This is a genomic window from Novosphingobium sp. RL4 (genome assembly GCF_035658495.1).
Lineage (GTDB): Bacteria > Pseudomonadota > Alphaproteobacteria > Sphingomonadales > Sphingomonadaceae > Novosphingobium.
The window spans coordinates 3003066-3059022 of the sequence record NZ_CP141944.1 but is presented as its reverse complement, the minus strand read 5'-3'; the positions used below and the strand labels follow the sequence as shown (position 1 = coordinate 3059022).

Here is a 55957-nt window from a genome sequence, read left to right as displayed (position 1 = left end):
GTTCCGGATGCCCAGTTCTTCCGCCGCGCCTCTGGAAAGGTCGATGACGCGGGCGCTCTCGCCGAAGGGGCCGCGGTCGTTCACGCGCACCACGATGCGGCGGCCGGTGTCGAGCGAGGTGACTTCGACGTAGCTGGGCAGGGGCAGGGTCTTGTGGGCGGCCGTGATCCACCTGGGGCGGAAGCGTTCGCCATTGGCCACTTTGTTGCCGGATTCGCTGCCGTACCATGTCGCATAGCCGAGCACGTCGTAACCGGGCTGGGTGGCGGGCGTGTAGGTCGTGCCGCGCACCTTGTAGGGCGGGCCGACGCGTACCGGCACGTCGCTGACCGGGCGGAACTTGGTGCCGCCGCCGCAGGCTGCCAGCGTGGACATCAGGGCTACTGCGAATAAGGGCTTGAGCGCCCCCGTTAAACTGCCGCTCATGCGCCATCCCTAGCTTTGTGCATTCGGGGCTGTCCACTCCGTCCGACCCCGGAGCAGGGCATGTCGCCGGAACCGGAACCCCGTCAGCCCGGTTGTCCACCGCTGAAGGAGTGACGCATGTTCAAGTCGATAGCCGTGGCGGCGCGGGACCGGGCGCGGATGGCCGAAGTGTCGGCGGTGATCGTCCGGTTCGGTCTTGAGGCGCTGGCGGTGCGGCTGGGCCTCGGCGAAGGGGACGATGCGGGCCATGAGCCGCGCGACCTGCCAACGCGCACGCGCCGCGCGCTGGAGGCGCTGGGGCCGACTTACGTGAAGCTCGGCCAGATTCTCGCGACCCGGCGCGATCTGCTGCCGGATGCATGGATCGCGGCCTTCGAGCAGCTCCAGAGCGATGCGCCGCGCCTGCCGTTCGAGGCGCTGCGCGGTGAAGTGGAGGCCGCGCTGGGCGAGCCGCCGGAAACCGCGTTTGCCTGGTTCGATACCGAGCCGCTGGCGGCAGCCTCGATCGCACAGGTCCACCGGGCGGTGCTGAAGGATGGCACCGAAGTGGTGGTGAAGATCCGCCGCCCGGGCATTCGCGCGCGGATGGAGGCGGACCTCAGGCTCATGCGCCATCTGGCGGCCATGGCGGAGGCGCGCAGCGGGCAGGTGCGGCGGATGCGGCCCACGGCGATGATCGAGCAGCTGGGGCGCGAAATCCTCGACGAGCTGGATTTCACCGGCGAAGGGCGCAACGCCGACCTGCTCCGCGCGGACCTTGCCGCGCTGGACCGTGTCGAGGTGCCGCGCATCCATTGGGAATGGACCGGCGAGCAAGTGCTGGTCATGGATTATATCGCGGGCATTCCTCCGCGCGATCCCGAGGTCTTGAGGGCGGCCGGGATCGATCCCTCGCGCATTGCCGCGCTGGGGGCCGAACTGGTGCTGGAGATGGTGCTGATCGGCGGGCGCTTCCACGCCGACCCGCATCCCGGCAACCTGTTGTGCCTTCCCGGAGATCGGCTGGCCTTGCTCGATCTCGGTTCGGTGGGGGTGGTAAGTCCGCGCCGCCAGCACGAGTTCCTGACCTTCATCCTCGCCCTGCGCAGCGGCGATCCCGGCGGCGTGGCGGACATGCTGGCGATATGGTCGGAAAACGGGGGGATTTCGCGGGAGAAGCTGCTGCGTGCCTCCGAACGCCTGGTTGCCCGGCACGGCAGCGGGGCGCTGGTGCTGAACGCGATGGTGGCGGATTTCTTCCCGCTGCTGCGGCAGGAGGGGCTGGTTCTGCCGCCGGACCTCGTGCTGATCTTCAAGGCGATGGTGACGATGGACGGCGTACTGGCCGGAATCGCGCCCGGGTTCGACTTGTCCGAGGCGCTGGAGGGGATGCGCGGCCGGCTCGTCGCCTCGCGGATTTCGGGCCTCGCCGCGCCGGACAAGGTGGAGGCGGCGCTGCTGGAGCTTTCGCGCATTGCCGGGGAAGCGCCGCGATTCCTGCGCGCGGCCTCGGCGCGGATGGAGGCGCCGTCACCGCCCGCGCCTGACAACGGCACGGCGCGGGCGGTGAAACTGGCCGGGTGGCTGATCGGCGGCGCGGTGGTGTTCCATGCGCTCGCCGACCTGCTGGTCCACTGGACCTGACGGTTACTTGCGCACCGCGTCCGACTTGTCGCGCAGGCCCTTGAACTCGGAGCCGGGTTTCCACTGCGGCCACTTCGCCGAATTGGCGAGGTCGCGGCCGATCTCGCGGACCAGTTCCACGTCCTGCACCGCGCCTTCCATCTTCCAGTCGGGCGACCAGGCGTCGCAGGCCTGGTGGTAGCACTGGCCGGTATAGGCATCGATCCAGGCCTGCCCGGCCTTGACGCCGCCGTCCTTCAGGTCGGCCGCTCCGGCAAGGCCCATCATCAGCATGACCGGCACGCCGCGCTTGGCGAAGGAGAAGTGGTCCGCGCGGTAGAACAGCCCGCGCTCGGGCAGGCTCTCTACCGTCACGCGGCGGCCCTGGGTGGCGGCGACGCGCGCCATGTCGTCCTCCAGCGTGTCCTGGCCCTTGCCGATCACCGTCACGTCGTTAGCGGCGCCCGCGGTCTGGAGCACGTCGATGGTGAGGTTGGCGACGGTCTTCTCCATCGGGAACACCGGGTTGGCGGCATAGAATTCCGAACCGAGCAGCCCGCGCTCCTCCGCGGTCCACGCCGCGAAGACCACCGTGCGCTGCGGCGCCGGTTCGCTCTTCATGACGCGGGCGATGTCGAGGATGCCGGCAATGCCGATGCCGTCGTCATTGGCGCCGGCGCGGTAGATGCGGCCCTGCGCATCGGGCGCGCCCTTGCCGTAGGCGTCCCAGTGGGCGCCGAACATCACCACTTCGTCCTTGCGCGCGGTGCCGGGGATCTGCGCCAGCACGTTGTGGCTCATGACTTCCTCGTGCTTCACCGGCACTTCGGCGTCGAAGCTGACGCCCTTGAGCGTCACCGGCCGGAAATCCGGACGGCGCGCGGCGGCGGAGAGCTTTGTCAGGTCCAGCCCGGCAGAGGAGAACAGCCGCGTTGCCGCATCGGCCGAGAGCCAGCCCTGCAAGGCGAGGCTGGTCAGCTTGTCGGGCGAGCGCACGATGTCGTAGTTTTCGCCGCCCGGACTGGTGACGACGTTCCAGCCATAGCCCGCGCCTTCCGTCTCGTGGACGATCAGCGCCGCTACCGCGCCCTGCCGCGCGGCTTCCTCGAACTTGTAGGTCCAGCGGCCATAGTAGGTCATCGTCCGGTCGCCGAACTTTCCGGCGGCAGGCTCACCCTTTCCGGCGTGGAAGTCGGGGTCGTTGATGAGGAAGACCACGACCTTGCCCTTGAGGTCCATGCCCTTGAAATCGTCCCAGCCGCGTTCCGGCGCGTTCACGCCGTAGCCGACGAAGACCACGGGGGCGCCGGCGATGCGGGCGGTGTCATCGGGGCGCACGGTCGAGATGTAGATGTCCTTGGCCACGGTCACCGGCATGGCGCCCCTGGGGCTGGAGAAGGCCAGTGTCGCCGGCGTTTCGAGCCGGGTGTGCAGTAGCGGCACCTTCTGCACCCACTGGCCGTCCGGACCGGCGGGCTGGAGGCCGATATCCTGGAAGCGGGCGATGAGGTAGCCGATGGTCCGTTCCTCTCCCACGGTGCCGGGCGCGCGGCCTTCGAACGTGTCCGAGGCCAGCGTCTTCACATCGGCCACCATCCGCTCGGGATCGATCGCGTCCCTGGCGAGAGCGGGGTGGGCCGTGGCGGCAAGGAGGGCCGCGACCAGCGGGAGGGCGAGGCGGCGGGCGGAGCGGGGCGTGACGGTGGTGTTCATGCCCAGCGCTTTTAGGAGGCGGGGCCGGGGAGGCAAGCCCCGGCGCCCGGCGGCGCGCGCGGGCCGCCATTCTCCATCATCGTAGTTATACTTACGTCTTGATGGTTATTGTGGGTCTACCGGGGGCGGCGTAATTATACGTCAAATAAAAATGTCAGGGCCGCGAGTCTATTTCATGATGACTTGAGGGGAAACGGTCATGGCTGATGAATTAAAAGGGAATTCCGCGCCCTTGTCTGCGGCGGATTACGAAGCGGCCGCCAAGAAGATCGGTTGTTCGGTTGCCGCCATCCGGGCTGTATCGCAAGTGGAAAGCGCAGGCGGCGGTTTCCTTGCGGATGGACGGCCCAAGATACTGTTCGAACGGCACATCTTCCACAAACTGACGAAGGGCAATTACACCGCGGCCCACTCCGATATCTCCTGGCCCAAGCGCGGCGGCTATGTCGGCGGGGCAGGGGAGTATCCACGCCTCAGGCAGGCCATCGCGCTGGACCGCAAGGCCGCGCTCCAGTCGGCAAGCTGGGGCCGGTTCCAGATCATGGGCTTCAATTACGCTTCATCCGGCTATGCCGACGTCGAGGCGTTCGTGAAGGCGATGGTCGATGGAGAAGCGGGGCAGCTTGATGCCTTCGTCGGGTTCATCCGCAAGAACCGGCTGGACGACGAACTGATCCGGCTGGACTGGGCAGGCTTCGCACGCGGCTACAACGGGCCGGACTACGCGGCGAACGACTATCACAACAAGATGCGCCGGGCTTACGAGAGCTTCATGGCGGGCGGCGCGCGCACCGCCAATCCCACGCCGGTGCTGAAGCTGGGAGACAAGGGCCAGCCCGTGCTGCATCTCCAGCAATTGCTGGGATTGCCGATGGACGGCGATTTCGGCCCGGCCACCAAGACGAAGGTGATTGCGTTCCAGAAGGGCAAGGGTCTCTATGCGGACGGGATCGTCGGTGCGCAGACCTGGCTTGCGCTTCAGGCGCCTTCCTCTGCGCCGTCAGCCGCTGCCAGCCCCTCCGTCGATGCCGCGCTTTCACGCCAGCCGCTGCGCTTCGGCGACAAGGGCGAGGATGTCGCCTTCCTGCAGAAGCTGCTGAAGCTCCCCGCCGATGGCGCTTTCGGCTCGATGACGGCGCAGGCGGTGATGGATTTCCAGAAGTCGAAAGCACTCAAGGCGGACGGCGTCGTCGGCGCCGCCACATGGGCGGCGCTGCTGCCGTGAACGGCCATTGTCCGGGAGCTTGCCGTGCCGCCTGGAGGAAAGATCTGTCTCAGCGCTCGCAGCGGGAATAGTCGCCCGCGCGGCAGGCGGCGACATCGCGGCGCCAGCGGGCAAGGTCAGCCTCGTAATCGCGGCGGGCCCTGTCGTATTCGCGGGATTGGCGCGAATAGCTGCTGCCGCGCGGCGCGTCCTCCGCGTCCCCGTTCGCGTCCTCGTCGGCATAGTCGTTGCCGCCCCGGGCGCGGTCGTAATCCTTCCATCCGGCAGCATATTGCGCGTCGCGCTTGCGGACGTACTGCAACTGGTCATTGTTGAGCTTGCGAATGATCGCGCGATCGCGGGCGATATCCTCAGCGCTCATCCGGTCGTGAGGGTCGTCGGCCAGAGCCGGTCCCGCCGCCAGCACGAGTGTGCCGAACGCAATCAGAGCGCGCGCTCCCCTCATCGTAATCTCCATCCCTCGCTGGCTTTCCCGCGCTCTGGCGGGGCGATGGGGCGGATGCAAACGGCTATGCGACGAGCCGTTGCCCGGCGCGACGGAGCGGTTCAGGCGTGAGCCGCGCCGTTAGGCGGCGTGGGCGAATTTGCGGGCAAGAAGCCGCCGGCCGGATTTCTCCGGCCGGCGGAATCCCGATCCCTGGACGGCTCAATGGCTCCTTACGGCAACGATCGAAATCGCGCGGGTATTGGTCGCGATCCGGTCGGGCTGGCCGCGCGCGGCGATCCGTTCGGCGAACAGGGCATCACGCTGTGTGAAGGCCCTTTCCGAGGAATCGTCGCGGCACCGCATCATGTCGGAATATGCCGGCAGGTCGCGCATGTCCGCGCCGCCGCACACCTGGCGTACCGCGACGGTGAGGCGCCGCGTCAGCGAATCCTGACCGCTGGCGGTGGTGAGATCGAGGTCCCCGTAGCGGACCTCGCGGGTTGGCAGGTTCGAGTTGCGGACTTCCTTGACCACCACGTCCGCAAGGACGGGGGTGACAAGCGCGAACGAGGCCATGGCGAACATGGCGGTGGTGACGATTTTCGTGTGAATCCTGGTCATCTGCATTCTCCTGTTGCTCGAGAGTGCAGCCCCCGCACGCAGACCTTCGCGGATCTACGGGGCAGCGAACTGCTGGCGACCTCAATGGATGTGGAAAGTCGTTCCCAAACAGCCACAGGCTGTGGGGAGGGTGTCGACCTAAGTATAAATATGTCTATACTTTAAAAGGCCCCGCGATTATCACCCCGGCGTTCAAGGTATGCGCGTAAATTTACTTGTATGAGTAAATTGCCATATCGCAAAAGGTGAGTCGGTACTTTTATCGGGCGATCCTGCTATTGCGCAGAACCATGTCGCTTTCAAGTCATAACGCGGTCTCTGTCGTCGAACGGCATTTGCGGATCGACGGGCGACATGACAGGCCCTGCCGCGCCCGGCGTTGCAATCGCGCAGGGCGTCCCCACATCGCGGCCTGGCATTTCGGCGAGGCGATCGGAGAGCGGCGCGGCTGCTTGCGCTTTGCGAACAAATCTGGAACACGTCACCTCCATGAGTCTCTCCCACATCACGGTGCGCGGTGCGCGCGAGCATAACCTCAAGGGCTTCGACATCGAGCTTCCGCGCGAGAAGCTGATCGTCATCACCGGGCTGTCGGGCTCGGGGAAATCGAGCCTCGCGTTCGACACGATCTATGCCGAAGGGCAGCGCCGCTATGTCGAGAGTCTCTCGGCCTATGCGCGCCAGTTCCTGGAGATGATGCAGAAGCCGGACGTCGAGCATATCGACGGCCTCAGCCCCGCGATCTCGATCGAGCAGAAGACCACCAGCCGCAACCCGCGCTCCACGGTGGCGACGGTGACGGAGATCTGGGACTACATGCGCCTGCTCTGGGCGCGCGTGGGCATTCCCTATTCGCCGGCCACGGGCCTGCCGATCGAGGCGCAGACCGTGTCCAACATGGTCGATCGGGTGATGGAACTGCCCGAAGGCACCCGCGCCTATCTGCTGGCGCCGGTGGTCCGCGGCCGCAAGGGCGAATACCGCAAGGAACTGGCCGAGTGGCAGAAGGCGGGCTACACCCGCGTCCGCATCGACGGCGAACTCTATGCCATCGAGGACGCCCCCGCGCTCGACAAGAAGTACAAGCACGACATCGAGGTCGTGGTGGACCGTATCGCGGTGAAGGACGGCATCCAGACCCGCCTTGCAGACAGCTTCGAACAGGCGCTGAAGCTGGCCGAAGGGCTGGCCTATATCGACCTCGCCGACGGCGTCGTTCCCGGCCGTGAGGAAGAGGGGAAGGGTGCGAAGAAGACCCTCAAGGGAACCGGCCTGCCGCCGAACCGCATCGTCTTCTCGGAAAAGTTCGCCTGCCCGGTCAGCGGCTTCACCATCGAGGAGATCGAGCCGCGCCTGTTCTCGTTCAACGCCCCGCAAGGCGCCTGCCCGGCCTGCGACGGGTTGGGAGAGAAGCTGCTGTTCGACCCGCAACTGGTGGTCCCGAACGAGCATCTCAGCCTCAAGCAGGGCGCCGTGGTGCCCTGGGCCAAGTCGAACCCGCCTTCGCCCTATTACATGCAGGTGCTCTCCAGCCTGGCCGAGCACTTCGGTTTCGACCTCACCACGCCGTGGGACGCGCTTTCGCCCGAGGTGAAGATCGTCATCCTCTACGGCACCGCGGGCAAGGCCGTGCCGCTGACGTTCAGGGACGGCAAGAAGGAATACACGGTCAACAAGCCGTTCGAGGGCGTGATCGGCAACCTCAACCGCCGCATGATCCAGACCGACTCTGCCTGGATGCGCGAGGAACTGTCCAAGTTCCAGACCGCGCAGCCCTGCGAGACCTGCGATGGCAAGCGCCTGAAGCCCGAGGCGCTTTCGGTGAAGATCGCCGGCAGCGACATCGCCGATGCCGCGCGCCTTTCGGTGGCGGATGGCTTCGCGTGGTTCGGGGAGCTTGAGGGCAAGCTGACCAGCCAGCAGCAGCAGATCGCCAAGGCCATACTCAAGGAAATCAACGAGCGCCTCGGCTTCCTCAACAACGTCGGGCTCGATTACCTCAACCTCGACCGCACCAGCGGCACCCTGTCAGGCGGCGAGAGCCAGCGCATCCGCCTTGCCAGCCAGATCGGCTCGGGCCTGTCGGGCGTGCTCTACGTGCTCGACGAACCCTCGATCGGCCTCCACCAGCGCGACAACGACATGCTGCTGGAAACGCTCAAGCGCCTGCGCGACCTTGGCAACACCGTGATCGTCGTCGAACATGACGAGGACGCGATCCGCACCGCCGACCATATTGTTGACCTTGGCCCCGGCGCCGGTGTCCATGGCGGCGAGATCGTGGCCGAAGGCACGCTCAAGCAAGTGCTGAAAGCCAAGAACAGCCTTACCGCCGCCTACCTCAACGGCACCCGCAAGATCGAGGTGCCGACCACCCGCCGCAAGGGCAACGGCAAGCAGATCGTGGTCGAGAACGCCCGCGCCAACAACCTCAGGAACGTGACGGCGGCCTTCCCGCTCGGCACCTTCTGCTGCGTCACCGGCGTTTCCGGCTCGGGCAAAAGCTCGCTCACCATCGACACCCTGCAGGCCGGCGCCTCGCGCCAGCTCAACGGGGCGCGCGTGGTGGCGGGCGCGCATGACCGGATCACCGGGCTCGAACACTGCGACAAGGTGATCGAGATCGACCAGTCCCCCATCGGCCGCACCCCGCGCTCCAACCCCGCCACCTACACCGGGGCCTTCACCCAGATCCGCGACTGGTTCGCGGGCCTCCCGGAATCGGAAGCACGCGGCTACAAGGCCGGGCGCTTCAGCTTCAACGTCAAGGGCGGCCGGTGCGAGGCATGCCAGGGCGACGGCCTCATCAAGATCGAGATGCACTTCCTGCCCGACGTCTACGTCACGTGCGAGGAATGCCACGGCAAGCGCTACAACCGCGAAACGCTGGAAGTGAAGTTCAAGGGCCACTCCATCGCCGACGTGCTCGACATGACGATCGAGGACGCGGAGGAGTTCTTCAAGGCCGTGCCGCCGATCCGCGACAAGATGCACATGCTGAACGAGGTGGGCCTCGGCTACGTCAAGGTCGGCCAGCAGGCGACCACGCTGTCCGGCGGCGAGGCGCAGCGCGTCAAGCTCGCCAAGGAACTGGCCCGCCGCTCCACCGGCCAGACGCTCTACATCCTCGACGAGCCCACCACCGGCCTCCACTTCGAGGACGTGCGCAAACTGCTCGAAGTGCTCCACCGCCTTGTCGAGCAGGGCAATTCGGTTGTGGTGATCGAACACAACCTCGATGTCATCAAGACCGCCGACTGGATCATCGACATGGGCCCCGAAGGCGGCGTGCGCGGCGGCGAGGTGATCGCCGAAGGTACGCCGGAGGATATCGTGAAGGTGAAGAAGTCCTTCACCGGGCACTATCTGAAGCCGCTGCTGGCCAAGTGATCGATCCGCCGCGCCGGGGATTGCTTGGCGCGGCGCTGTCGTTCCAGATCATCTTGAGTTGTTCGAAAGTCGACTTGCCGATCAAGTTCAGCAAGTTTGGCGGTGGCTTTGCGCCCATTACCGCCTCGGGCCGTCCAGTCGATTTCCCTAATAGCTGCCGTTCTCGGACGCCAGATGTTGCCGACGATCCGGTCCGTGGCCGGGTGCACCGGGCGATCGGCATGGTTCGCCCGGTGCCGGAATGGGTGTCTTTGCGCGTCCCCGGAAAGCTCACTCAATATGCTGGGCGAACGCCAGATAGCGTTCGTGCAATTCGTCTTCCTCGCTCTGGCTGAGATTGCGGGCGGCCAGCTTGATGTCCACCCGCTCGATCTTGCCGCCCTTGAAAGCGAAGGGCGGCTTGTAGGCGTCCGATACCGGCGATCCGCTATCCGCCCCAACTCCGAAGGTGTCGATCCCGAACCGGCCCGCGACCGTCTGTTCGATGCGGCCCCGGGCTACTTCCTCACCATCCAGCAGCAGAACCGCCTCGCCGCCCTTGCCCAGCCCGCCGCCGTCATAAGCGAAGGCGACTTCGATGGTCGACGTGCCCTTGGGAAGCGGCTTGCTCGACACGACGTTCAGCCGGTCCTTCTCGAAGAAGTTGTAGTGGTACACCGGCTTGCCATCGAGAATGTAGATGGCATAGCCAGCCGACCCGCCGCCTGCCGCAAGCAGGACGCCCTCGGCTTTGCCCGAATCGTTGTCGACCACCACCTTGATCGAGTGCGACCGGTTCTTGGTATTGGGCGCAGCCGTTTCCGGCAGGCGCGCGGCGCCCTCGTAATAGGTGAAGTCGGTGCGGTTTGGATCCGCGCCGCCCGGTGATGGCTTCGGCTCTGCGAGGCGGCCGGACCCGCGGTCGTCGAGCGGGTAGACGTTGTATTTCTCTGCTTCCTCATCGAAGATCCGCTTCAGTTCCTCCACCTTCTCCGGGTGCGTGGCGGCCAAGTTCTTGGCCTCGCTGAAGTCCTCGTCGATGTTGTAGAGTTCCCAGACATCGTTTTCCCAGTGGCCCGGCGCGAAGTCCTGCCGCCACGGGAATGTGTGCTGCGCGCAGGCGATCCAGCCCTTGTCGTAGATCGCCCGGTTGGAGAAAACCTCGAAGTACTGGCGTTCGCGAACGGCATGGGCATCGGCGCCTGCGAATGTCGACTGGATGGAAACGCCGTCCATCGGCTTCTGTTCGACGCCGTTGACGTAATCCGGCGCGGGAATGCCTGCGGCGTCCAGCAGGGTCGGCACGATATCGATCAGATGGCAGAACTGCGGCCGCAGCCCGCCCTTGTCCTTGATCTTGTCCGGCCATGAAATCACCATCGGATTGCGCGATCCGCCGAAGTGGGAGGCGACCTGCTTCACCCATTGGAACGGAGCGTTGCCGCTCCAGGCCCAGCCCAGCGGATAGTGCGGCTCGGTATTCGGGCCACCGATCTCGTCATAAGCGGCCAGATTGTCCTCGATCGACGAGGGGATGCCGTTGAGGTTCATCACCTCGTTGACGGTCCCGGTCATGCCGCCTTCGGAACTCGCGCCGTTATCGCCGACGATATAGATGATGATCGTATTGTCCGCGTCCGGCAGTCCGTGCACGGCGTCGATCAGGCGGCCACACTCGTGGTCGGCGAAAGAGAGATAGCCAGCAAAGTTCTCCATGAACCGCGCGAACAGCTTCTTCTCATCGCCCGACAGGCTGTCCCAGTTTTGCACCCAGTCCGGCTTCGCCGTGAGTTCGGTGTCCTGTGGGATGATGCCGGCAGCGAGTTGCCGCTGATAGGTTTCTTCACGGACCTTTTCCCAGCCTTTGTCGAACTGGCCCTTGAACTTGTCTCGCCACTCGGCCGGAGCATGATGCGGCGCATGGGCCGCGCCCGGCGCGAAGTAGCAGAAATAGGGCTTATCGGGCGCGACCGACTTCGAATAGCGGATCCAGTTGATCGCGCGGTCGGTCATGTCGGTCTGAAAATGGTAGCCTTCCTCCGGCGACTTGTCGGGCTCCACGGCGACGGTGTTCTCGAAGAGGACCGGGTAGTACTGGTGGGTTTCCCCGGCAATGAAGCCATAGAAATAGTCGAAACCCATGCCGGTGGGCCAGCGGTCGAACGGACCGGCGACACTGCTCTCCCAGTCAGGCGTATTGTGATTCTTGCCGAACCAGCTGGTCGCGTAGCCGTTTTCTTTCAGAATGCGCCCCACCGTAGAGGTCGATTGCGGGATCATATTATTGTAGCTGGGGAAGCCGGTCGCCCATTCCGACAGGAACCCGGTGCCGCAATTGTGGTGATTGCGCCCGGTAATCAGCGCCGCGCGCGATGGACCGCAGATCGCCGTAGTGTGAAACCGCGTGTAGCGCAGCCCGCTCCCCGCCAACTTGTCCAGAACCGGCGTCGGCACCGGCCCGCCGAACGTGCTCGCCTGGCCGAAGCCGACGTCGTCCAGCAATATGAGAACCACATTGGGCGCACCCTTGGGCGGCTGGGGCAATTCCGGCCATTGGCTTTCCGAATCCTGGTAGGTTTTGCCGACTCTGCCGGTGAACGGCGGCCGGGGAAGCGGAAGGCGGCTGCGATCGATCTCGGGCATGGGGCTGCTCCAATCCTTGCGAAGGAAGCCGCATTATGACGTGATTGACCCTTGCTGGTATCGGGGTTGTCCCCAGCGGCGCGAGCTGAAAGACCTGAGAGCGGCAGCGCACCAGCAGTGACAAATTGGCTCGCGCAACGGCTCAAACCGATGCGCTTACCCCACCTTTGCAATGGCAGCTATCTGACGTTTCAATCCGTAACCGGTCGGGAAGGAGTCGGCCCTTCGTAGTCTTTGATGCTCAACTTTCCTACACCTCCCCACATGCGATAAATGATCCGGTTCACCCCGGCGCGGCTGCGCCGGGGCTTTGGCTCCAGTCTTGGGGGTGAACCATGTCCGACCATTCAAACTCTTCGTATCCCACCGCTGCCGGGCGGGGGTGGATTCCGGGCTCTCGGGATATCGGGTTGCCGGGGGAGTCCTTTCCGCGCGGGCGGGGTGGGCGCTCGGCCGAGGGCGATCCCGGCTTTCGCCGGGACGACGAAGAAGATGGCGCTTCGGCTTGCGGCGCCTGGCCGGACGAAGCTCTCGGGGAGGGTGCTCCGGGGCGGCGGGGCGCGGCGGAAAGGGGCGGGGAGCGCGAGGGCGATGGCCCTCGCACTTCGCTTTCTTCTTCCCTGGCTCCGGATGTCTCGCCCGTGGCCGGTCACGATCCTTCCTTCCGCGCTTCGACAAGCTTGGGGCTCGCTGTGAGCGGCGATGGTCTTCCTCTCCCTCGGGAGGGGGAGCAGGGGTGGTCTCCTGCGCGGAAGGTGCGTTTTCTCGACCGGCTCTCCGGCAAGGGGGATGTGCGGGCGGCGGCTGCGGCGGTGGGGATGTCGCGGCAGTCGGCCTATCTGTTGCGGCGGCGGGACCGGGTGTTCGCGCGGGGGTGGGATGCGGCGCTGGTGCTGGCGCGGCGGCATGTCGAGGACGTGCTGGCGACGCGGGCGCTCGATGGGGTGGAGGAGCCGGTGTTCTATCATGGCGAGCAGGTGGCGGTGCGGCGGCGTTACGATGCGCGGTTGCTGCTGGCGCATCTGGGGCGGCTCGACCGGCTGGTGGAGGCAGATGCGGCGCGCTCGGGAGAGCGGGGCGGCGATCTGGCGGAGCGGTTCGACGAAGTGCTGGCGGTGGTTGCGGGCGAGGCGCCGGCGGAGCTGTTCGAGGTGGCGCCGGTGCGGGCCGGGCGGCCGGAGCCGGTCCTGCCGCCGTCGCGGGAGGTCTATGCCGACCGGGCGGGCGTCATGCTCCAGGACGAGGCCGATGCGGCGTGGGAGCAGGCTGTGGCGGCGGGCGAGGCGGGGCCGGAGGACGAGCCCGATCCGCGCGTGGCGCTCTGGCGCGAGGCGGCGGCGGGTGAGTGGGATGGCTGGCGTCGCCGCGCGGAAGGTGCGGTCGATGCGGTGCTGGGCGGGGAGGTGGCGCCGCCGATGGAGTTCAAGTCGGTCGGGGGCGGCTTTTCTTGCTCGGGACAGTGTAAAGCGTGTCAACCTGAGCGGCGCCGGGAACCCGATGCGGGGTGCGATGTTATGATGGGTGAAGGTCGGCGTGGTGCTTCCCCCACCCCCTCCGTTACCGCGTCGGCCTTCCCTGTTTCTGGCCCCGTTTCTGGTCCTGCTTCAGGGATTTTCGCGGATTACTCGTCGTTGGCGTCGTCGGAAAGGACGGCCAGTTCGACTTTGCCTGAGCCCATGCGGGCGATGCCGATTTCCTTCGCGGCGGCCTCGGAAAGGTCGATCACGCGGTTGGAGTGGAACGGGCCGCGGTCGTTGATGCGGACCATGACGGAATCGCCAGTGAGCGCGTTGGTGACGCGCAGCTTCGTGCCGAAGGGCAGCGAGGGATGGGCGGCCGTGAGGTCATCCGGGTTGAAGCGCTCGCCGCTGGCGGTGCGGGCTCCCCGGAGCGAGTGGCCATAGAAGCTGGCGGTGCCGCCCTTGATAGCCTCGAAGTCCTGCTCAAGCGATTGCGGCAGGGCGGCGACGGGCGTGGTGGCTGCGGGTGCGGCGACGATCGCGGCAGGTGCGGGTGCCTCGGCAGCGGCCTTTGCGGGCGCCAGCTTCGACTCGGCGATCGCCGAGGAGGCCGGCGCTACCAGCATGGCAGCGGTGGCTAGAGCAAAGCCGATCCGGGCAATCCGGCGGGCTTTATGCGGTTGGTTGTGCTTCCCCGTCATGGCGAGGAGTCCTACAGGCAGTTCGTCGCGCTGTGGACCCATGCAAAAGCGGCCCGTCGCACTTTGGCAACGGGCCGCCGGATGTCGTTAAGACGTTGAAAGGATTCGGAGGGCCGAATCCGCTGCCTGTTACTTCGCGTCGCGCTGGGCGAGCAGGCGGAGTCGCAGGGCATTCAGCTTGATGAAGCCGGCCGCGTCCTTCTGGTCGTAGGCGCCGGCATCATCCTCGAACGTGACGTGGCGTTCGGAGTAGAGCGAGTCCGCCGACTTGCGGCCGACGACCAAGGCATTGCCCTTGTAGAGCTTCAGGCGGACGGTGCCGTTCACGCGCGCCTGCGAGTGATCGATCGCGGCCTGCAGCATCTCGCGCTCCGGCGCGAACCAGAAGCCGTTGTAGATCAGCTCTGCATACTTCGGCATGAGCTCGTCCTTGAGGTGCGCGGCGCCGCGGTCGAGCGTGATCTGTTCGATGCCGCGATGGGCGCGAGCGTAGATCTCGCCGCCCGGCGTCTCGTACATGCCGCGCGACTTCATACCTACGAAGCGGTTCTCAACCAGATCGAGGCGGCCGATGCCGTGCTTGCCGCCGAGCTCATTGAGCGCGGTGAGCAGCGAGGCGGGGCTCATCGCCACGCCGTTGAGCGCGACGCCGTCACCCTTCTCGAAGTCGACAGTGATGTATTCCGGTGCGTCCGGCGCGTCTTCCGGGTTGACGGTGCGCGAGTAGACGTAGTCCGGGGTTTCTTCCCACGGATCTTCCAGAACCTTGCCTTCGGACGAGGTGTGGAGGAGGTTTGCATCGGTCGAGAACGGGCTTTCGCCGCGCTTGTCCTTGGGGACGGGGATCTGGTGCTGCTCTGCCCAGGCGATGAGCGCGGTGCGGCTGGTCAGGTCCCATTCGCGCCAGGGGGCGATGACCTTGATGTTGGGATCGAGGGCATAGGCCGAGAGTTCGAAGCGGACCTGGTCGTTGCCCTTGCCGGTGGCGCCATGCGCGACGGCGTCGGCGCCGGTTTCGTGCGCGATCTCGATCAGGCGCTTGGAGATCAGCGGGCGGGCGATCGACGTGCCGAGGAGATAGTCGCCTTCGTAGCGGGCATTGGCGCGCATCATCGGGAAGACGAAGTCGCGCACGAATTCCTCGCGCAGGTCGTCGATATAGATGTTCTCGTCCGGCAGGCCCATCAGCTTGGCCTTGGCGCGCGCGGGTTGGAGTTCTTCACCCTGGCCGAGGTCGGCCGTGAAGGTCACGACTTCGCAGTTGTACGTGACCTGAAGCCACTTGAGGATGACGCTGGTGTCGAGGCCGCCGGAGTAGGCGAGGACGACCTTCTTGATGCTGTCGGACATGGGCGCAGGCTCCGCAGGAAAGGGCATTGAGATTCGGGGGCGCGCCTATCAGCACGCGCCCCGCTGCGCAATGAAGGAAAGGTGCGGGGCTATGCGCCCAACAGTGCCGCTTCGGCCACGGGCATATAGTCACGGGTGAGCGGAAGGGCGAGGCGGCTGCGGGTGTACTGGATCTGATAGTTGCACATGCCGCCACTTTCGAAGGCTGCGGTGGCGCCGGCGAGGTAGAAAGTCCACATCCGGTAGAAGCGTTCGTCCATGAGGCTGACGATGGCTTCCTTGTTGGCGACGCAGCGCTTGTACCATTCCCGCAAGGTCAGCGCGTAGTGAAGGCGCAGGTTTTCGACATCCGTTGCGATCAGGCGGAATTTCTCGCTGGCTGCAACCGTTTCGCTGAGGGCTGGGATGTAGCCGCCGGGGAAAATGTACTTGCGGGTGAAGGCGTCGGTCGAACCGGGGCCGCCCATGCGGCCGATGGTGTGGAGCAGCATGACGCCGTCGTCCGTCAGCAGGTTGCCGACGGCCCTGAAGAACTGGCTGAACTGAGCCTGCCCGACATGTTCGAACATGCCGACCGAGACGATGCGGTCGAACTTGGCGCCGCGCGCGGCAAGGTCGCGGTAGTCGACGAGTTCGAAGGTGACCTTGTCGGTAACGCCCGCCTGCTCGGCGCGCTCGCGGGCGAGGGCGAGCTGTTCCTCGCTGAGGGTGATGCCCAGCACCGAGACGCCGGCGTTCTTCGCAAGGTAGATCGCCATTCCGCCCCAGCCGCAGCCGATGTCGAGCACGCGCTGGCCCGGTTCGAGCGCGAGCTTGGCGGCAATATGCGCCAGCTTGGCGGTCTGCGCCTGTTCCAGCGTGATGCCGGGTTCCGGCCAGTAGGCGCAGGAGTACTGCATGTGCTCGATATCGAGGAACAGGTTATAGAGTTCGTTGCCGATATCGTAGTGGTGCGCGATGTTTTTCTTGGCGCTGGCCGCCTTGTTGATGCCGTCTACCAGCGTGACGACCTTGCCTTTCAGCTTCTTGAAGGCGGTATGTTCATGGAGTTCGCCGCCCTTGTCCCACTTGGCGTTGGACCGGATCAGTTCGACCATCTCCATGATGTCGCCCTGCTCGATGACGAGTTGCCCGTCCATGAAGGCCTCCGCCGCGCCAAGGCGCGGATCGGTGAGGATGCGGCGTTCGCCCTTGGCATCGGTGAAGCGGATACGGACTTCGGGAAAGCCGGCGGCAGGCGTGCCGAACCGTTTCACGCTGCCATCGGGGCGGACAACCTCCAGAACGCCCTGGCGGACGCCTCTCTGGAGGAAACGATCGAGAATTCCCATTGCCATCAACCATTTGTGAAGGGCGCTTTGGCCCGGTGCAAGAGGGTTTCGCTTGCGAACTGCGCAAGCGAAGGCGAGGTATCGTCTACTGCCTTCCTGGAGTTTTCACTGGCGTGCGAGGAACAACACGTCACGCGGCTGGGCGAGGAGGTGCTGGCCGGAATCGACGTAAAGGGTTTCGCCGCTTTCCAGCCATCCTTGCGAGAGGAACAGCGCGGCCGAAGCCACGTCTTCCGGGGTGGTCTTGCGATGGAGGAGGTTCAGCCGGTGCGAGATTTCGGCTTCCTCCTCGGTCTGGTCGTGGCTGGCGAGGATCGCGCCGGGCGCGAGGCCGTAGATGCGGTCATCCTCTGCCATGCGCGCCATCGACAGCATGGGGATCGTGGCCGCCAGCGCGTGCTTGCTCATCGTGTAGGAGAAGAAGTCCGGGTTCGGATTGAGCAGCTTCTGGTCGGTGACGTGGATCACCCGGCGTCCGGTGCGTGCGCGGGCATGGGCGAGGAAGGCCTGCGCGAGCCGGGCCGGGGTACCGGCATTGACCCGCATGGCTTTCTCGAAAGTGGGCGGATCGAGCATGGTGGCCGTATCGAGGTCGAACATGCCCGCGCAGTTCACCAGCACGCGCCAGTCCGGCAGGCGCGCGGCGAGTTCCTCGACCATGGCGGGGCCGGCGTCCCAGTCGTTCAATTCGCAGCCCACGATTTCCGAGGACGGCAGTTCCTGCGCCAGCGCCTCCGCCTGTTCCCGCGAATGTCCGTAATGGATGACGACATGCCATCCCGCCGCGCCGAACGAGCGGGCGATGGCGGCGCCGATCCGCTTGGCGCCGCCCGTTACCAGCATGGCAGGCCGATCGCTCATCGCGGCATCGCCATGCCTGCAGGTTGACACGGTTTACACTGTTCAGAGAGAAATCCGGGGCCAGGGAAAAAGCCGGTCCGCGCCCTGGCGGTCGTTCCGGTCCGGTATTGGAGGTGACGCGGCGAAGGGGGCAGGCGAACGTTCATCGGGCGGCATAGGAGCACAGACTGAAGCTGTAGGAAAGAGACTGTTTGGAAATTGCCGCATGGCCGGCTTTGCCTGCGTCTGGACAGGCGCGGAGGAAGGCATACGATGGCGTCCATGTCGTTCCTCGCACTGCTCGCCGCCGCCGCGCTGTCTTCCGCACCTGCAGTGCCGCCTTCGGCCGCCCCCGCGGTTCAGGCCGATCCCCTGACCCGCGAGGTCGCCGCGCTCGATGCGAAAGTGTTCGATGCCTACAATCGCTGCGATCTGGATGCTTTCGCGGGATACTTCGATCCCGGCGTGGCCTTCTTCCACGATACCGGCGGCGCCACGTTCGATCGCGATACGGTGGTCGCCAATACCCGCAAGTACATCTGCGGCAAGGTTCGCCGGGAACTGTTGCCCGCCACGCTGCGCATCTATCCGATCAAGGACTATGGCGCGATCGAGGAGGGCGAGCATCGCTTCTGCGAACTGGCTTCCGGACAGTGCGAAGGGATCGCCCGGTTCGTGATGGTCTGGGCCCACCGGGCGGACGGCTGGCGCATCACCAACGTGCTCAGCTATGGGCACCGCACGATGACGGAGGAGGAACGCGGCGCGATGCCTTCACCCGGCAAATGACGGGACCGGGGCACCGATCGGGCCGGTCGCCCGCACAGTTGCCGGAATGCCGGTCAGCGCCTGGTGCCGCAGCGCGAAGTCGGCCTCGTAGAAGCTGTGGAGGAAGTCCAGCTGGCACGCGGTCGGACGTTCGCGGCATTCGCGGCTGCGGTTGAATTCCGGCAGGCTGGCAAGTTCCTCGCGGCCGAGCCTGCGCCCGATATCGCCGATCTGTTCATAGGGGATGAGGCGATCCACGGCCGGGCGTCCGCGGCCATCGAGCACGTACCAGCTCTGCGGGCGGAACACATGGTCGATGTCGAAAGGGGAACGTGCCTCGGCCAGATGGTCGATGGCGTCGTCAATCGTGTGAAATGTGCCGTAATGCTTCTGGAAGGGGGCCGAAATCGTCCGGTGCCGGGTTCCGCCGGAGCGGGCGTAGCGGAAGGCCGAGAGAAAGCGGTCCACCGGATCGCGGATGATCGCGAAACTGGGCAGGGCCAGAACGTCGGGCGCGCACCTGGCGTAGTAGATTGCCGAGCAGTGCTTCATCTGAGCGCCATAGAGCCGGTCGCAGATCGAGGTTCCGGCGTTCTTGGGGACATGGATGAACAGCAGGCGGCTGTCGCGGATGCGGTCCAGTCTGCGGCGGCGTTTTCCGTCCAGCCAGGGGCGCAGTCCATGGCGGGAAAGCCGCTCGGGAATGTCGCTGACGAGCTTCACGCCGAAAGCGGAGGCGAGGATGCGGTTGACGCCGGTGGTACCGGTAGTCGGTTCTAACTCGGGTGCCATGGGAGCATGGCCTAGGGCGATCGTGTCGCCCGGTGATTTCGAAATATTTCAGTGGTGGCAACCGTGCGGCGCGCCGTCGGGAGCGGCGGCGCGCCGTGGTTCCTGAGCGATCAGCGGCAGCGCGGACGCGAGTTGTTGCGGTCGATCTCGCGGCCCAGCAGGGCGCCGCCGGCAGCGCCGAGGATGGTGCCGGTGGCACGATCGCCGCGGGTGTCGATCGCGCGGCCGGCCAGCGCGCCGGCAACGCCGCCGATCAGCAGGCCGGTGGTGCCGTTGGACTTCTTGCAGCGGTAACGGCCGTCATTTCCGCGCCAGTAACGGATACCGTTGTCGGTGCGGTGATAGCGGTGGCCGTGGTTGCGCGCTTCGGCAACTTCGGTGACGGCGAAAGTCGCGGGGATGGTAAGGGCGGCCATGGTCGCCGCCACGATGGCTTTGCGCATCGGGAAATTCCTTCTCGGTTTAATGTCTTGTTACGACCGACCCCGGCCTTTCCATTGCGCGGCAAAACGAGGGATGAACATTGGCGTCAATTTGACGATACACGGCGAAGTGGCCGAGGGCGGCGACGAACGGCGCCGTCGCAACCCTCCATCCAGCTTTTGCCGCCATGGGTGCGATGACGCCTTGCCGAAAGTGCACAGCCTGCATATGGAGCATATATGATTCGTATATTCGGAACGGTTTGATGGGTATCGTCAACATCGAGGATGAGCTGCACGAGCAGCTCCGCAAGGCGAGCAAGGCGTCCTATCGCTCGATCAATGCGCAGGCTGCCTTCTGGATCAGGATCGGCATGCTTTGCGAACTCAATCCGCAGCTCACGTTCCAGCAGATCGTCATCCGCGAACTGCGGGAAGCGGGCGTCGATCCGGGGGATCTCGCGCCGGGAGATGCGGCGCGCAGCAGCGAGCGCGTTCCATGATAAAGTCTTCCGACGAAGTCGAGATCATGGCCGAATCCGGCCGCCTGCTCGCCAGCGTCTTCACGTATCTCGACGGGCTGGCGCTGGCCGGACAGACGACGATGCAGATCAACGACCTTGTCGAGCGCTTCATCGTCGATGAACTGCACGCGCGCCCCGCCAGCAAGGGGCAGTACGGCTACGGCTTCGTGCTGAACTGCTCGCGAAACGAGGTCGTCTGCCACGGCGTCCCCTCGACGCAGGATGTGCTTTCAAACGGCGATATCGTGAACTTCGACATCACGCTGGAGAAGAACGGCTACATCGCCGATTCCAGCAAGACCTACTTCGTCGGCGAGGTTTCACCCACCGCCCGGCGGCTGGTGGAGACGACCTACGAGGCCATGTGGAAGGGCATCCGTGCGGTCCGCCCCGGCGCCCGGCTCGGCGATATCGGCCATGCCATCGAGAAACATGCCAAGCGCGCCGGCTACTCGATCGTGCGCGACTATTGCGGGCACGGTATCGGGCGGGAAATGCACGAAAAACCGGAGGTCCTCCATTTCGGCAAACCCGGCACCGGCCTGACCTTGCGGGAGGGCATGGTCTTCACCATCGAACCGATGCTCAACCAGGGGCGCCGGATGGTGCGGACGGAAGACGATGGATGGACCGTCGTCACCGTCGACGGGAAACTCTCCGCCCAGTTCGAACATACCGTTGCGGTAACGCGCGACGGTGTCCGGGTGCTGACACTGCGCCCGGAAGAGCGATTTGCCCCGAAGTTCTAATCCGTCAGCTTCCCGAACGGCAGCAGTTTGCGTGCGGTTGCGGCGGCCGACTTGCCATCGCCCTTGCGCAAGGCCGGCAGGATGGCGAGGGCGGCGCGTTTCATCAGCGTGTCGAGCGGCGTGGGGGTCGGCGCGGTGGCGGCGTCCTCGGCCCAGCGGCGGGCCTGCGCAACCTGGCCGTGGTCCTTGCGGATCTGCATCAGCGCCGCCAGTCCCGGATAGAAAGCGCGGTCTCCGCCAAGGGCGACGGCGCGGGAGAGAGCCGTCTCGCCGGCCTGCGTCTTCGCGCCGAGCGCGGTGCGGGCCACCAGGCCGCCCAACTGGTCGATCGCGTCGAGGTGCCAGCCGGCGATGACCATCTGGGCTTCGGCGTCGCGCGGGTTCTGTGCGGCGAGACGCTCGAAGATGCCGAGCGAGGTTCGCGCGTCCGACCGGCTCCGGGTCAGCTTCGCGCGGTAACCGATGGCGACGCCGCGCTGGAGAGTGGCCTCATGATCGCCGGGCCGCGCGGCCAGTATCTTGTCGGACGCGGTGATGGCCTGCCCGATCAGGGCGAGCGCCCTGGCCTTGTCCGGTGCCTGGAAGGCGGCGGCGGTCAGCAGTTCGCGCGGCGTATCGGCCATCACGGCAGCCGGGGCCGCAAGCGCGGACAGACCGGTCATGGCACTCACGGCGATCAACGTCGGACGGTACACGCGCACTCCTGACAGGACGGATGCGCGGCACGATGACCGAGGAATCACCCGGTGGGAAGCACTTATTCGGACCTAGAACCCCACGGCCTTGCGCACCGCCATCGGCTTGCCGCCGCGGCGCGGGCGCTCGGCTTCTACCGGGCGCTGGTCCGTGCCCCGCTCGAAGCGGAACTTGCCCACCGTCGTCGCCATGGCATGGGCCTGTTCGGTAAGCGCGCGGGCGGCGGCGTTGGATTCCTCCACCATGGCGGCGTTCTGCTGGGTATTGGTGTCGAGCTGCTGGATCTCGGTGGAAAGCTCGCGCATGGTCTGCGCCTGGGTGGTGGAATAGCGCGAGATTTCGTCCGCCATATGCGTGGTTTCCGCAAGACGGGCGATGATCTCGTCCAGCGCCGAGCGGGTTTGCGCCACGAGATCCACGCCCTGGTGAACGTCCTGGGTCGACTTGGTGATCAGGTTCTTGATGTTGTTCGCCGATTCGGTGGTGCGATGGGCCAGCGCGCGCACTTCGGTGGCGACCACCGCGAAGCCCTTGCCCGCTTCCCCGGCCCGCGCCGCCTCTACCCCAGCGTTAAGCGCCAGCAGGTTGGTCTGGAAGGCAATGGCTTCGATCACGTCGATGATCTGGGCGATCTCCGTGGAGGAATTCTTGATCTTGTCCATGGCGACGACTGCCGATTCCATCACCTCGCCGCCGCGCCGGGCATGGCCGGCCACTTCGGAAACGCTGGAGTCGACGCTCTTGGCGCTGCTGGCGGTCGTGCCGATGGCGCCGGTGACTTCGCGCACGCCTTCTGAAATGCGGGCGATCGTCGCGGCCTGGCTTTCGGTGCGAAAGGCGAGGTCATTGGCGGCGGCGCTGATTTCCTGCGCGCTGACTTTCACGCTGTCGGCGGAATCGGTGATCTCCACCACCAGCGAACCCACGTGGTGGCGCATGTTGTGGAAGTCCTCTCCCAGCTTCTCGTAAGCTTCGGGAAGGTCTCCAAGCTGGGCCTGGAGGTTGCCGGTGGCCATTTCTGACAAGGCTTCGCTCATGGAATCCAGCACGCGGTTGCGGGCTTCGGCTTCGGCGTCGAAATAGGCGCCGAGTGCGATCTGCATGTCGTGGAGCGCGGCCTTGACCAGCGTGCCGATCATCTTGCCCGTGGCGCGGCTGTTCAATGGCGAGATGAAGCGCCTCGCCATCATCGCCTCGATCATGTCCTCCAGCACCAGCGCATAGCTGGTGATGTAATAGTCCGGCGTGAGCCCTACGCGGGCATGGATGTTGCCGATCTTCTCGCTGCGCTTGGCGGCGTCGCTGTCGAACCGGCCGGAGAACATCTTGATCCAGTGCTCGTATTGCGCATCGGAGGCGCGGCGGCGGATTTCGGCATCGGGCAGGAGCTGGCTGAGCGCGGGGGACGATTCGATCCGCCGGTACAGGCTCTTGAGCGCCACCGGAGCATGCTTGCGGATCGCTGCGAGAATGCGCGGGAAGGTCCGGTAGTTGGCTTCGTCGAGCGGCGCGATATTGGCTCTGGCGGCCTGGCCGCTGCCGTGACCCGTGCTGTGCGAGGTAGCGCTCATGTGCTGTCTTCTTCCCCTGCGTTGCATGACGGTGCCTTCCCGGCACCGAGGAGCCGGGAGCATGGGAAGGGCTTTTAGAGCCGATAGACTAAGATGGTTTTCCGCACCGTTTAGGGGGTGACCCTAGGCTGCTGCATGGCGCGGTTAGTTCGCAATGGCGTGAAATGACAAATAATTAACTATCATGCATTACATGCACGCGAGGGTATCAACGGGGTAGGGTTCCATCCGCATGAAGAGTCACGGCTTGCGCAATGTCGCTGCCGGCACCGGATTATCGGTGCTGACCACCGTGCTGCTGTTGCAACTGGCGCACGTCGTGCCGGGGCTGGCCATGGCTGACCGTGCGGCGAGCGGGAACGCAGGGGGGCTGCTGGTGCTGGGCGTGGTGATCGCACTTGCCGTGTCGGCACCGGTCTGCCTCGTGCTGATGCGGCAGCAGGTGCGGATCGCGGCGCTGCACGGGGAACTGGCGCAGGCCTTCAAGCGGTTGGAGCGTATGGCCCGGGTGGATGGGATGACCGGGCTCACCAATCGCGACGTCTTCATCGAGATGACCCGCGAGGCGATGGAGGAGCGTGCGGGCTGGCTGATCGTGGCTGATGTCGATCATTTCAAGCAGATCAACGACGGTTTCGGCCATAGCGTGGGGGACCGGGTGCTGGTGGCCATCGGCGATGCGATCCAGGCCAATCTGCGCGCGGGGGACTTGTGCGGAAGGCTGGGCGGCGAGGAGTTCGGCCTGTTCCTCCATGCCCGCAGCGGCCGTGAAGCCCATGCCGCCGCCGAGCGCCTGCGCGGCACGGTTGCCGATCTCGCGGTTTCGACGTTCTCTGGCGGCAAGGTCGTGCCCACGCTCAGCCTCGGCGTCTCGGCAACGCACGGACTATCGCTGGCGGAAGCCATGCGCCGCGCGGACGAGGCGCTGTACGAAGCCAAGCGACAAGGCCGCAACCGCACGGTTTCCGCAGCGGAACCGTCTCCGGAGCATCATCTCCGGCTCGTCTCGGGTCACCTCTGACGGCAACCCTGACGTTTACGACCTGATAAAAAAACGCGCCGTCCACGGGGACGACGCGCTTTTTCGTTCCTGTCCAGAGGCCCGGAATCAACCGATCAACGGCACTTCACGTCGCCCTTGTCGATCTCGCGGCCGAGCAGGCCACCGGCGACACCGCCGAGGATCGTGCCAAGGGTCTGGTCGCCGCTGCCGGCGATCTCGTGACCGGCCAGTGCGCCCGCGCCCGCGCCGATGATGAGGCCGGTCGTACCGTTGTCGCGCTTGCAGTAGTAGCGGCCGTCACGGCCGCGCCATGCGTGATCGTTGCGGGACATGCGGCGCGGCTCCTTGTAACGGCCGCGCGAATCGTAATCGCGGCGATCGTAACGGTCATGGCCGCGGCGATCGTGGTGCGGCGCGGCGGCCACGGGGGCGGCCATCGGCAGCACGAGCGCGGCCATGGTGAGCGCCAGCAGGGTCTTTTTCATCGAAGTTTCCTTCCTGGAATGGATCTTGTTGCTGTAACGGTCCGCCTGCGATCTTGCTCCTCAACCTTGAATGAACCGCAGAAAAAATCGCGAAGGGCCAAAGACGGGGCGAGGCTGTCCTGCGATGAAACGAGGCTATGCCCGAATGCCGGGATACGAAAGGCTACTCGAAAAAATGCAACTTGATCTGGTGGATGTGTTCGGCTCGGGGCCGCTCAGCGGGAATCCGCTGGCGGTCGTGCGCGGCGGGGAGGATCTCGACAGCGAAACGATGCAGCGGATCACCCGCTGGCTCGGCTATTCGGAAACGACCTTCCTGCTGCCGCCCACCGATCCGGCCGCGGATTACCGGGTGAGGATCTTCTATCCGGCGGGCGAACTGCCTTTCGCGGGGCACCCGACGCTTGGCAGCGCCCATGCCTGGCTGGCGGCAGGCGGCGTGCCCCGGACAGCGGGAACGATCGTGCAGGAGTGCGGCATCGGCCTCGTCGAAGTGCGGCAGGAAAGGGAAATGCTCGCCTTCCGCGCGCCGGCCCTGGTGCGGTCGGGGCCTTTGGACGCGGAGGATCTCGCCGAGACGATCAGGCTTTGCGGTGTTGACGAAGGCGATGTCCTTGCCGGGGTCCATGCCGCCAACGGGCCGGGGTGGAAGGTGCTCCACCTTACGTCGGCCGAAGCGGTGCTGGCGGCCGAGCCGGCGGCACGCGCGCCGCTGCATACCGATGTCGCGCTGCTTGGCCCCATAACGACGACCAGTGCGGCTGGCAGCGCGGCTGGCAGCGCGGCCCAGTGGGAGCTGCGGGCCTTCTTCGCCGATGCGAGCGGGCGCCTTTGCGAGGACCCGGTGACCGGCAGCCTCAATGCGGCGGTCGCGCAGTACCTCTTCGCCAGCGGGCAGGCGCAAGGGCCCTATGTCGCGGCGCAAGGGCGGAAGGTCGGCGCGGACGGGCTGGTCCATTGCCGCCGGGATGCGGATGGCGCGGTCTGGATTGCAGGCAAGGCTACCACGGTTTCGGAAGGCGGGGCACTGCCGGGGCCGTTCTGAGGAAATCTCGTCCCGGAGCGCGCCGGGACGAGTTTCACGATACCGTCGTCAGCCCGCCTTCTTCGGCAGTGCGATCTCCGCCGTGCCGGTGCACATGGTCTTGCCGTTCTGGTTGGTCATGAGGTGCTTGACGTGGACGAGATGGCGGCCTTCCGCGTCGACTGACTTCTCGGTCACTTCGGCGGTCTGGATCGTCACGTCGCCGGTGAGCGCCGGGCCGCGATAATTGGCGATGGAATGGACGACCATGCCATGCTCGCCCGCCCATCCTGCCAGGAAATCCGTGACCCACGAACCCATCGAGGCACCATAGCCGTAGCCGCGCGGCATGCCGATGCGGCGGGCGTATTTCGGGAACAGGTGTCCGCGCGAGGGGCCGTAATAGGCGCCGTCGGTAAGCGAGGGGTTGACCAGCATCATGTCCGGGTCGTTCTCGTACCCGGCCATCTCGCGCGTGAAGCCCAGCGCTTCGAGGTCATTCTTGCGCAGGTTCATCGTCCCCCAGGTGTTGACGATATAGGCGCGCCACTCGGTCGCGAAGCTGGCGATCGAGTGCGGGCCGAAGACGCGTTCGGGAAGCTGGTCTCCCACCGCCACGTCATCCCACCAGCGCTCCTTGTGGCCAAGGTCGTGAAGCATCTTCACCCAGGCGAACTTGCGGTCTTCGAGTGCGGCGATCGCCTCGTCGGTCCATTCCGGCTCTTCGAATTCGTCGGCCTTCACGGAATCGCCGCCGGCATGGGCGAGGTAGCGGATCGCGGTGGAGCGCTGCGTGGCGATCTGCTCGCCTTTATGGTTCGAATAGTTGTTGTCCCCGCGCTGGAAGCAGGTGGGGCCGAACCCGGTTTCCTTGACCTTGTAGTCGAAGGGGATGCGGGTGTTCGTCACCACGTCTCCGGCCTCGATGCGGGGGCCGTGGAACCACCATTCGTCACCGCCGAACAGCAGGTGCGAGTTCGGGATGCAGCCCACGCAGGCCGGTGCGGCGCCGTGGCCGTCGTCCGTGGCGATGGCGAAGCTCTGCGGCGCGACCAGGCGGCCCCAGCGGCTGGCCTCGAAAGTGGCCGGATCGAAGTGCAGCAGGTTGGCGTAATGCATGGCATGGACCCAGCGCCGGATGTCGTTGTTGGCGACAGGTTCGCGCATGGGCGAAAAGTCCATGGTCTTGCCGAGGTACTGGTCGATATCCGAAAAGTCGATCGTGGTGGTGCTCATGGCGAATGGATGTCCTGAAAATGCGGTGCGAAAAGGGTCAGGCGGTGCGGATGCCGGTGGCCTCTTCGGGCCGGAACACGGGGATTTCGGTTTCCGCCTTCATCAGCACCAGCGGCAGGACCCGTTCGGTCGAGGTCTGGTAGGCGGCGTAGAAGGGGTGGCAGTCCACGAAGAAGTCCCAGACCTTCCCGCGCTCGGCGCCTTCGGGTTCGCGCCATGTGCCCCGGAAGGCCTGCGTGGCGATCTGGAATTCGACTTCGGGGCGGGCAACGAGGTTGAGATACCATTGCGGATGCGTGTCCGCTCCGCCCTTGGAGCCGCAGATCACCACTTCGCCGCCGATATCCGCGTAGCACAGGGGGGTGATGAAGACCTTCCCGCTCTTGCGACCGGTGTACTTGACCAGGCAATGCGTGGCGAAGGCCCGGCCGCCGACGGGGGTGATGTCCATGATGTGCCCCTGCGCGCCGCCGGAGCCCAGATACATGTCGCGGTGTTCGGTAACCCAGTCGCGCCGCACGGCGCTGATCGCCGCTGCCGATTCGTCGCTCATGACGCGTTCCTCTCCTGATTTCGGCGGGAGGATCGCGAAAGGCGCAGGCAGGGTCCAGCAGCGATGGACCGATGCCGCGCAGGTATCACCGGGGCGTAGTCCGCGCCCCGGTGATCAGGTCATGACCCATGACCTTTCAGGCGTTGACCTGCCGGATCATCGGGGTCTGGTTGCGCCAGGAGTCCATCCAGTCGAGCACGTCGTCATAAGGCATCGGCTTGCAGATGCCGTAGCCTTGCCCGGCATTGCAGCCGAGCGAGACGAGCAGTTCCTGCGTCTCGGGATTCTCCACGCCCTCGGCCACCAGCGGGATGCCGAGGCTTTCGCAGAGCACCACGAGGCTGTTGACCAGGGACTGGTCGAAGCGGTTCTCGGTGAAGCGCGAGATGAACGAGCGGTCGATCTTGATCTCGCTGATCGCGAATTCGCGCAAGTAGCCGAACGAGGTGAAGCCCGCCCCGAAATCGTCGATGGAGAGCGGGATCTTGTGCTCGTGCAGGCTTTCGATCACCCGCTTGGCTTGCGAGGGGTTGGTGATGAGCGCGGTTTCGGTCAGCTCCAGCGTCACCCGCTCGGGGGCGATGCGGTGGCATTCGATCAGTTCGACCACGCTGTCCACGAAAGTCGGCCGTTCGAGCATCCGGGCCGAGACGTTGATGGCGATGGACGCGCCGTCCACCTTGTCTTGGATGCGGGCGAACTGGGCCAGCACGGTATCTAGGCACTGGTTGGTGAAGGTTTCCAGCAGGGGCGACTGTTCGACCGTGCGGATGAGCTGGTCGGCGGGGATGTTGCCGCTGCGCGGATGGCGCCAGCGGACCAGCGCCTCGAAGCCGAGCACGCGCCCGTCGCGAAGGTCGACCTTGGGCTGCCAGTGCCATTCCAGGGCATCGTGGGAGATGGCCTGGTCGATCTCTTCCAGCATGTCCTTGGGATCGAAGGCAGGTGCGGCGGGCAGATTCTCGCGGCTGGTCACGAGCTTGTCGAGCCCGCGCTTGGCCGCATACATCGCATCGTCGGCGGCGGAGAGCAGGCCGGTGGGGGCATAGCCGCGCTGCGGGCACATGGCGATGCCGATCGAGGCGCCGACATGGAGGATGCGGTTCTCGTGGACGATCGGCTGTTCGATCACGCGTGCCAGTTTCCCGGCAAGGCCGGTTGCGGTGTCGTAGTCGGGCACGTCCTGAAGCAGCAGCGCGAATTCGTCGCCGCCGAGCCTTGCCACCGTATCCACTTCGCGCAAGTGGCCGCGCAGCCGCCGGCCGATGGTGGTGAGCACGACATCGCCGGCGGCATGGCCGAAGCTGTCGTTGATCTCCTTGAAGCGGTCGAGGTCGATCATCATCACCGCGAAGGAACTGCCGTTGCGGCGCGCGCGGGCGCAGGCCTGTCCCAGCCGGTCGAACAGCAGGGTGCGGTTGGGCAGGTCGGTGAGCGGGTCGTGCAGGCTGCGGTGAGTGAGTTCCTCCTCGGTACGGCGCAAGTCATGCCGATACTTGCGCCAGGCGATCCCTTCCTCGACCGATGCGGCCACCCGTTCGGGGGAAAGCGCGCGCTTGGTGAGATACTCGGTCATGCCCGCCTTGATCGAATCCGCGGCGATCTGCTCGTCGGCATTGCCGGTGACGGCGACGATCGGGCAGTCCTGATCGACTTCGGCGCGGATGGTGGGAACGAGATCGCGCCCGTCCCCGTCGGATAGCCCGAAGTCGAGGAACACGATGTCGAGCGCGGGCTCGGCATGGCGGATGATCTGGAGCGCTTCGGCCTGCGAACTGGCCTCGATCACGTTGATCGACCTTGGCCCGCGCTGGAGCATGCGGATCAGCCGCTCCCGGTCGACGTCGTCGTCGTCCACCACGAGGGCGTGGATTTCGGTCTTGCCGTTGTGAGAATATTCCATCGTATTCGAGTCCTCCGGGGTTGGGCGACCGTGAGGCAAGCTCATGGGATCGTGTCGATCGGCCTGTTTCAGGGCAGGTTCTGGGTCGTTGCGTACTTGGTGATGAACTGGGCGAGCTGGGCGAACTGCGGGCCGACGGCGGACTTCACCATGTATCCGGCGACATGTTCGTCGTAGGCGCGTGAACGGTCCTGCTCGCGCGCGCTGGTGCTGAGGATGAAGACCACGGTGCGCTTCAGCTCGGGATCGGCGCGCAGGGCCTCCAGGAACTGGAAACCGTCCATGTTCGGCATGTTGAGATCGAGCAGGACGATCACCGGGGTGGCGAGCTGCTTGGCGGGATGGCGGCCGCGCAGCACGTCCAGCGCCTCGCATCCGTCTCCGGCGGTCTGGCTGCGGCACGGCACGCCGTGGCGGCGGAAGCTGCGCAGAACGCCTTCGAGCGCCACGTCATCGTCGTCCACGACCAGCACGGTGTAGTCGCAGGTGGTTTCGGGTGCGGGGCGGGTCTCATTCATCCTCGTGTTCCTTCAGGAGAATGCGCGGCCAGTGGATCTCGAACGAGGCGCCGCCGAGCGCGCCGGGCGAACGCACCGTCACCATGCCGCCGTGCGCGTTGATCATGCGCCGGGTGAAGGCGAGGCCGACGCCGTCTCCATTGGTGCCGGGCGAGGCGCGGTGGAACAGCTTGAAGATGCGCTCCTCGTTGCCGGGGGTGACGCCCTGACCGTCATCGTCGACCGTGAAGACCGAGAAGCGGCCTTCCTCGCGCATCGTGATGCGCACGCGGCCGGACGCGCCGCCGTGGTGCTTCACGGCGTTGCCGATGAGGTTGCGCAGCGAGGTGGAGAGCGGCGCGCGCGGGGCGACGATATCGCCGCCCTGCAGGTCCACCTCGATCGTGAAGCTGTCCGGCACCAGGGCGAGGGCGAGCGCCTCCTCCACCAGTTCGGCGGGGGAGATCGTCTCCATGTCGGTGTCGCGCACGCCGGCGCGGGCATAGCGGAGGAGATCGTCGATCATCTGTTCGGCCCGGTCGATCCGCAGGGAAATCCGGTCGAAGTTGTACTGCACGTCGTCCGGCAGTTCGAAACCGCTCAGGTCCTCGCGAATCCAGGTGACGAGGTCGCCGATGCCGCGCAGCGGAGAGCGCAGGTCATGACTGGCGACGTAAGTGAACTCCTCAAGCTGGGCATTGGTCTGCTGGAGCGCCGTCTCGCTGCGCTTGCGCGAGGAGATGTCGCTGACGATCGCCATGAACATCGGCTGCGCCGCGTTTTCCAGCCGGGTGAGGGCGATCTCGACCGGGATTTCCTGGCCCGAGCGGTGGAGCCCGGTGAGATCGCGGCCGGTGCCCATCATCCGCGATGCCGGCGCCGCGACATAGCCTTCGACATGTTCACGGTGCGCCGGACGGCAGCGGGCGGGCAGCAGCGTTTCGAGCGGCTGGCCGACCAGCTCCTCGCGCGGGTAGCCGAACTCGCTGGCGAGCGCGGAATTGACCTGGACGATGCGCTGGCGGGTATCGACCACCAGCGCGCCGAGCGGCAGGTTCTCGAAGACCTGGGAGAAGCGCTTTTCGGCGATGGTCTGGCGGGTCAGGCTCTGGAAATAGAGCAATGCGCGCTTGTCGAAGTCCCCCGGCGCGCAAGTCAGCGTCAGTTCCGCGGTTTGCCGGATGCCTTCCATCGTCTGGATCGGGACCACGCGGGACCAGGTGGGCCGGGCATCCGCCGGGGCGGCGAAGAACATGTCCAGCATCTGGCGCAGGACCTCGGCATCGTCTTCGGGCAGCCAGACGAAGGCCAGCGTCAGGCGCAGCGCGGCAGGGTCCGGTTCGCCGAGCAGGGCCGCGACCGCCTGGTTCGCCCAGGAGATGACGCCGGCTTCGTCGATTATCATGGCGCCGATCGGCGCATGAGCCAGCGCGGCGTGAACCTCGGCCTGATTCTGAAGCGCTATCGACACAGTCACTCCCTATTGCAGCGAATGGCCCGCTCCCCGCGAAGGGAGCCGGCGTAACGGTGCGACCGGGAGGTCGTGTTGCGTTCTTGAAACGACGCAGGATCGGCCTCCTGCGGCAATGATTAGGGGCAGCCCCTTTGCACCTGACGAAAGGTGCTTTCCGGGGATCTCCCTAGTTAACGATCATTAGCAACGATTGCGGTGTCAAATTGCCACGAATTTTCCGGCTTCGCGGTCCTTGCGGACCTTGAGCCCGTTAAACACCGAACCGTTCATCGTGATCCATACGCCTTCGGGTGCGGACTGGGTGCAGGCGAAGGCCATGCCGAGGTTGAAGGTGGCGTCGCTCTCGGCGAAACGTGCCGGGGCCAGCGCGCCGGTCAGCACCATGGTCTTGCCGGGGATGTCGGCAAGCACCTTGGCGGTGTCGGTCATGGTGTCGGTGCCGTGAGTGATGACGACATGGGTTTCCGGCGCGGCGGCGATGGTCGCCGCGATCAGCGCGCGGTCCTCTCCGGTGAGTTCGAGACTGTCCTTGCGCAGCAGCTCGACCACGCGGAACGGGTGGGCGACGCGCGCGACCTTGAGCAGCTTCTCGATCACGCTCTCGACGATCTGATATTCGCTGAGCGCGTCGAAGTACTGCTTGTCGAAGGTGCCGCCGGTGGTGATGACGAGAATGGGTGCCTGGGTCATCCCGCGCCTTTAAACCGGAAGGCGGGTGCGGAGCAACGTCCGAACACCGCCCGCCACCGGCCTTGCACTCAGCCTTTCGCCATTTCGCCCAGGGTCACATAGTCGATCTTGCCGGTTCCCAGCACCGGCAGGGCACCGAGCACCCGGATATCGCGCGGGATCATGAGCTCGGCAACGCCGTTGGCGCGGCCCCATTCCTGAAGCGCCTTGTGATCCGCGCCCCCGGCCGTGGTGTAGAGCACCAGTTGTTCGCCCTTTCTCGGGTCGGGCCGGGTGACGACCGCGTTCTCCGCATCGGGCCAGACTTTGGCGGCATAACCCTCTACCGCGGGAAGGGAGACCATTTCGCCCGCGATCTTGGCGAAGCGCTTGGCGCGGCCGCGAATGGTGACGAAGCCGATCTCGTCGATGGTGACGATGTCGCCGGTGTCGTGCCAGCCCTCGGCGGGCGGCTGGAGCACGCCGGGCTCGCTCGCCAGCAGGTAGCCCGCCATGACGTTCGGCCCGCGCACGTAAAGGCGGCCGCCCTCGGTGATGCCGGGCACTTCCTCGAGCCGCGCTTCCATCGCCGGCAGCATCCGGCCGACGGTGCCCGCCCTGAAGTGCATCGGCGTGTTTACCGCGATCACCGGCGCGCACTCGGTGGCGCCGTAGCCTTCGAGGATGCGCAGGCCGAACTTGTCGGCATAAGTACGCCGGGTTTCCTCGCGCACCTTCTCCGCGCCCGCGAAGATGTAGCGCAGCGAGTAGAAGTCGTAGCTGTGCGCCATGCGGGCATAGCCGGAGAGGAAAGTGTCGGTGCCGAACAGGATCGTGGCATTGGCGTCGTAGGCGAGCGCGGGCACGATGCGGTAGTGCAGGGGGCTCGGGTAGAACACCGTGCGGATGCCGTTCAGCAGCGGCAGCAGGGTGCCCCCGGTCAGCCCGAACGAGTGGAACACCGGCAGCGCGTTCAGCACCACGTCTGCGGGGTTGAAGTCGATCCGCGCGGCAAGCTGCGCGCAGTTGGACAGCAGGTTGCGGTGAGTCAGCACCACGCCCTTGGGCGCGCCTTCCGAGCCCGAGGTGAACAGGATCACCGCCGGCGCATCGGGAGAGACCTTGCGGCGGGCGTGGCGGCCATCGGCGGCGCGGGCGGAAACCATGTGCCAGAGCTTGGCGAAAGTGCCGATCTCGGCGGCCAGGTCTTCGAGGTAGAGTACCTTGCGCCCGTCCGCCTCCAGCGCGGCGACGGTGGCTTCCAGCTTGCCCTGATCGATGAAGGCGCGCGCGGTGACCACCGTTTCGATCTTCGCGGTGGCGCAGGCGGACACCAGGCTGGCCTGGCCCACGGTGAAGTTCAGCATGGCCGGAACCCGGCCTTCCGCCTGAAGCGCGAAGAAGGCCAGTGCCACGCCGCTGACGTTGGGCAGCAGCAGGCCCACCGCCTCACCGGGGCGGGTGCGGAAGGCGAGGCGCTCGCCCAGCAGTTCGGCGCCGAGGATCAGGCGGTCGTAGCTGAGCGGGGTGCGCTTGATGTCCTCCACCACCCTGGTCTTGCCGCCGTGCACTTCGCGCGCATCGCAGAGCGCGGTGAACAGGGTGCGGTCCGTGTGGCTGGTGTCGAAGATCATCCGGCTCATCTCGTCATAGAGACGGCGGCCGGCGATGGCGCGGCGCTGGCGGGCGGTCATCTCGCCCTCGATCGAGAAACGGCGCGCGGGCAGCACGTCGATCGAGACCTTGGGGAACCAGCGCTGGCGGACCTTGCCCTTGAGGTGGGAGAAGGGCGTGTACTGCGGCCCGTCCAGACGGACTGGCACGATCGGCGCGTCGGCCTTGTCGGCCACCATGCCGGGGCCGTCGAACACTTTCATCAGTGCGCCGGTTACGGTGATGCGGCCTTCGGGGAAGATCACCAGCGTCCGGCCTTCCTTTACGGCGCGGACCATCGCCTTGGCCGCCATCGGGTTGGTGGGATCGACCGGGAATGCTCGGAACAGCTTGAGGAAGGGCTGGATCCACCAGCTTTTGGCGATGGCGGTGTGGACCGCGAAAGTCGGCTTGCCGGGAAGGAACGCCCCCAGCAGCAGGCCGTCGAGATAGGAAAGGTGATTGACCACGACGACCGCCGGTTGGCCGGGCTTCGGCATGTTTTCCATGCCCGTTACCTCGACCCGGTAGAGCGCCTTGAGCACGGCCCGGATCACCGCCTTGAACAGGGTTTCGGGCAGCAGCCAGATCGAGACCACCGCCACCGCCAGCGTGGCGAAGCCGAGAACGCCGATGACGCCCGGCACGCTCATGCCGCTGCCCAGCAGCACCGCGACAACGGCGATGGCGGCCACGGTCATGCCTGCGTTGAGGATGTTGTTGGCGGCAATGACCTGCGAACGTTCCTCCGGCGCGGAATGGATCTGGAGGATCGCGTAGAGCGGCACGATGAACATGCCGCCGGAGAAGGCGATTACCACCAGGTCCGCGAAGATCTTCCACGATTGCGGATCGGCGGCGAACTGGCGAACGGTGGCGTCGATCGCAGTGGGCACGAACCCGCGCGTGGAGAGCCACAGGTCGATCAGGCCGATCGACAGCATCAACGCGCTGACGGGAACGTAGCGGGCGGAAACCTCGCCCTTGAGCAGGCGGTTCACCGTCATCGAGCCGAGCGCGATCGTTACCGAGAAGATCACCAGGAACAGCGTCGCCACTTCCTTGCGCGCCTGCAGCGTGTCGGAGACGAGGGGAACGAACTCGGTCAGCAGCACCGCGCCTGCCGTGAAGAACCAGCTTATGCCGAGCACCGCCAGCCAGATGCCCCGGCCTTTGTGCGCGGCGACCAGCACGGCCCAGGTCCCGCGCGCGATGTTCCAGTCGATCGGATGGCCGTCACGGCTGGGCGGCGCGGGCGGAACGGCCAGCGCGGCCAGCCAGCCCACCACCGCAAGGCCCATGGCGACCAGCCCGGCTTCCCACGGCACCACTTGCCCGGCCAGCAATTGCCCGCCGAGGATCGCCAGGAAAGTGCCGGCCTCGATCAGGCCGGTGCCGCCCATGACCTCACGCTCGGACAGGTGCTGGGGCAGGATCGAGTATTTCACCGGCCCGAAGATCGTCGAATGAAGACCCATCAGGAACAGGCTGGCGAGCAGCAGCGCGATCGATTCCAGCGCGAAGCCGAGGAGCGCGATGCCCATGATCCCCACTTCCGCCGCCTTGATCCAGCGCACGAGGCGGGCCTTGTCGATCCGGTCGGCAATCTGCCCGGCCAGCGCGGAGAACAGGAAATAGGGCAGCGTGAACAGCCCGGTCGCCACGACCGAGAGCATCCCCGCCTTGTCCGGCGCATCGCGCAGCAGGCCGTAATTGGCCAGCAGCAGCATCGCGTATTTCAGCAGGTTGTCATTGAAGGCGCCCAGGAACTGGACGCAGAACATCGGCGCGAAACGCCGCCTCGAAAGCAATGAAAAATCAGGTGCCGACACGCCTATCCCCCTCGGTTGCCGTGGACGTTTCCATGGGCTCGGGAAAATTCACAAGCGGTAAATGCCCGAAGGCACTCCCGCCGTGACGATCGTGTGACACAAAAATATACGGCGCTCAATTTAATTCTGAGCGCCGATCAATTTCCTCGCGCGGCGTTCAGTCCGCAGCTTGCGGGCAGGGGCGGCGGGGCCAGTCGATCAGGCCGATGAGATCGTCCACGAAGCCTTCGCGTTCCTTGAGGGTGGGGCGCGCGGGCCGCATCAGGATGTCGGAGCGAAAGCCCACCAGCGCTGAAACCGTAAGCTGGGTCAGCCGCTCTGCCTCTTCGCGGGTGAACTGGGTTTCGTAGAACGAGGTCACGCAAGCCCGGAATTTCGACGGGCCGCGTTCGTAGAACATCTCGTTGATCTCGGGGAACCGTTCGCCCTCGCTGACGACGAGCCGGAAGAGCTGCACCGAATTTTCGCGCAGCAGGCAGTCGAGGAAGCGCAGGCAGGCGCGCCGCAGCGCGGCGAACGAGAAGGTCTGCCCGGTGAGCACCTCGTTCACGTCCTGCGAGAAGCTGTCGACCTTGTTGTCCACCACGGCGGCGAAAAGCTCTTCCTTCGAGCTGAAGTGCGCCCAGAGCGTGGCTTTCGAGCCGCCCAGTTCATCGGCGATCGAAGACATCGTGGTGGCGGCATAGCCCCGCTCGAAGAAGGACTTCGTTGCAACTTCCACGATGGCGGCGCGCTTTTTCGCCTTGTTGAGTTCTCTCTTGCCCGGATTTTCTGTCATAGTGGTACTGGTCAGTACACTTTTCCGTTGACAGGCGCAAGCCGGGCTCCGATAAAAACTGTACTGATGAGTACGATCAATCTTCCCCGAGTCGCGGCAGCTTCGATGCTCGCCGTAGGCCTTTCGCTGTCCGCCTGCGCCGTGCCCGACCTCGGGCCGAAGCCGCAGATGCGGGCTCCCGCAACCCTGGACAGCGCCCGGTCGCTGGCGTCGCCGCCGGGCGCGGCGTCCGACGGGGCATGGCCGCAGCAGCAGTGGTGGACCGCCTATGGCGATGCCCAGCTCGATGCCCTGGTGGCCGAGGCACTGGCCAATTCGCCTGACGTGGCCGAGGCGCAGGCCCGCATCATGCAGGCGCGCGGCGCAACCCTGGTGGCCGGGGCTTCCACCCTGCCGACCGTCAACGGGCAGGGTTCGGCGGGCGGCACCAAGCAGAGTTACAACAACGGCATCCCGGCCGACTTCGTGCCCAAGGGCTGGAAGAGCACCGGCGATCTGGCGCTCTCGGGCGATTTCGACCTCGATCTCTGGGGCAAGTACCGCAAGGCGCTCGCCGCCGCGACTTCCGAGGAGAAAGCCGCCGAGGCCGATGCCCGCCAGGCCGAGCTGATGCTCTCCTCGAACGTGGTCTCCTCCTACTTCGACCTCGCCCGCCTCGTGGCGCGCGGAGAGGCGCTGAAGGAAGCGGTGAAGGCGCGCGAGGCGATGGTCACGCTCAGCGACCAGCGCAACCGTCAGGGCCTCGACAGCGAACTGCCGCTGCGCCAGTCGCAGTCGCTGTCGGCTTCCGCACGGGCCGCGCTTTCCGCCAATGACGAGCAGATCCTGCTGCGCCGCCACGCGCTTGCCGCGCTGCTTGGCGCCGGGCCGGATCGCGGCCTCGCCATCGTGCCGACCGCGATTACCAGCCTGCCGGTCACGCCGGTTCCCGCCGATGCCGGCATCGGCCTGGTCGGTCGCCGTCCCGACATCGTTGCGGCGCGTCTGCGCGCCGAAGGCGCGGGCAAGCGGATCGATGCCGCCAAGGCCGCCTTCCTGCCCGATATCTCGATCAGCGGCCTGTTCGGCCTCCAGTCGCTCGGCCTCTCGAACCTGTTCAAGAGCGGGTCCACTTATGGAAACGCCGGCGGCGCGATCAGCCTGCCGATCTTCCAGGGCGGCCGGCTCAAGGGCGAATACACCAAGGTTCGCGGCGCCTACGATCTTGCGGTGGCGGACTATAACGGCACCGTGATCGGCGCGCTGCAGGACGTGGCCGATGCGCTCGCCACGCGCAATGCGGCGGCCGAGCAGGAACAGGCCTCGGCGGACGCGCGGGACCAGTCGGCCCGCGCCTACGACATCGCCATGAAGCGCTACAAGGGCGGCCTTGGCAACTACCTCGACGCGCTGAGCGCCGAGACCACCGCGCTCGATGCGCGGCAGGCCGCCGTCGATGCCCATTTCCGGACCCTTGCCAGCGAAGTCGCGCTCAAGCGCGCGCTGGGCGGCGGTTACGAAGACAATTCAAGCAAGAAGGCTCCCGAGTAATGAGTGACGAACAAACCAATGAGCAGGGCTCCGGGAGCGTTCTCAACAAAAACAAGCGCAAGCCGCTCCTGATCGGCCTTGCCGTTGGCGTGGCGGCGGTGGGCCTGATCTATTTCGCTTATGATGTCTTCATCGGCAGCCGCTCGGTCTCGACCGACAATGCCTATGTCGGCGGCGACAATGCGCAAGTGACCCCGCTGACTTCGGGCCGCGTGGTCGAAGTGCTCGTGACGGACACCCAGCCGGTCCGCAAGGGGCAGCTGCTGTTCCGCATCGAGGATGCCGACCAGCGCATCGCGCTGGCGCAGGCCGAAGCCGAACTCGCCGCGGCGCAGCGTCGCTACGGGCAGTCGCTGGCGCAGAACCGCGCGCTCGGCGCTTCGGCGGACGCCAGCGACGCGCAGATCAATTCGGCCAAGGCCAGCGTGGCTTCGGCGGAGGCCACCCTGACCAAGGCGAAGACCGACTTCGCCCGCCGCCAGGCCCTTGTCGGCAGCGGCGCGGTTTCGGGTGACGAACTGACCACCGCCCGCCAGCAGCTGTCCTCGGCGCAGGCCGCCGCCAGCGAGGCGCGCGCCATGCTCGCCCAGATGCAGGCCGCCGCCGTCAGCGCCCGCCGTCAGGAAGAAGCCTCGGTCGCTCTCACCAAGGGCACCACGGACACCACCGCACCCGAAATCCGCCAGGCCCAGGCCAAGCTCGATCAGGCGAAGCTCGACCTCGAACGCACTGTCGTGCGCGCGCCGATCGACGGCGTGATCGCCAAGCGCGCCATCCAGGTCGGCCAGAAGGTCCAGACCGGCGGCGTGGCGATGACCGTGGTTCCGGTGGGCCACCTCTATGTCGATGCGAACTTCAAGGAGACGCAGCTCGGCAAGGTCCGCCCCGGCCAGAAGGCGACGCTCAAGTCGGACTTCTACGGCAGCGGCGTGGTCTACCACGGCAAGGTGATCGGCTTTGCGGGCGGCACCGGTTCGGCCTTCTCGCTGATCCCGGCCCAGAACGCGACCGGCAACTGGATCAAGGTGGTGCAGCGCCTGCCGGTTCGCATCGAGCTCGATCCCAAGGAGCTTGAGGCGCATCCGCTGCGCATCGGTCTCTCGATGGATGCCGAGATCGAACTGGCGGACGCCGACTGATGGCCAGCGCACCTGCTGCCGGAGCCGGAGCAGGCGAGGAAGGCACTCTGACGGGCGGGAAGCTGCTGATCGCGGGCTTCCTGCTGGCCATGGCGAACTTCGTCGTCGTGCTGGACATGACGATCGCCAACGTCTCGATCCCGCACATCGCGGGCGGGCTTGGCGTTTCGGTGTCCAACGGCACCTGGGCGATCACGTCCTACGCCGTGGCCGAGGCGATCTGCGTTCCGCTGACGGGGTGGCTTTCCGGCCGCTTCGGCACCTTGCGCGTGTTCCTCATGTCGCTGGTGGGCTTCGGCGTGTTTTCCGCGCTTTGCGGCATCGCGCATACTTTCCCGCTGCTGGTGGTGTTCCGCCTCGGGCAAGGGTTCTGCGGCGGTCCGCTGATGCCGCTTACCCAGACCCTGCTGCTGCGCATCTTCCCCAAGCACATGCACCCGCGCGCCATGGCGATGTGGGCGATGACCGTGGTGACGGCCCCGATCGCGGGCCCGATCCTGGGCGGCTACATCGCCGACAACTGGTCGTGGGAGTGGATCTTCTTCATCAACGTGCCGATCGTGATCCTGGTGTTCTTCGCGCTCGCCACGATCCTCAAGGGCATGGAGACGCCGACGCGCTCGCTGCCGATCGACATGGTGGGGCTGTTCCTGCTGATCTGCTGGGTCGGCGCATTCCAGATGATGCTCGATCTCGGCCGTGAGCACGACTGGTTCGGTTCGCCCTTCATCGTGGCGCTGGCCTGCATCGCGGTGATCTTCTTCATCGCCTTCGTGGTGTGGGAACTGACCGAGGAGCATCCGGTGGTGGACCTGAAGGTGTTCCGGCACCGGGGGTTCAGCGCGGCGACCTTCTCGCTGACCATCGCCTTCGGCACCTACTTCTCGTCGGTGGTGGTGATCCCGCAATGGCTCCAGACCTCGATGGGCTACACCGCCACGCAGGCGGGCGAGGCGATGGCCTTCTCCGGCGTGCTGGCGGTGATCGCATCGCCCTTCGTGCCCAAGCTGATGCAGCGTTTCGATCCCAGGCTGCTGGTGTTCATCGGCATCTCGTGGATCGCGATGTGCGCGGTGTTCCGCACCGGCTGGTCCAGCGATTCCACGTTCTGGGCGATTTCCTGGCCGCAGCTGGTGCAGGGTGTCGGGGTGTCGCTGTTCATGGTGCCGCTCACCACGATCAGCCTCAGTTCGGTGCGGCCCGACGAAACCGCATCGGCTGCGGGCATCGCCAACTTCGGCCGCACCCTGGCGGGCGCCATCGCCACCGCACTGGTCACGACGACCTGGGACGACATGTCCCGCCACAACAAGGCCGAACTGTCGGGAATGCTCAACGGTTCGGAGCAGACCGTGAACCAGCTTCAGCAGGCAGGCATGTCCATGGAGCAGGCGCGCGGCACGATCGACAACCTCGTTACCGCGCAGGGGACGGCGCTGGGCACCGTCCACGTCTTCGCCCTCTGCGCCATCCTGCTGCTGATCGCAGCCATGACCATCTGGATCGCCCCGCGTCCCCCGCGCGGTGCGAAGCCGGCTTCGGGCGGGCACTGATCCCTCGTCCCGCCTGAGGCCAGGAGAGCCGTCGATGCCATCCCCCCCGGCGTCGGCGGCTTTTCTCTGTCAGCCTGCGCCGCAACGGGCCAGCACGTCGGCCGCGAGATCCTCCAGCTTGAGTTCCGCATCCACCGCGCCCGCTTCGACCGCGGCGGCGGGGGCCTGCGGCACCGTGGCGCTCGCCCGGTCCTGCGCAAGGGTGCGGCAGCCCGCCGCCTGAAGCAGCTTGAGCCCCTTGGCGCCGTCCTCGCCCATGCCGGTCAGCACCGCGCCGATGGCGGGCATGCCGCCCCGGCCGATGGAGCCGAATAGCAGCGTGGCAGATGGACGGAAGCCCTCGACCGGATCGCGTTCGACCAGGCGAATGCGCGCCGGGGCGCCGGGTTCCACGATGACGTGGCGGCCGGGATCGAAAGCGATGTGGACCACGCCCGGCACCAGCTCGGCCCCGTCGGCAGCGGCCTTGACGGCGCAGGCGCTGTCCTTGTCGGCGCGGGCGATGAACATCTCGGCGAGCGCCGGTTCGGTCTGGAGCACGATCACCGTCGGCGGGCACGACTTCGGATAGTGGGAGAGCACTTCGGTCAGGGCGTCGACACCGCCCATCGATGTGCTGAAGGCGGCAAGCCGGCCATTGGCGACATAGCCGCCGTTGTTCTCGGCGGGCTTGGCGGCGCGGTGGCGGGGACGGTCCCTGACGTTGGAATTGGCGGCGGCAAGGACGATCTTGCCGAGCTTGCCCACGGTCTTGGCGAATTGTTCGGGCGTCGCCTTGAGCGGCTTGGGGAAACATTCCACCGCCCCCAGCTCAAAGGCTTTCAGTGACGTTTCAGTGCCGCTCTGTGTCAGGGCGGACAGCATGACCACGGGCATCGGATTGGTGCTCATGATCTCCTCCAGGAACTCGATTCCGCTCATTCCCGGCATCTCGACGTCGAGCGTGACGACATTGGGCAAAAGCTCGGCGATCTGGTCGCGGGCTTCGGCGGCGCTGGCGGCAGTGCCGACGACGCGCACGTTCTTGGACTGCTCCAGCACGTCGCAGAACAGCGCGCGCATGGCGGCTGAATCGTCGACTACCAGCACGCGGGCGTCATGCATGAGGGGGGCCTTCTCGTTTGCGAAAAACCGCATTGGGGCGCCCGCGATATCGCCAAGGATGGAACGAAATCCCTCCATCCCGATACGGGACTCGCCTGAGCCCGGGGAAAACCCGCTGTTGGCATCGCGGCGGATAGGTGGATCGGACCGATCTTCTTTTGCGGGGCCCGACATGACCAGCATCATCCTTCCTGCCCGCTGCGACCGGGCCGCCGCCGAGGCGCTCTGGCCGGAACTGGCGGCGGCCATGGGCACCGAGCCCATGGGGATCGACGGTTCGGGGGTGGAGCATATGGGGCAGGCCATGTTGCAACTGCTGGTTTCGGCACGTCGCAGCGGCGGCGGGGCGGTGATCGCACCGTCTCCTGTCCTGCGCGATGTGGCGGAACTGACCGGCCTGACCGCGGAACTCTTCGAGGATGCCGCGGCATGAGCCCCGAGGAAATCCAGCAGATCTTCTTTGCCGAGTGCGAGGAATCGCTTGCCGCCGCCGAAGCCGGTCTGGCCGCCTGCAAGGCGGGCACCCAGGACGCCGATACGGTCAACGCGGTGTTCCGCGGTGTCCATTCGATCAAGGGCGGGGCAGGCGCTTTCGGCTATGCCGCGCTCCAGGCCTATACCCATGTCTTCGAGACGCTGCTCTCCGACGTGCGGGAGGGATTGGTGCCGATCGAACGCAAGCTGGTCGACCTGCTGCTGCGCGCGCTGGACACGCTTTCCGACCATGTCGAGGCCGCGCGGGAGGACGGTGCGCCGCCGGCCGATGCGGCGTTGATTGCCGAGATGGAAGCGGCGATGGCCAATCCGCAGCACGCCCACGCCCATGCGCCTGAGCCGGAACCCGCCGCCATGCCCGCGCCGGAAGCCCCGGCCGCCGAGGATTTCGCGCTCGACCTCGATGCATTGCTTGACGATCTCACCGGCGGGTTCGACCTGCCGCCGCGCGAACAGCCGCGCTGGCAGGTCCACATTCGCCCCCGCGCAGGTGCCATGCGCAACGGCAGCGAGCCGCTGCTGATGCTGCGCGATGTGGCTGCGCTCGGCGGCGAATGCCTGCACTGCGACATTTCGCACGTGCCGCCGCTGGACCAGCTTGACGTTTCGCAGGGCTATCTCGGCTGGAGCTATGCGATGCCGGGCGATGTCGCCGAGGACATGGTACGCGAGATATTCGACTTCATCGGCGAGGACTGCGTGCTGGCGATCGGGGAGGGCGAGGCGATCCCGCCTGTCGAACCCGCCGAAATCGCCATGCCCCCGGCCGAAGCGGCGGCGAAAACGGTCCCGTCCGAAGCGCCTGCCGGCAGGGCCGAGCCGCTGCCGGGGAAGGGCGAGCCCGCCGCCGCGTCTGCCGCCGGGCAGTCGATCCGCATCGATCTTTTCAAGCTGGACCGCCTGATCGACCTGGTGGGCGAACTGGTGATCGCGCAGGCCATGCTCGTGCAGCGGCTGGAGGGGGCGGGCGTCACCGCGAGCGAGGAACTCTCGCTGCTCGAAGGCCTCACGCGGGACATGCAGGAAAGCGCCATGTCGATCCGGGCCCAGCCGATCGCCAGCGTGTTCAGCCGGGTTCCCCGCATCCTGCGCGATCTGGCCGCGACCACCGGCAAGCATGTGCGGCTGGAAGTGCTGGGGGAAACCACCGAACTCGACAAGACCGTGATCGAACGCCTCGGCGAGCCGCTGACGCACCTGATCCGCAACGCGGTGGACCACGGCATAGAAAGCGCCGAAGAGCGGATCGCCGCCGGAAAGCGTCCCGAAGGCACGCTGACCCTTGCTGCCGAGCATCGCTCCGGCCGCATCCTCATCTCCATCGCCGATGACGGCGCGGGCATCAACCGGGAGCGCGTGCTGGCCAAGGCCATCGACAAGGGCATCGTCGGCAGCGACACGCAGCTTTCCGCCGAGGAGATTGACAACCTGATCTTCGCGCCGGGCTTCTCCACCGCGGAAGTCGTCTCGAACATCTCGGGGCGCGGGGTCGGCATGGACGTGGTGCGGCAGAACGTGAAGGAACTGGGCGGACGGATCACGATCGAGAGCACGCCGGGGCAGGGCACGAAATTCATCCTCACGCTCCCGCTAACCCTCGCCATTTCCGACGGCATGATCGTCAACGTCGGCGACCAGACCCTGGTGGTGCCGCTCTCCCATGTCGTGGAGAGCCTGCGTCCCGGCGAGAACGAGGTGCAGGGCATCGGCACGAGCCGTCAGGTGCTCAACGTGCGTGGACGCTTCATCCCGGTCATCGCCATGCACGAGGCGCTGGGCGCGTGCGGCGGCGCACCTTCGGCGGGGGCAGGCGTGCTGGTCGTCGTCGATACCGAGAGCGCCGGGCAGGCTGCGCTGCTGGTGGACGACATCCAGGACCAGCGCCAGTTCGTCATCAAGAGCCTGGCGACCAACTTCCGATCGGTGGAAGGCGTGGCCGGGGCGACCATCCTGGGTGACGGGCGGGTGGCCCTGATCGTCGACGTGGACGGTCTGGTTGCCTGCGTCCTGTCGTCTCCGGCGATGCCGGGACCGGAGGCGTCCGGCCCGGAAAGGCAGGCGGCGTGATGGCCACGAGCGCGATGACCGACCCGGTTCCCGGCGTCAGCCCGGAAATCTACAGCACCGCCGATTTCACGGCGGTCTCGCGGATCGTCCACGAGGCGGTCGGCATCGTCCTGCCGCACGGCAAGGCGATGCTGGTCTATTCCCGCCTCGCCCCGCTGGTACGCGCGGCGGGGGCGGTCACGTTCTCGCGCTATATCGAGATGATGCGCGCGAACGGTGAGGAAATGGGCAGGGCGGTGGCGGCGCTCACCACCAACCACACCTTTTTCTACCTCGAGGCGCACCACTTCGAGCATCTGCAGGGCGAGGTCCGCCCGCGCCTCGTGGAAAAGCTCCACCAGCGCGACCCCGTGCGGCTGTGGTCGGCGGGATGTTCAAGCGGCGAGGAAACATGGTCGATCGTCATGACCCTGCTGGGCCCGGACCGGGCGGCGGGAATAGACCTCGCGCGCCGCGACCTGCGCGTGCTTGCCAGCGACATCGCCCCGCACGCGCTGCAGAAGGCGGCGGGCGCGACTTACGCGGCCAAGGATCTCAAGCCGGTGCCGCAGGACTTGCGCAGGCTCTGGACGGCCGAGCAGCACGGACACGTGACGCTGGCCGAGCCGCCGCGCTCCATCGTTCGGTTCCGCGCGCTCAACCTGCTTGGCGAATGGCCGATCCGGGGCCGGTTCGACGTGATCTTCTGCCGCAACGTCATGATCTATTTCGACGCCGCGACCAACGAGCGGCTCGTGCGCCGCTTCGCCGAGGCGCTGCTTCCGGGCGGCCACCTCTACATCGGCCATTCCGAGCGGGTGACCGGATCGGCGGCGGACCTGCTCGAACTGGTCGGCCCGACGATCTACCGCCGGAGGGGCGCATGAGCATCCGCGTCCTCATCGTCGACGATTCCCCCACCATGCGTGCGATCCTGATGTCCCGGCTGCGAGAGCAGGGCGACATCGAGGTGGTTGCCGCCGCATCCAACGCCGCCGAGGGGCGCGAGATGATCAAGCGGCTCGATCCCGATGTGGTAACGCTCGACATCGAGATGCCGGGTATGAACGGGCTCGATTTCCTCGAGAAGATCATGACCCTGCGGCCAACTCCGGTGATCGTCGTCTCCGGCGCGACGCAGGAGGGCAGCGAGGTTACCGCGCGCGCCCTCGGCCTCGGCGCGGTGGACTGCTATGCCAAGTACGATCGCTCGGGCCGCCTGACGCTTCAGGATGGCGGCGAACTGGCGGCGATGATCCGGCAGGCTGCGCAAGTCCGCTTTCACCGCCCGGCGACCCGGGCCGTGGCAGAGGAGGGCCGCCGTTCGATCCGGCGCGACACGCGGCTGATCGCGGTCGGCTCCTCTACCGGCGGGGTCGAGGCGCTGCAGGTTCTGCTGCGCGATTTCGCGGAAGACTGCCCGCCGACGCTGATCGTCCAGCACGTCAACCCGCGCTTCGCCCCGGCCATCGCGCGCACGCTCGACCAGGTGTGCCCGGCGCGGGTGCAGGTTGCGGCGCAGGATATGCCGCTGCGCCATGGCAACGTCTATCTCGCCGCCGAAGCGGACTGCCACCTCACAGTGAAGGCGGCGATGAGCGGTGGGGGAGGCGGCGCGCTGCACGCAAGGCTGCGCCGGGGGGAGCCGGTTTCCGGGCACATCCCGAGCGTGGACGCGCTGTTCGCTTCGGTTGCGGCGGAAGTGGGAAGCGGGGCCGTAGGAATCCTCCTTACCGGCATGGGGCAGGACGGCGCGCGCGGGCTGCTGGCGATGAGCCGCGCCGGAGCACACACCATCGCGCAGGATGAAAGCACCTGCACGGTTTTCGGAATGCCGCGCGCGGCGATTTCGCTCGGCGCTGCCAGCGTCGTCGCGCCGATCGACCGCATTGCGCGTCATGCATTGCATCAGGCGGCCTGAGGCGATGCTTGACAATCGGCTGGACGGCATGAGCCATGTCACCGTGCTCCAGGGGCAGTTCCGCGTGAGCGCCTCGCCGGCGGACGAGTTCGGCACCGTGCTGGGCAGCTGCGTCGCCACCTGCCTCCACGATCCCGCCGCGGGACTGGGCGGAATGAACCATTTTCTCCTGCCCAAGCCGCTGTCCGGCACCGAACGGGGCGAGGTCGACGTGCATTACGGCGTCTACCTCATGGAAATGCTCATCAACGAGATGCTGCAGCAGGGCGGGCGCAAGGACAGGATGCGCGCGCACCTGTACGGCGGCGCCAACCTCCACCGGGGGATGCAGCGGATCGGCAGCGCCAATGCCGAATTCGCGCGCAGCTTCCTCCTGCGCGAGGGGATCGATCTGGTGCGCGAGGATCTTGGCGGCCTTGCCGCACGTCGCCTCGATTTCCGCCCGGCTTCCGGTCTCGTGCGCTGCCGCATGGTGGCGGCGGCCGATGCGCCCGAGCCGGTCGTCCAGCCCCCCGTTCGCCCGGCCGCGCGCGGCGAAGTCGAACTGTTCTGAAGAAACGAGGCTCCCTATGTCCCGTAGCACCCGCATCCTGACCGTAGACGACAGCGCCTCGATGCGCGCGCTGCTCAACCATGCGCTTTCCACCAATGGCTTCGACGTGGCGCATGCGGATGACGGCCTTTCGGCGCTGGAATGGCTTGCGGTGAACGAGGTGGACGTGGTCATCACCGACATCAACATGCCCCGGCTCGACGGGTTCGGCCTGATCGAGAAAGTGCGCGGTGGAACCCGCCACCGCGACCGGCCCATCCTGGTTCTCACCACCGAAAGCTCGGACGAGAAGAAAGCCCGTGCCCGGGCCGCCGGCGCTACCGGATGGATCGTAAAACCTTTCGACACCGACAAGCTTGTCGCGGCAGTTCGCCGCGTCGCACATTGAGGACAGGCTCGCCATGCACCGCGAACTCATCACTTTCGAAGTCGCCGGACAGATCTTCGCGCTCGACATCATGGCCATCCGCGAAATACGCGCCTGGACCCCGGTGACACCCATGCCGCGTGTGCCGCGCTATGTCGCCGGCGTGGTCAACCTGCGCGGAACCGTCCTGCCGGTGATCGACCTCGCGGCGCGGCTCGGCTGGCCCGCCACCGAGGCCACTGCGCGCCACGCCATCATCGTCTGCCAGGTGGGTGGGCAGGCGCAGGGGCTGATCGTGGATTCGGTTTCTGACATCGTCGCGCTCCAGTCGGAAACCTTGCAGCCCCCGCCCAATGCGGGGCAGGACGAGGTGACGCCGTTCCTCGAAGGGCTCGTCGCCATCGACGAGCGAATGGTCATGGTGCTCGACCTGCGGGCGCTGAGCGAAACCGGCGGTACGCCGGGCGACGTGGCGGCGGCGGCCTGAGCGGATGATCCACCAACCGATTTTCGAGCCGCGCTTCATCGCCATGGCCGAAGTCCTGGGCGAACTCGGCGCCGAGATCGAAGCCCTGGGCGAAGTGTTCTGCCGTGACGAGACTTTCGTTGCGCGGCACTTGCGCGAGCTTCAGGCGATAGACCTTATCGCCCAGAAGCAGCGTGCGCTCGCCGCGATCCTTGCGGCCGGGTTCAGCGAAGTGGAGATGCGGCGCATCAATCTTGAAACCCTGCATGAACGCTTCTGCGGGTTCATGGACGGAACCGCCGAGACTTGCTGCGAAGTCCCGATCGAAGACACCGCCGGGTGCGATCCGCTGGGCTTGTGGGAGTGATGCGGCGGGACTAGTCCCGCCGCATGAACGACGCTCGCCGCCATGCTCCCGCCGTTGTCCGCAACCGCGATCCTATCCTCGCCGTACTACGCGGTGCGTTGCCATCGAGCGGCCTTGTGCTGGAGATCGCCTCGGGCACCGGCGAACATGCGGTATACTTCGCACGGGCCATGACCGGGCTCGACTGGCAGCCGACAGATCCGGATGCTGCCGCCCGCGCCTCCATCGAGGGCTGGCGGGAGACGGAGCGCTTGCCCAACCTGCTGGCGCCCCTCGAACTCGACGCTGCCGCGCAGGACTGGCCTGTCGGCAGCGCCGATGCGATCGTGTGCATCAACATGGTCCACATCAGCCCCTGGCAATCGGCGCTGGGGCTCATGGCGGGGGCGGGACGTTTGCTGACCGCGGGGGCGCCGCTCGTGCTTTATGGTCCCTACCGCCGCGAGGGACATGCGATCGAACCGGGCAACGCGGCTTTCGACGAGGACCTCAAGCGCCGCAATCCCGAATGGGGCCTGCGCCTGCTCGAAGACGTCGCGGATATCGCCGCCGTCAGGGGGCTCGATCTGGAACAGGTGATCTCCATGCCTGCCGACAACCTGAGCCTGGTGTTCAGGAAACGCTGAAGCTGCGCCTTGCGAGGCGGGGCAGCACCACAGCCTGCCCCAGCCCGCGAATGACGAAGAACATCGTGAAGGCCGCCCAGAGGCCGTGGTTGCCCAGCGGATGGAGCAGCCAGAGCAGCAGCGCGTAACCTGCCATTGCGGCCAGCATCGTCCCCATCATCGCCCGCGTCCACCCGGCGCCAACGAACACCCCGTCAAGAACATAGGCCGAGACCCCGAGCAGTGGCAGCAGGGTGAGCCATGGCGCGTAAACCGCAGTGGCCGCGATCACCCCCGGATCGGTGTTGAATGCGGCCGCCAGCGCCTTGCCTCCCACCGCGTAAGCGAGCGTGAGGGCAAGGCCCATCACGCCGCCCCATAGCAGTGCCGAGCGAACCGTTGCCGCGAAGCCAGCCCGGTTTCGCGCGCCGAGCGCCTCGCCGCAGAGCACTTGTGCGGCGCTTTCGAAGCCGTCGAGCAGGAGGGTGGCGAGCATGAAGAGCTGGAACAGGATGCCATTCGCCGCCAGCGTCAGCGGCCCGGCCTGCGCACCGGCACGGGCGAATGCGAGCAGCACGGCGGTGAGCAACAGGGTTCGCAGGAACAGGTCGCGGTTGAGTGCGAAAAGGCGGGCCAGTTCGCCGCGCCGCCACGTTGTCCGGCACCGGGCCAGGGCGAAGGCCGTGCCGGCTTCGGGGCGGCGCAAGACGATGGCGGCGAGAACCAGAAACTTGAACAGTTCCGACGTCAGCGTCGCGGTTGCCACGCCGGCAACGCCCCACTTCGCGACGAGGACGAGTAACAGGTCGAGCGCGATGTGCAGGATATTGGCGCCGATTTCCACCACGAGGACATGGCGCACCAGTCGCTGTCCGATCAGCCATCCCACCAGCACGCAGTTGCCGAGCCAAAGCGGCCCTGCCCAATAGCGGATGGCGATATAGTCCCCGGCGCTTTCGCGCAGCGGCCCCCTCGCTTCGAGCAGGTCGAGCCCGAACGGGATCGCCACGGGCATCAGGCAGAGCAGCAGCACCCCGATGCCCATCGCCACGGCCATGGCGCGGGTTAGTGTTTCCGCCTGCGCTTGCCGGTCGGCGCGACCGGTCCCCTGAGCCGTCAGCGCGACGGTGCTGGTGCGCAGGAAGTTGAACACGTTGAGCAGGCCCATCATGTACTTCGCGCCGAGTTCCACCGCGCCTTGCGCCGGTGCATCGCCGAGGCGGCCTATGGCCCACATGTCGGCCAGCCCGAACAGGGCGGTGGCAACGTTGGTGAGCATCGCGGGAAGCGCGATGGACCAGAGCAGCCGGGCCTGTCCCTTGCGCGGCGGAGTGGGGTGGGGGACGGTCGGCTGGGTCAAGAACGGGCTCGCTGCTGATGTACCCCGCGGCTAGCCCAGGCGTTCCATGCCCGCAATCGAGATGCGGCCGGGCGGCGCGGCGAATCACTTCCTCCTGCGTCGCCACGCGATGAAGCCGCAGCAGGGCATGCTGCATCCGCTAACAAGCGGTGCTTCATGCAGCATGGCATCGATAACCCTGCCCCGCAATTTTGCGGAACAGGGTTGTCAAAACCGAATATTTGGATGATGTTGCACCTGCGAAGTATCGGCGCGCCGGAAAGGAAGTAGACCTCCCTCCCGGCGCGCTCTCTCCCAACGCCGGTAAAGCCGCTAGCGGCCTTTCGCCAAGCACTCTGCAACAATTTCTCGCGATCTCAAAGCGGAATTGCATGATCCGCGCTCGTTTGTGCATGGCTTTTGCGTGCGCAACGATTGCATCCTCGGTGCTGCAAGGCCGGGCACGAGGCCTTGCCCGGCTGCGGCGGCGCTCGCGGCCCTGGACTCCGGGTTGACTCAAGTGCGCCCGTTTCCGTTCGATTAACCACAGGCACTGGGCGGTGTCCCGCGCGCGCAGCGGGCTGTCGGACGAAAACGGAGTTAACTGACCTTCAATCCCGGCCGCTCGCGTGACAGCCATGGGGAAAGCTTCAGAACTTGGGAGAAAGCCCATGGACGAAGAGGCCCCGGGTGAAGAGCTGCCCGGAAGCAAGGGGAAAGGATCAAACCCCCGGAGCAACCGGTCGTTGCAGGACTCGGGGTCGCGAAAAGCTGCCGGGGACAGATCGAAACCGGAAACGCGGCGCGGGAAAGGCATAGCCGAACGGCATCTGCAGACTGACCCTCGGGGCGCATCGGGGCAGCACGCGACGAAGCGTGTGCGGAAACTGGCGTTGGAGCGGCGTGGGCCTTCGATGGTTCCGGCTGCCAATGATGACGGGAACGCCAGTGGGGGCGCTGAAAGCGGAGCGGCGCTGTGTCATGATCGCGGATGGATCTGGACCGCCCCCAGGCTGTGCACTTGCGGCCTGCGCGCCGGGTACGGTGCCTCGCAGGATCCGCTGCTCACCCTGCTCCGATCCTTGATGCAGCCGGTAGTAAAGGGGCGCCGGGAGGCCGCAAGGGCCAAGCCCGTACTGGCCGGAAACGAGCCGGTTTCCTGTGCGAAGGGCCACGGGCGGGGGACGGGTTCACTTCGGCAGGCGCGGCCAGGCCGTGACGGTCATCATGGGAGTTCAGGGCGCGCCGCCGGACTGTGGGCGGCGAAGTCCGGGGAGCAGGCGCCAAGGGTCGTCCCGCGCGCTGCTCGTGCGGCGCAGGCCTGTCAGGAGGCCTGCGCCGCTTTATCCGTGGACGAAGCCTTCGCGATGCCAATGTCCTCTGGGCCGGAACCCCTCACAAGCGATCGTGCGCCGGCCATCTGGCGCGATGGCGCGCTTGTCCTGATGGAGGCGTGGGTTCGTGCCTCGGCCAATCGGTTTGCGGCCATGTTGCGGAGTGCCGCCCCGAATGCCGGCCCGCCGAAACGTAGGCCTGAACCGTCTCGGGTGGCTGTGCCGGCCATCGTCCGCGCCCACCGCGAGATCACCGCGCTGCGCGCAGAAAACGAAGGCCTGAGGCTGCAACTCGCAGCGATGGAGATCGCGCGGGATGCAATGACATGAAAAGGGAGCCGCACCGATTGGCGCGGCTCCCTTGGCTCGGTGCCCTTACCAGACCAGCGGCACGGCTTCGGGGCCGATCACGCCGCCGGGGCGGTACTCGATCCGGGTGCCGGGCTTGAGCGTGAAGTCAGGCACGCGCTTCAGCCATTCCTGCAATGCGATCTTCACTTCGAGCCGTGCAAGGTGCCCGCCCATGCAGCTATGAACGCCGACCGTGAAGGCGAGGATCGTCTTGCGGGGGCGGTCGAAGTTCACCGTCATCGGGTCGGGGAACACCTCAGGGTCGAAGTTGCAGGCAGGCAGGATGAAGGTGACGCGATCGCCCTTCTTCATCTGCACGCCGCGCATTTCATGATCCTGGTCAAGCACCCGGCCGGAGAAGGTCACTGACCAGCGGCGGAGCAGTTCCTCGACGATCCTGTCGATGTCCTGCGGACGGTCGATGATTTCCTGACGCTTCTCGGGGTTTTCCGCCAGCCAGGCCCAGATATTGTTGAGCGTGGCGAAAACGGTGTCGAGACCGGCGATGAACAGGAAGCAGACGAAGCCGAAGATTTCCTTGTCGGAAAGCGGCACGCCGTCTGGTTCCGCATGGGCGATCAGGCTGACGACGCCGTCGTCCGGGTTGGCCTTCTTCTCGGCGATGGCTTGCTTGAGATAGGCGGTGATCTTGGCCATCGACTGGCCCATGATCGCGCGGTCGTTCGAATGGAGCAGTTCCATTGCCCATTCCACGAACGTATCGCGCATGTCCTGCGGCAGGCCCATGATGTCGAGGAACACCGCAACCGGCAGTGGCCGCCCGAAGTCCTCGGTGAACTCACACTCGCCGCCTGCCGCGACCTTGGCCTCGATCTCGTCGATCAGGTCGTTCGCGCGCTGGTGGATCAGCCGTTCGAGCTTAAGCACGCCCTGCGGGCTGAACACCGGGTCCACGATGTTGCGGTACTTGCGGTGATGCGGGGGATCGATCTCGATCGGGATGAAGTAGAAATAGTCGTTCGGATCGCGCGGGAAGGGTGTGGCGCCTTCGTTCGAGAAGATCTGCGGATGGCGCAGACCGAACAGCGCGTCCTCATGCTTGGTGAGGTGCCACATGTTGCCCATCGGGCTGACGTCGTAATAGATCGGCGGCTGCTTTTCGTGCAGCGCGGCCATGAAGTCATGCGGGTTGGCCAGGAAATCGGGGCCGAAGGTGAGGCCGGACTGGCGGATCAGTTCGGGGGGGACATGATCGGGCACCTGGTCCATGCCGACATGGCGCGGAAAACTGGGCGGAACCGGGTTGGCGGCGTCGATAGGCATCGTTCTCTCCCTGTGTCCGGCTTCAGAACTGATGCTCGGGCATGTGCACCACGAGCCCGTCGAGGCTCTCGGTCATGTCGATCTGGCAGGAGAGGCGGCTGCTCGGCTTCACTTCGGCAGCAGCCGATTCCAGCAGTTCCTCCTCCGCCTGGGACGAAGGCCCGCCCACCGCTTCGGTCCAGTTCTCGTCTACGTAGCAATGGCAGGTGGCGCAGGAGAGGCCGCCGCCGCATTCGCCGGTGATGCCCTCTATTCCATTATAGACCGCACCGCGCATGACGTTTTCGCCGATCGCCACGTCCACGTCGGTCGTGTGACCTTCGTGATCGACATAAGTGACCTTGGGCATCGAACTCTCCTGTCCTTCATCCGTTGAGCGCGTTTCTGAGAACGCTGTTCTCCATTTTCTAGCCGCTCCCCCCCGGTGAAGTCAATCACCGGCGAGAACTTCGCAATTGCGGGCACTGGACCGGCGCGGACGGAGGGCCTAATCCATCGCCCATGGCCACTGTTCGACCGTCTCCCACCCAACTTGCCGAATTCGATGACGGCGAACGCGATCGGACGTGCCTGCTGATAGAGGCGGCGCATGACCTGCTTGACGAGGGCGGGCTCGAAGGCCTGACGATCCGGGCGGTGCTGTCACGCACGGGCCTGGCGCGGCGTGCCTTCTATGAGCGGTTCCAGAGCAAGGACGACCTCGTGCTGGCGGTATTCGATGCTTCGCTGCGGGCGGCGGCGTTGCAGTTCCGGGATATCTCGTCGCGCGCAGACAATCCTGTGGAGGCGTTGCAGGTTATCGTTTCCGGCATCGTCGTGGGCCAGTTGGGGCAGACGCGGAGCAGCGGCGCGCACTTGCGCAGCGCCGCGCTCAGCCGCGAACACCTCCGGCTTGCGCAGTCTCGCCCGGCCGAATTGCAGGCGGCGTTGCAACCGCTACTGGACCTGATTGCCGGCCATGTCGCCGAAGGCATCGAACAGGGGTTGCTCCTGCAGGCCGATCCCAGCCTGCAGGCACGGCTGATCTACAACCTTGTCTCGACCACGGTTCACACCGTGCTGCTTCAGGAGGAAGGCGGCGCCCCCGATCTTGCCGAGCGTGAAACGCTTGGGGTGGCAATCTGGGAGTTCTGCCGCCGGGCGATCGTAGTCTAGAGCGGTTCCACCCGTTCCAGCAGCCGGTCGATGTCTTCGGCGCGGGCGAGATCGGTGCCGGCGCGCAGCACGGCGGCGGAGCCGCCGGCCATGCCGCGGCGGAATGCCTCGAGTTCGCCGTCGCCCCGGCACAGGGCATGAACCATCGCCGCGACGAAGCTGTCGCCCGCGCCCACGGCGCTTGCCGCGTCGACCTTGAGGGCAGGCAGGAACAACGGCCCCTCGGCGCGCGCCAGGACCGCGCCTTCATGGCCCATGGTCACGGTGACGAACCTGGCCTTCTCCGCCTCGACGATTTCCATGGCCGCAGTCCCGATCGCGCCGACCGAGTCGAGCGTGCGTCCGGCATAATGCTGCAATTCGCTCTGGCTCGGTTTGACCAGCAGCAGCCCTCCGGCATCGATTCCGGCGACCAGCGCAGCGCCCGAGGTGTCGAGAACGACTTCGATACCGCGCGGGCGCAACAGGCGGGTGGCACGGGCGTAGAAGTCCTCCGGGACGCCCGGGGGGAGCGATCCGCTCATGACCATCACGTCGCAATCGGCTTCGGCGACGCGATCTAGGCATTCCCGCCATTCCGCTTCGCTGATTTCCGGCCCGGCGGGCGTGAACCGATATTCCTTGCCTGTTTCGTGTTCGAGGATGTCGGCAGCGATACGCGTGGACCCCGCGATGGGGATGCGGGTTCGGACCAGTTGGTGAAGGTCGATCAGGCCGTCGAGGGCAGGGCCGGTGGCGCCGCCGGAAAGATAGTAGCAGCGCGCATTGCCGCCGAGCCGGACGAAGACACGCGCCACATTGATGCCGCCGCCGCCGGGAGCGTAATGCTCGTTGTCGGTACGCATCTTGTTGGTGTGGCGAACCTTGCCGACGTCATAGGATGCGTCGATCGTCGGGTTCATCGTCAGGGTGGCGATGTTCTTCATCCAGCGGCTCCTTGGACGGCTCTGGCGTGGGTCACGGCTTCATGCCCTGCCTCGCGCCGGATCGCAAAGTATTCGCCGGATTCAGTGACAGTTGCGGGAAGGATCAGGCGGCGTCGAGCGCGCTCGATGGCTGCGATGAAAAGCGCAGCATCGTGCCTGGCTGAGGGCGGCCGAACAGGAAGCCCTGGCCTTGCGTGCAGCCTTCGGCCCGAAGGTATTCGCGCTCCACCTCGCTTTCGATCCCTTCTGCCGCGACGGTGAGGCCGAGGCTGCGGCCCAGACCGATCACTGCCCGGATCACCGCGCGCGAATTGGCCTCTTCGTGGAGGTTGAGGATGAAGGACTTGTCGATCTTGATCTTGGTGAAGGGGTAATTGAGCAGGTAGCTCAGCGATGAGTAGCCGGTCCCGAAATCGTCGAGCGAAATGCCGATACCGAAGGAGCGCAAGTTGCGGATGATCGCGGCAGGACGGGGGCCGCGCTCCATCAGCACGGCCTCGGTGATTTCCAGTTCAAGCCGGTCTGCGGCGAGGCCGGAACTGGACAGGGCGTTGATGACGGTGCCCAGGAGGTTTCCGTTGCGGAACTGGACCGGCGAGACATTGACCGAGAGGCGCACATCGTCAGGCCATTTCATGGCTTCGTGGCAGGCAGTCTGGAGCACGAAGCGTCCCAGCTTGTCGATCAGCCCGAGTTCCTCGGCAAGCGGGATGAACACTTCGGGCGAGACCTGGCCGCGCTCGGCGTGGTTCCAGCGAAGCAGCGCTTCGCAGCATTCGATGGTGTTCGTTTCGAGATTGAGCAGCGGCTGGTAATGGACTTCGAGTTCGCCGTCGCGGACGGCCTGGCGCAAGTCCTTTTCCAGCCGGCTCTTGGCCTGTGCGGCTTCGTCCAGCGCCATTTCGAAGGCGCGGCAACTGCCCCTGCGCTCGGCCTTGGCGGCATAGAGCGCAAGGTCCGCGAAGCGCATGAGCGTTTCGTGGTCGGTGCTGTCGAAGGGCGCGCTGGCAAAGCCGACGGTGGCGCCGATGTGCAGGGTGTTGCCGTGGACGTGGAAGGGTTCGGAAAGCGTCGCGATGATCGCC

49 protein-coding genes (2 of these 49 only partly in view) are annotated in these 55957 nt (G+C 66.1%); 21 read left to right on the top strand and 28 right to left on the bottom strand.

Annotated features, from left to right (window positions below):
• On the bottom strand, positions 1 to 426 hold the 5' portion of the coding sequence (locus U9J33_RS14820; protein WP_185996899.1) for a septal ring lytic transglycosylase RlpA family protein. 159 nt of this gene lie to the left of the window's left edge; the window shows 426 of its 585 coding nt (coding positions 1-426); the start codon lies at positions 424 to 426; its stop codon lies beyond the left edge, outside the window.
• Between the two features lie 117 nt (positions 427 to 543).
• Between U9J33_RS14820 and U9J33_RS14815 the strand changes: the two genes are divergently transcribed.
• The gene (locus U9J33_RS14815; protein WP_324696354.1) at positions 544 to 2049 is read left to right on the top strand and encodes an ABC1 kinase family protein; all 1506 of its coding nucleotides are present in this window, start codon (positions 544 to 546) and stop codon (positions 2047 to 2049) included.
• 3 nt (positions 2050 to 2052) lie between these two features.
• On the opposite strand, the gene U9J33_RS14810 is transcribed toward U9J33_RS14815, so the two are convergent.
• Positions 2053 to 3741, bottom strand: a complete 1689-nt coding sequence (locus U9J33_RS14810; RefSeq protein ID WP_324696352.1) for a M28 family metallopeptidase — start codon at positions 3739 to 3741, stop codon at positions 2053 to 2055.
• 199 nt (positions 3742 to 3940) lie between these two features.
• On the opposite strand from U9J33_RS14810, the gene U9J33_RS14805 reads away from it, so the two are divergent.
• Positions 3941 to 4966 carry an N-acetylmuramidase domain-containing protein gene (locus tag U9J33_RS14805; RefSeq protein WP_324696350.1) on the top strand — a complete coding sequence of 342 codons (1026 nt, stop codon included), beginning with the start codon at positions 3941 to 3943 and terminating at the stop codon, positions 4964 to 4966.
• A 49-nt stretch (positions 4967 to 5015) separates the two neighbouring features.
• On the opposite strand, the gene U9J33_RS14800 is transcribed toward U9J33_RS14805, so the two are convergent.
• On the bottom strand, positions 5016 to 5411 hold the full coding sequence (locus tag U9J33_RS14800; protein WP_185996902.1) for a hypothetical protein: 396 nt from the start codon (positions 5409 to 5411) through the stop codon (positions 5016 to 5018).
• Positions 5412 to 5612: 201 nt separating this feature from the next.
• Entirely contained in the window at positions 5613 to 6014 is a 402-nt protein-coding gene (locus U9J33_RS14795; RefSeq protein ID WP_185996903.1) for a UrcA family protein, read from the bottom strand.
• 489 nt (positions 6015 to 6503) lie between these two features.
• On the opposite strand from U9J33_RS14795, the gene uvrA reads away from it, so the two are divergent.
• Positions 6504 to 9404 carry an excinuclease ABC subunit UvrA gene (gene uvrA, locus U9J33_RS14790; protein WP_324696346.1) on the top strand — a complete coding sequence of 967 codons (2901 nt, stop codon included), beginning with the start codon at positions 6504 to 6506 and terminating at the stop codon, positions 9402 to 9404.
• Between the two features lie 270 nt (positions 9405 to 9674).
• Here uvrA and U9J33_RS14785 read toward each other — a convergent pair whose 3' ends face one another.
• The 5 genes from U9J33_RS14785 to U9J33_RS14765 form a co-directional block, all read right to left on the bottom strand.
• Positions 9675 to 12026: an arylsulfatase gene (locus tag U9J33_RS14785; RefSeq protein ID WP_324696344.1), complete on the bottom strand. Its 2352-nt coding sequence runs from the start codon at positions 12024 to 12026 to the stop codon at positions 9675 to 9677.
• 1621 nt (positions 12027 to 13647) lie between these two features.
• Positions 13648 to 14112, bottom strand: coding sequence for a septal ring lytic transglycosylase RlpA family protein (locus U9J33_RS14780; RefSeq protein WP_324696342.1), 465 nt, complete (start codon positions 14110 to 14112; stop codon positions 13648 to 13650).
• Positions 14113 to 14316: 204 nt separating this feature from the next.
• Entirely contained in the window at positions 14317 to 15537 is a 1221-nt protein-coding gene (locus U9J33_RS14775) for an argininosuccinate synthase (protein WP_324696340.1), read from the bottom strand.
• 89 nt (positions 15538 to 15626) lie between these two features.
• Positions 15627 to 16874: a cyclopropane-fatty-acyl-phospholipid synthase family protein gene (locus U9J33_RS14770; RefSeq protein WP_324696338.1), complete on the bottom strand. Its 1248-nt coding sequence runs from the start codon at positions 16872 to 16874 to the stop codon at positions 15627 to 15629.
• A 99-nt stretch (positions 16875 to 16973) separates the two neighbouring features.
• The gene (locus U9J33_RS14765) at positions 16974 to 17729 is read right to left on the bottom strand and encodes an SDR family oxidoreductase (RefSeq protein WP_324696336.1); all 756 of its coding nucleotides are present in this window, start codon (positions 17727 to 17729) and stop codon (positions 16974 to 16976) included.
• Between the two features lie 252 nt (positions 17730 to 17981).
• Between U9J33_RS14765 and U9J33_RS14760 the strand changes: the two genes are divergently transcribed.
• Entirely contained in the window at positions 17982 to 18497 is a 516-nt protein-coding gene (locus tag U9J33_RS14760; protein ID WP_324696334.1) for a nuclear transport factor 2 family protein, read from the top strand.
• Here the strand turns inward: U9J33_RS14760 and U9J33_RS14755 are convergent.
• Complete coding sequence (locus U9J33_RS14755; protein WP_324696332.1) at positions 18483 to 19268, bottom strand: sulfotransferase family 2 domain-containing protein; 786 nt, start codon at positions 19266 to 19268, stop codon at positions 18483 to 18485. The genes U9J33_RS14760 and U9J33_RS14755 overlap by 15 nt on opposite strands.
• A 110-nt stretch (positions 19269 to 19378) precedes the next feature.
• Entirely contained in the window at positions 19379 to 19711 is a 333-nt protein-coding gene (locus U9J33_RS14750; RefSeq protein ID WP_054436853.1) for a glycine zipper 2TM domain-containing protein, read from the bottom strand.
• 245 nt (positions 19712 to 19956) lie between these two features.
• On the opposite strand from U9J33_RS14750, the gene U9J33_RS14745 reads away from it, so the two are divergent.
• Together U9J33_RS14745 and map are read left to right on the top strand one after the other, a co-directional pair.
• A complete protein-coding gene (locus U9J33_RS14745) occupies positions 19957 to 20193 on the top strand; it encodes a ParD-like family protein (protein WP_324696330.1) in 237 nt (78 codons plus the stop codon).
• Complete coding sequence (gene map, locus U9J33_RS14740) at positions 20190 to 20963, top strand: type I methionyl aminopeptidase (RefSeq protein ID WP_324696328.1); 774 nt, start codon at positions 20190 to 20192, stop codon at positions 20961 to 20963. The genes U9J33_RS14745 and map overlap by 4 nt, the downstream gene beginning before the upstream one ends.
• Here the strand turns inward: map and U9J33_RS14735 are convergent.
• Together U9J33_RS14735 and U9J33_RS14730 are read right to left on the bottom strand one after the other, a co-directional pair.
• Positions 20960 to 21625: a hypothetical protein gene (locus U9J33_RS14735; protein ID WP_132469637.1), complete on the bottom strand. Its 666-nt coding sequence runs from the start codon at positions 21623 to 21625 to the stop codon at positions 20960 to 20962. The two genes, map and U9J33_RS14735, sit on opposite strands and share 4 nt — an antisense overlap.
• A 105-nt stretch (positions 21626 to 21730) precedes the next feature.
• Entirely contained in the window at positions 21731 to 23230 is a 1500-nt protein-coding gene (locus U9J33_RS14730) for a methyl-accepting chemotaxis protein (RefSeq protein WP_324696326.1), read from the bottom strand.
• A 232-nt stretch (positions 23231 to 23462) separates the two neighbouring features.
• On the opposite strand from U9J33_RS14730, the gene U9J33_RS14725 reads away from it, so the two are divergent.
• Positions 23463 to 24251 (top strand): GGDEF domain-containing protein, encoded by a 789-nt coding sequence (locus U9J33_RS14725; protein WP_324696324.1) that lies wholly within the window; start codon positions 23463 to 23465, stop codon positions 24249 to 24251.
• A gap of 95 nt (positions 24252 to 24346) precedes the next feature.
• On the opposite strand, the gene U9J33_RS14720 is transcribed toward U9J33_RS14725, so the two are convergent.
• Entirely contained in the window at positions 24347 to 24718 is a 372-nt protein-coding gene (locus tag U9J33_RS14720) for a glycine zipper 2TM domain-containing protein (protein ID WP_054436846.1), read from the bottom strand.
• 175 nt (positions 24719 to 24893) lie between these two features.
• Between U9J33_RS14720 and U9J33_RS14715 the strand changes: the two genes are divergently transcribed.
• Positions 24894 to 25763 carry a PhzF family phenazine biosynthesis protein gene (locus U9J33_RS14715; RefSeq protein ID WP_324696321.1) on the top strand — a complete coding sequence of 290 codons (870 nt, stop codon included), beginning with the start codon at positions 24894 to 24896 and terminating at the stop codon, positions 25761 to 25763.
• Between the two features lie 48 nt (positions 25764 to 25811).
• Here the strand turns inward: U9J33_RS14715 and U9J33_RS14710 are convergent, their stop codons facing one another.
• From U9J33_RS14710 to U9J33_RS14675, 8 genes are all read right to left on the bottom strand, one after another.
• The gene (locus U9J33_RS14710; RefSeq protein ID WP_324696319.1) at positions 25812 to 26978 is read right to left on the bottom strand and encodes an FAS1-like dehydratase domain-containing protein; all 1167 of its coding nucleotides are present in this window, start codon (positions 26976 to 26978) and stop codon (positions 25812 to 25814) included.
• A gap of 37 nt (positions 26979 to 27015) precedes the next feature.
• Entirely contained in the window at positions 27016 to 27531 is a 516-nt protein-coding gene (locus U9J33_RS14705; RefSeq protein ID WP_324696317.1) for a nitroreductase/quinone reductase family protein, read from the bottom strand.
• Positions 27532 to 27667: 136 nt separating this feature from the next.
• On the bottom strand, positions 27668 to 29434 hold the full coding sequence (locus tag U9J33_RS14700; RefSeq protein ID WP_054436840.1) for a putative bifunctional diguanylate cyclase/phosphodiesterase: 1767 nt from the start codon (positions 29432 to 29434) through the stop codon (positions 27668 to 27670).
• A 68-nt stretch (positions 29435 to 29502) separates the two neighbouring features.
• Positions 29503 to 29952 (bottom strand): response regulator, encoded by a 450-nt coding sequence (locus U9J33_RS14695; protein WP_054436838.1) that lies wholly within the window; start codon positions 29950 to 29952, stop codon positions 29503 to 29505.
• Positions 29945 to 31402 carry a PAS domain-containing sensor histidine kinase gene (locus U9J33_RS14690; protein ID WP_324696313.1) on the bottom strand — a complete coding sequence of 486 codons (1458 nt, stop codon included), beginning with the start codon at positions 31400 to 31402 and terminating at the stop codon, positions 29945 to 29947. The genes U9J33_RS14695 and U9J33_RS14690 overlap by 8 nt, the downstream gene beginning before the upstream one ends.
• A 201-nt stretch (positions 31403 to 31603) precedes the next feature.
• Positions 31604 to 32095, bottom strand: a complete 492-nt coding sequence (locus tag U9J33_RS14685) for an asparaginase domain-containing protein (RefSeq protein ID WP_054436837.1) — start codon at positions 32093 to 32095, stop codon at positions 31604 to 31606.
• 68 nt (positions 32096 to 32163) lie between these two features.
• On the bottom strand, positions 32164 to 35559 hold the full coding sequence (locus U9J33_RS14680) for an acyl-[ACP]--phospholipid O-acyltransferase (protein ID WP_324696311.1): 3396 nt from the start codon (positions 35557 to 35559) through the stop codon (positions 32164 to 32166).
• 157 nt (positions 35560 to 35716) lie between these two features.
• The gene (locus tag U9J33_RS14675) at positions 35717 to 36337 is read right to left on the bottom strand and encodes a TetR/AcrR family transcriptional regulator (protein WP_054436833.1); all 621 of its coding nucleotides are present in this window, start codon (positions 36335 to 36337) and stop codon (positions 35717 to 35719) included.
• Between the two features lie 66 nt (positions 36338 to 36403).
• On the opposite strand from U9J33_RS14675, the gene U9J33_RS14670 reads away from it, so the two are divergent.
• The 3 genes from U9J33_RS14670 to U9J33_RS14660 are packed head-to-tail and all read left to right on the top strand — an operon-like array spanning position 36404 to position 40559.
• Positions 36404 to 37867, top strand: a complete 1464-nt coding sequence (locus tag U9J33_RS14670) for an efflux transporter outer membrane subunit (protein WP_185996915.1) — start codon at positions 36404 to 36406, stop codon at positions 37865 to 37867.
• A complete protein-coding gene (locus tag U9J33_RS14665) occupies positions 37867 to 39006 on the top strand; it encodes an HlyD family efflux transporter periplasmic adaptor subunit (RefSeq protein WP_054436831.1) in 1140 nt (379 codons plus the stop codon). The genes U9J33_RS14670 and U9J33_RS14665 overlap by 1 nt, the downstream gene beginning before the upstream one ends.
• Positions 39006 to 40559 (top strand): DHA2 family efflux MFS transporter permease subunit, encoded by a 1554-nt coding sequence (locus U9J33_RS14660; RefSeq protein WP_054436828.1) that lies wholly within the window; start codon positions 39006 to 39008, stop codon positions 40557 to 40559. Before U9J33_RS14665 ends, U9J33_RS14660 begins: the two co-directional genes overlap by 1 nt.
• 69 nt (positions 40560 to 40628) lie before the next feature.
• Here the strand turns inward: U9J33_RS14660 and U9J33_RS14655 are convergent, their stop codons facing one another.
• Positions 40629 to 41696: a chemotaxis protein CheB gene (locus U9J33_RS14655; protein WP_324696306.1), complete on the bottom strand. Its 1068-nt coding sequence runs from the start codon at positions 41694 to 41696 to the stop codon at positions 40629 to 40631.
• Between the two features lie 139 nt (positions 41697 to 41835).
• Here U9J33_RS14655 and U9J33_RS14650 point away from each other — a divergent pair, with 139 nt between their 5' ends.
• From U9J33_RS14650 to U9J33_RS14610, 9 genes are read left to right on the top strand one after another with little or no spacing between them, the layout of a single operon-like run.
• Positions 41836 to 42096 carry an STAS domain-containing protein gene (locus tag U9J33_RS14650; RefSeq protein ID WP_324696305.1) on the top strand — a complete coding sequence of 87 codons (261 nt, stop codon included), beginning with the start codon at positions 41836 to 41838 and terminating at the stop codon, positions 42094 to 42096.
• On the top strand, positions 42093 to 44225 hold the full coding sequence (locus U9J33_RS14645) for a chemotaxis protein CheA (protein WP_324696303.1): 2133 nt from the start codon (positions 42093 to 42095) through the stop codon (positions 44223 to 44225). The genes U9J33_RS14650 and U9J33_RS14645 overlap by 4 nt, the downstream gene beginning before the upstream one ends.
• Positions 44225 to 45091 (top strand): protein-glutamate O-methyltransferase CheR, encoded by an 867-nt coding sequence (locus tag U9J33_RS14640; protein WP_324699064.1) that lies wholly within the window; start codon positions 44225 to 44227, stop codon positions 45089 to 45091. Before U9J33_RS14645 ends, U9J33_RS14640 begins: the two co-directional genes overlap by 1 nt.
• Positions 45088 to 46125 carry a chemotaxis-specific protein-glutamate methyltransferase CheB gene (cheB, locus tag U9J33_RS14635; protein ID WP_132469630.1) on the top strand — a complete coding sequence of 346 codons (1038 nt, stop codon included), beginning with the start codon at positions 45088 to 45090 and terminating at the stop codon, positions 46123 to 46125. The genes U9J33_RS14640 and cheB overlap by 4 nt, the downstream gene beginning before the upstream one ends.
• 4 nt (positions 46126 to 46129) lie before the next feature.
• Positions 46130 to 46678 (top strand): chemotaxis protein CheD, encoded by a 549-nt coding sequence (locus tag U9J33_RS14630; protein WP_054436822.1) that lies wholly within the window; start codon positions 46130 to 46132, stop codon positions 46676 to 46678.
• Between the two features lie 16 nt (positions 46679 to 46694).
• Positions 46695 to 47066: a response regulator gene (locus U9J33_RS14625; RefSeq protein ID WP_324696300.1), complete on the top strand. Its 372-nt coding sequence runs from the start codon at positions 46695 to 46697 to the stop codon at positions 47064 to 47066.
• A 13-nt stretch (positions 47067 to 47079) separates the two neighbouring features.
• Positions 47080 to 47532: a chemotaxis protein CheW gene (locus U9J33_RS14620; RefSeq protein ID WP_054436821.1), complete on the top strand. Its 453-nt coding sequence runs from the start codon at positions 47080 to 47082 to the stop codon at positions 47530 to 47532.
• Positions 47533 to 47536: 4 nt separating this feature from the next.
• Positions 47537 to 47878 carry a hypothetical protein gene (locus U9J33_RS14615; RefSeq protein ID WP_054436819.1) on the top strand — a complete coding sequence of 114 codons (342 nt, stop codon included), beginning with the start codon at positions 47537 to 47539 and terminating at the stop codon, positions 47876 to 47878.
• A 23-nt stretch (positions 47879 to 47901) separates the two neighbouring features.
• Positions 47902 to 48504: a DUF938 domain-containing protein gene (locus tag U9J33_RS14610; RefSeq protein WP_324696297.1), complete on the top strand. Its 603-nt coding sequence runs from the start codon at positions 47902 to 47904 to the stop codon at positions 48502 to 48504.
• On the opposite strand, the gene U9J33_RS14605 is transcribed toward U9J33_RS14610, so the two are convergent.
• The 3 genes from U9J33_RS14605 to U9J33_RS14595 form a co-directional block, all read right to left on the bottom strand.
• On the bottom strand, positions 48491 to 49843 hold the full coding sequence (locus tag U9J33_RS14605) for an MATE family efflux transporter (protein WP_324696295.1): 1353 nt from the start codon (positions 49841 to 49843) through the stop codon (positions 48491 to 48493). The genes U9J33_RS14610 and U9J33_RS14605 overlap by 14 nt on opposite strands.
• A 1688-nt stretch (positions 49844 to 51531) precedes the next feature.
• Positions 51532 to 52791, bottom strand: a complete 1260-nt coding sequence (locus tag U9J33_RS14600; RefSeq protein ID WP_054436811.1) for a cytochrome P450 — start codon at positions 52789 to 52791, stop codon at positions 51532 to 51534.
• A gap of 22 nt (positions 52792 to 52813) precedes the next feature.
• Complete coding sequence (locus U9J33_RS14595) at positions 52814 to 53140, bottom strand: 2Fe-2S iron-sulfur cluster-binding protein (RefSeq protein ID WP_054436809.1); 327 nt, start codon at positions 53138 to 53140, stop codon at positions 52814 to 52816.
• Positions 53141 to 53292: 152 nt separating this feature from the next.
• Here U9J33_RS14595 and U9J33_RS14590 point away from each other — a divergent pair, with 152 nt between their 5' ends.
• Positions 53293 to 53946 carry a helix-turn-helix domain-containing protein gene (locus U9J33_RS14590; RefSeq protein WP_324696291.1) on the top strand — a complete coding sequence of 218 codons (654 nt, stop codon included), beginning with the start codon at positions 53293 to 53295 and terminating at the stop codon, positions 53944 to 53946.
• Here U9J33_RS14590 and U9J33_RS14585 read toward each other — a convergent pair.
• Positions 53943 to 54872, bottom strand: coding sequence for a 1-phosphofructokinase family hexose kinase (locus U9J33_RS14585; RefSeq protein WP_324696289.1), 930 nt, complete (start codon positions 54870 to 54872; stop codon positions 53943 to 53945). The two genes, U9J33_RS14590 and U9J33_RS14585, sit on opposite strands and share 4 nt — an antisense overlap.
• Positions 54873 to 54975: 103 nt before the next feature.
• Positions 54976 to 55957: the 3' portion of a putative bifunctional diguanylate cyclase/phosphodiesterase gene (locus tag U9J33_RS14580; protein WP_324696287.1), read on the bottom strand. It continues 1091 nt past the right edge of the window; 982 of the gene's 2073 nt are visible here — the last part of the coding sequence; its start codon lies off the right edge, out of view; its stop codon occupies positions 54976 to 54978.

What these genes read in the sequence shown, in the direction of transcription:
- U9J33_RS14815 (WP_324696354.1), top strand. Translation starts at nt 544, where the DNA reads ATGTTCAAGTCGATAGCCGTGGCGGCGCGGGACCGGGCGCGGATGGCC.
- U9J33_RS14810 (WP_324696352.1), bottom strand. Translation starts at nt 3,741, where the DNA reads ATGAACACCACCGTCACGCCCCGCTCCGCCCGCCGCCTCGCCCTCCCG.
- U9J33_RS14805 (WP_324696350.1), top strand. Translation starts at nt 3,941, where the DNA reads ATGGCTGATGAATTAAAAGGGAATTCCGCGCCCTTGTCTGCGGCGGAT.
- U9J33_RS14800 (WP_185996902.1), bottom strand. Translation starts at nt 5,411, where the DNA reads ATGAGGGGAGCGCGCGCTCTGATTGCGTTCGGCACACTCGTGCTGGCG.
- U9J33_RS14795 (WP_185996903.1), bottom strand. Translation starts at nt 6,014, where the DNA reads ATGACCAGGATTCACACGAAAATCGTCACCACCGCCATGTTCGCCATG.
- uvrA (WP_324696346.1), top strand. Translation starts at nt 6,504, where the DNA reads ATGAGTCTCTCCCACATCACGGTGCGCGGTGCGCGCGAGCATAACCTC.
- U9J33_RS14785 (WP_324696344.1), bottom strand. Translation starts at nt 12,026, where the DNA reads ATGCCCGAGATCGATCGCAGCCGCCTTCCGCTTCCCCGGCCGCCGTTC.
- U9J33_RS14780 (WP_324696342.1), bottom strand. Translation starts at nt 14,112, where the DNA reads ATGCTGGTAGCGCCGGCCTCCTCGGCGATCGCCGAGTCGAAGCTGGCG.
- U9J33_RS14775 (WP_324696340.1), bottom strand. Translation starts at nt 15,537, where the DNA reads ATGTCCGACAGCATCAAGAAGGTCGTCCTCGCCTACTCCGGCGGCCTC.
- U9J33_RS14770 (WP_324696338.1), bottom strand. Translation starts at nt 16,874, where the DNA reads ATGGCAATGGGAATTCTCGATCGTTTCCTCCAGAGAGGCGTCCGCCAG.
- U9J33_RS14765 (WP_324696336.1), bottom strand. Translation starts at nt 17,729, where the DNA reads ATGAGCGATCGGCCTGCCATGCTGGTAACGGGCGGCGCCAAGCGGATC.
- U9J33_RS14760 (WP_324696334.1), top strand. Translation starts at nt 17,982, where the DNA reads ATGGCGTCCATGTCGTTCCTCGCACTGCTCGCCGCCGCCGCGCTGTCT.
- U9J33_RS14755 (WP_324696332.1), bottom strand. Translation starts at nt 19,268, where the DNA reads ATGGCACCCGAGTTAGAACCGACTACCGGTACCACCGGCGTCAACCGC.
- U9J33_RS14750 (WP_054436853.1), bottom strand. Translation starts at nt 19,711, where the DNA reads ATGCGCAAAGCCATCGTGGCGGCGACCATGGCCGCCCTTACCATCCCC.
- U9J33_RS14745 (WP_324696330.1), top strand. Translation starts at nt 19,957, where the DNA reads ATGGGTATCGTCAACATCGAGGATGAGCTGCACGAGCAGCTCCGCAAG.
- map (WP_324696328.1), top strand. Translation starts at nt 20,190, where the DNA reads ATGATAAAGTCTTCCGACGAAGTCGAGATCATGGCCGAATCCGGCCGC.
- U9J33_RS14735 (WP_132469637.1), bottom strand. Translation starts at nt 21,625, where the DNA reads ATGACCGGTCTGTCCGCGCTTGCGGCCCCGGCTGCCGTGATGGCCGAT.
- U9J33_RS14730 (WP_324696326.1), bottom strand. Translation starts at nt 23,230, where the DNA reads ATGAGCGCTACCTCGCACAGCACGGGTCACGGCAGCGGCCAGGCCGCC.
- U9J33_RS14725 (WP_324696324.1), top strand. Translation starts at nt 23,463, where the DNA reads ATGAAGAGTCACGGCTTGCGCAATGTCGCTGCCGGCACCGGATTATCG.
- U9J33_RS14720 (WP_054436846.1), bottom strand. Translation starts at nt 24,718, where the DNA reads ATGAAAAAGACCCTGCTGGCGCTCACCATGGCCGCGCTCGTGCTGCCG.
- U9J33_RS14715 (WP_324696321.1), top strand. Translation starts at nt 24,894, where the DNA reads ATGCAACTTGATCTGGTGGATGTGTTCGGCTCGGGGCCGCTCAGCGGG.
- U9J33_RS14710 (WP_324696319.1), bottom strand. Translation starts at nt 26,978, where the DNA reads ATGAGCACCACCACGATCGACTTTTCGGATATCGACCAGTACCTCGGC.
- U9J33_RS14705 (WP_324696317.1), bottom strand. Translation starts at nt 27,531, where the DNA reads ATGAGCGACGAATCGGCAGCGGCGATCAGCGCCGTGCGGCGCGACTGG.
- U9J33_RS14700 (WP_054436840.1), bottom strand. Translation starts at nt 29,434, where the DNA reads ATGGAATATTCTCACAACGGCAAGACCGAAATCCACGCCCTCGTGGTG.
- U9J33_RS14695 (WP_054436838.1), bottom strand. Translation starts at nt 29,952, where the DNA reads ATGAATGAGACCCGCCCCGCACCCGAAACCACCTGCGACTACACCGTG.
- U9J33_RS14685 (WP_054436837.1), bottom strand. Translation starts at nt 32,095, where the DNA reads ATGACCCAGGCACCCATTCTCGTCATCACCACCGGCGGCACCTTCGAC.
- U9J33_RS14675 (WP_054436833.1), bottom strand. Translation starts at nt 36,337, where the DNA reads ATGACAGAAAATCCGGGCAAGAGAGAACTCAACAAGGCGAAAAAGCGC.
- U9J33_RS14670 (WP_185996915.1), top strand. Translation starts at nt 36,404, where the DNA reads ATGAGTACGATCAATCTTCCCCGAGTCGCGGCAGCTTCGATGCTCGCC.
- U9J33_RS14665 (WP_054436831.1), top strand. Translation starts at nt 37,867, where the DNA reads ATGAGTGACGAACAAACCAATGAGCAGGGCTCCGGGAGCGTTCTCAAC.
- U9J33_RS14660 (WP_054436828.1), top strand. Translation starts at nt 39,006, where the DNA reads ATGGCCAGCGCACCTGCTGCCGGAGCCGGAGCAGGCGAGGAAGGCACT.
- U9J33_RS14655 (WP_324696306.1), bottom strand. Translation starts at nt 41,696, where the DNA reads ATGCGGTTTTTCGCAAACGAGAAGGCCCCCCTCATGCATGACGCCCGC.
- U9J33_RS14650 (WP_324696305.1), top strand. Translation starts at nt 41,836, where the DNA reads ATGACCAGCATCATCCTTCCTGCCCGCTGCGACCGGGCCGCCGCCGAG.
- U9J33_RS14645 (WP_324696303.1), top strand. Translation starts at nt 42,093, where the DNA reads ATGAGCCCCGAGGAAATCCAGCAGATCTTCTTTGCCGAGTGCGAGGAA.
- U9J33_RS14640 (WP_324699064.1), top strand. Translation starts at nt 44,225, where the DNA reads ATGGCCACGAGCGCGATGACCGACCCGGTTCCCGGCGTCAGCCCGGAA.
- cheB (WP_132469630.1), top strand. Translation starts at nt 45,088, where the DNA reads ATGAGCATCCGCGTCCTCATCGTCGACGATTCCCCCACCATGCGTGCG.
- U9J33_RS14630 (WP_054436822.1), top strand. Translation starts at nt 46,130, where the DNA reads ATGCTTGACAATCGGCTGGACGGCATGAGCCATGTCACCGTGCTCCAG.
- U9J33_RS14625 (WP_324696300.1), top strand. Translation starts at nt 46,695, where the DNA reads ATGTCCCGTAGCACCCGCATCCTGACCGTAGACGACAGCGCCTCGATG.
- U9J33_RS14620 (WP_054436821.1), top strand. Translation starts at nt 47,080, where the DNA reads ATGCACCGCGAACTCATCACTTTCGAAGTCGCCGGACAGATCTTCGCG.
- U9J33_RS14615 (WP_054436819.1), top strand. Translation starts at nt 47,537, where the DNA reads ATGATCCACCAACCGATTTTCGAGCCGCGCTTCATCGCCATGGCCGAA.
- U9J33_RS14610 (WP_324696297.1), top strand. Translation starts at nt 47,902, where the DNA reads ATGAACGACGCTCGCCGCCATGCTCCCGCCGTTGTCCGCAACCGCGAT.
- U9J33_RS14600 (WP_054436811.1), bottom strand. Translation starts at nt 52,791, where the DNA reads ATGCCTATCGACGCCGCCAACCCGGTTCCGCCCAGTTTTCCGCGCCAT.
- U9J33_RS14595 (WP_054436809.1), bottom strand. Translation starts at nt 53,140, where the DNA reads ATGCCCAAGGTCACTTATGTCGATCACGAAGGTCACACGACCGACGTG.
- U9J33_RS14590 (WP_324696291.1), top strand. Translation starts at nt 53,293, where the DNA reads ATGGCCACTGTTCGACCGTCTCCCACCCAACTTGCCGAATTCGATGAC.
- U9J33_RS14585 (WP_324696289.1), bottom strand. Translation starts at nt 54,872, where the DNA reads ATGAAGAACATCGCCACCCTGACGATGAACCCGACGATCGACGCATCC.